Here is a 57,671-nt window from a genome sequence, read left to right on the forward strand (position 1 = left end):
TACGAGCCGCTTCGACTCGGAGAATCGGCAATACACGTGGCAGAACGATTTCAGGATCACCGATGCGCACACGCTGTTGTCCGGTTACGAGCATCTCGATCAGACGCTCGATTCCGACCAGTTCACGGCGCCCGATCGTCACGTGAATTCGGTGTTCGCGGGCTACGTGGGGCACATCGGCGCGAACGATTTGCAGGCGAATCTGCGGCACGATCAGTATTCCGATTTCGGCGGCGCGAACAGCTACTATCTGGGCTACGCATATCACTTCGATGCGCACTGGAAGGCGAGCGCGAGCTATGCGGCTTCGTTTCGCGCGCCGAGCTTCGACGACCTCTACTATCCGTTCAGCGGCAATCCGTCGATCCAGCCGGAGCGCAGCCATTCGGTCGAGGCGGCGTTGCAGTACGCATCGAATGCGCTCGGCGTGATGCGCGTGACGCTGTTCCAGACGCGCTATTCGAATCTGATCGACTATGTTTCCGACGGCGGGTTCTACTATGTCGCGCAGAACGTCGGGCGCGCGAAAGTGCAGGGCATCGAGGGATCGTGGGCGGGACATGTCGGCGCAACCGACGTGCGCGCGGGCGTCACGTTCCAGAATCCCGTCGACGAGACGAATCACGAGGATCTGACGCGGCGCGCGCGGCATTTCGCGACGCTCACGGTGCATCGCACGATCGCGCGCTGGCGCGTCGGCGGCGAGTGGATCATGAGCGGAGAGCGCCACGATTACGATTCGACGCTCGCGGGTTACGGCATCGTGAATCTTTCGGCGCGCTATGACGTCTCGAAGTCGTGGTACGTCACAGCGCGCATCGACAACCTGTTCGACAAGGACTATGAACTTGCGTACTCGTACAACACGCCGCGGCGCGGCGCCTATATCACGCTCGGCTGGCATCCGTCGTGAGCAACGCGCCTGAGTGTCTCCAGCGTGCGCGTGCGATGAACGCGAGCCGCGCGGCCGCGATCTGGATCGCGCTCGCCGTGGCGACGTTCATCGTGCTCGTCGCGTCGCTCGCGATGGGCAGTGTCGCGTTGCCCATGTCGCGTGCGCTCGGCGCGCTCGTTCGCTCGCACGCCGCGATGCCCGATATCGCCGATGAGATCGTGCTCACCTTGCGGCTGCCGCGCGCGCTCGCGGGCTTCGCATCGGGCGCGCTGCTCGCGATGGCGGGTGCGCTGCTGCAAGTGCTGTTGCGCAATCCGCTCGCGGAGCCGTACGTGCTCGGCGTATCCGGCGGCGCCGCGACGTTCGCGCTTGCCGCGATGCTCGCATCGGTGCCGTGGTGGGGCGTCGATATCGCGGCGTGCGCGGGCGCGTTCGCATCGATCGTCGTCGTGCTCGGACTCGCGCGCAAGGATCTCAGGCAGAGCGCTCAGGATGCGTCGCCGCGACTATTGCTCACGGGCGTCGTGATCGCATCGGGATGGGGCGCGCTGATCACGCTGATGCTGAGCATCGCGCCCGAGAACCGGCTGCGCGGCATGATCTTCTGGCTGACGGGCGATCTCAATGGCGCGGCTGCGCCGTGGCCTGCGTTGATTGCGCTCGCTGTCGCGCTCGTCGCCATCGTTCCTGTCGCGCCGCAATTGAACGTGCTTCTGCGCGGCGATGCCACCGCGCGTGCGCTCGGCGTGCCGGTCGAACGATTGCGCCTGCGTGTGTATCTCGTCGCGTCGATCGCCGCGGCGGCTGCGGTGACGACGGCGGGAACCATCGGCTTCGTCGGCCTCGTCGTGCCGCATCTGCTGCGCCTCGCGTTCGGCAACGATCAGCGCATGCTCGTGCCCGCCGCCGCGCTCGCGGGCGGCCTCGCCGTGATGGCCGCCGATCTGGCCGCGCGCACCGTGATCGCGCCCGCGCAGTTGCCGGTGGGCGTCGTCACGGCGCTGATCGGCGTGCCGATGTTCCTGTGGATGCTCTTGCGGAGAGCGCGATGACCTTGCAACTCGATGCCGTCGTGATTCGCGCGGGCGCGCGCACGCTCATCGGCGGTCTCACGCAGACGATATCGACGGGCGAAGTATGGTGCATCGCCGGGCCGAACGGCGCGGGCAAGACGACGCTCATCAACGTGCTCGCGGGTCTCTCGAAACCGGCGTCAGGCCGCGTGTCGCTCGATGGCCGCGCACTCGCGTCATGGCGCGCGGCGGACCTCGCACGCGCGCGCGCGCTGATGCCCCAAGCCATGCACGACGCCTTCAGCGCGACCGTGCTCGACACCGTATTGCTCAACCGCTTTCCCTATCTCACCGGCTGGGGTTGGGAGAACGAAGACGACCGCAGCGCCGCGCGCGCCGCGCTCGACACGCTCGGCCTCGCGTCCTTCGCCTCGCGCGACGTGCTGACGCTCTCGGGTGGCGAACGCCAGCGCGTTGCCTTGGCTGCCGTGCTGTGCCAGAACGCACCGTGCCTGTTGCTCGACGAACCGCTTTCGCATCTCGACCTGCGTCATCAGATCGACTGCCTGCATACGTTGTGCGACACCGCGCGCGAGCACAAGCGCACCGTAATCTTCTCGTGCCACGATCTGAACCTTGCGCGCCGTTTCGCGACGCATGCGCTCCTGCTCGACGGCAACGGCGCCGCTCACGCGGGCCTCGTCGCCGACGTCCTCACGCCCGAACGCGCGGGCGCGGCATTCGGCTATCCGCTCGCGCTCATCCGCGACGGCGAGCATGAAGCGCTCGTGCCTTCCATTCATCGCCCCTGAAAGGAATTTCGATGTCCTCGTTCAACGACATCCCGCTGCCCCGCGCACTCGACCGCGCACTCGAAGCCGAACTGCGCCGCGTCATCGACATGAAGACGAAGCCGCCCGGCAGTCTCGGGCGGCTCGAATCCCTCGCGCTGCAAATGGGCCTGATCCAGCGCGCGACCAGGCCGCGCATCGAGCGTCCCGCGATGATCGTCTTCGCCGGCGATCACGGCATCGCGAAGGAGGGCGTGAGTTCGTATCCGCAGGAAGTGACGGCGCAGATGGTCGCGAATTTCTTGAGCGGCGGCGCGGCGATCAACGCGTTGTCGCGCTCGGTCGGCATGTCGCTCGAAGTCGTCGATGCGGGTGTCGCGACGCCGATTCCCATCGACCACGGGTACGAACGCCTGTCGCTGGGACTCGGCACGCGCAACTTCGCGCGGGAGCCCGCGATGTCGCGCGAGACCGCGCTCGAAGGCATCGCGCGCGGCGCGGCGCGCGTGCGGCATCACGCGTCGCTCGGCACGAACGTGATCGGCTTCGGCGAGATGGGCATCGCGAATACATCGGCGGCGGCGTGTCTGATGAGCCGCTTGTGCGATCTGCCGATCGGCGAGTGCGTCGGCCGCGGCACGGGTCTCGACGACCATGGCCTCGCGCACAAGCGCGATGTGCTCGGCCGCGCGCTCGCGCTGCATCGCGAAGGCGATGCGATCGACACGCTCGCGACCTTCGGCGGCTTCGAAATCGCGATGATCACGGGCGCGTATCTCGCCGCCGCATGCGAAGGCATGACGATCTTGGTCGATGGCTTCATCGCGACATCGGCGTTGCTCGTGGCCGCGAAGATCGCGCCCGAGGTGCTCGAGTACTGCGTGTTCGCGCATGCGTCGAACGAAACGGGGCATCGGCGCATGCTCGCGCATTTCGATGCCGCGCCGCTCTTGCAACTCGATCTGCGGCTCGGCGAAGGCACGGGCGCGGCGCTCGCGTTGCCGATCCTGCGCGCGGCCGTCGCGTTCGTCGACGAGATGGCGAGCTTCGAGTCGGCCGGTGTGTCGAACAAAGCCGGTTGAGATGCGTCCCCTCGACGAACTGCGCTACTTCTTCACCGCGCTCGGCTATTTCACGCGCGTGCCGGTGCCGCGTTGGGTCGGCTTCGAGCGCGAGTATCTGAACGCGGCGGCGCGTTACTTTCCGCTCGTCGGCGCGATGGTCGGCGGCGTCGCGGCGCTCGTCTATCTCGCGACGTTGCGCGTGTTTCCCGCGGGCGTCGCAGTGCTGTTATCGATGGCCGCGACGCTCGTCATGACCGGCGCGTTCCATGAAGACGGACTCGCCGATTGCGTCGATGCGTTCGGCGGCGCGTACACGCGCGAGGATGCGCTGCGCATCATGCACGACTCGCGCATCGGCGCATTCGGCGCGATTGCACTCGTGATCGCGCTCGCTTTGAAATGGCAGACGCTCACCGCGCTGCCGCCGCAACGCGTCGCGTGGACGATGATCGCCGCGCACGCCGCGAGCCGCGCGTTCGCGATCAGCTATCTCGTCACGCTCGACTACGTGCGCGCCGAGGGCAAGGCCAAACCGGTCGCGCAGCGCATGAGCGCTGCGTCGTTCGCGCTCGCGCTCGTGTTCGGCGTGCCCTGGCTTTTCGTGATCGACTGGAAGCTCGCGTGCGTCACGATCGTCGCGCTGATCGTTTTGCGCTTCTTTATCGGGCGATACTTCGTGCGTCGCATCGGCGGCTATACGGGCGATTGCCTGGGATTCGCGCAGCAAGTGTTCGAAATCGCGATCTATCTCATCGGGCTCGCATGGATCTCGTCCTGATTCGACATCCAGAAGTCGCCATCGAAGCGGGCGTGTGCTATGGCCAGACCGATGTGCCCTTGCGCCACGATGTGCGCGATCTCGCCGGCGCATTGACGGCGCGCATGAAGGCGCTGGACGTTCCGGCGTGCGTGGACGGATGGCATGCGAGTCCGCTCGAGCGATGCGCGTCGCTGGCGCGTGTCCTTTCAGCCGATGCGCATATCGATGCGCGTCTCATGGAGATGCACTTCGGCGCGTGGGAAGGCCGCGCGTGGGACACGATCGATCGCGCGCTCATCGATGCCTGGGCCGCCGATGTCGAACATGCGTGTCCGCACGGCGGTGAGAGTCTCGCGCAGTTCGCGCAACGCGTTATCGCATGGTTCGACGCGGCGTGTGTCGATAAGAACGCCGTGCATGCCGTCGCTCATGCGGGCGTCGTGCGTGTGCTTGCGGCGCATCTTCTCGGCATCGCGCGTGAGAGCGCGCTGCAATGGCCGCTCGATTTCGGCGGGCTCGCGTGGTTCAGGCGCGTGCGCGGGCAGTGGCTGCTTGTGCGGTGGAATGCTTAGGCTTTCGGCGCTACCCTGGTTATTTCACACGCCGCCCGCGCACGGTTTCCAGATCGCGGCAAAGCTCGGCCGCACCGAGCACGAGGCGCGGCGTCGGCCGGTTGATGAGATCGCCGTCGATCCCGAAGAGATTGCCGCGCGCAACCGCCGTCAACGATGTCCAGCGCTTCCATCGTTCGAGCGCCGGCAACGGGCGATCCGGCTGCGTCGCGCCGGGCGTCGCGGTGACGATCGCTTCGGGATTCGCCGCGAGCACGGCTTCGCTCGATATCGTCGGCACGCGCGGTTTTTCCGCCGCGAATACGTTCACGCCGCCGCACAGCCCGATCACTTCGTCGAAGACGTTGTCGCGATTGAGCGTCATCAGCGGATCGTCCCAGACCTGATAGAACACGCTCACGGTCGGCCGCGCCGCATAACGCGCGCGCAGTTGCGCGATGTCGCGCGTGAACGCATCCGCGCTCGCGTGTGCTTGCGCTGACGTGCCGAGCAGCGCGCCGAGCTTGTCGATGCTCGCGGCGATATCGTCGAGATGTTTCGGTTCGCTGAAGTAGACCGGAATGCCGAGCGCCGTCAGTCGATCCATCTGACGCGCCGCGTTCCCATGCCGCCACACGACGATCAGATCGGGATGCAACGCGACGATGCGTTCGAGGTCGAGCGCCTTGTTGTCGCCGACACGCGGGATAGCCTGCGCTTCCTTCGGATAGTCGCTATACGTCACAGCGCCGACGATGCGCGCGCCGCCGCCCGCCGCGAACAGCAGTTCGGTCACGTGCGGCGCGAGACTGACGACGCGTTGCGCGGGCTTCGCGAGCGTGACCGATGCGCCGCTGTCATCGGTCACGGTGATCGCGTGCGCTTGCGCAGCAGCGACGCCGATCAGCAAGGCGATTGCACCGCGCAGCATCACGCGCAAGTCTCCTGCAATGCGAGCGACAGGCGCGCCCAGTCGCCTTCCGCATCCGGCAAGCCGATGCGCAGGCTCGGCGTCATGCCGGGCATATCGAAGAGGCGCGTCCAGATGCCCCGCAACGCCAGCGCGTGTTGAATCTCACGCGCTTCGGGCATCGGTGTCCACGCGAAGAGCGGCGTCGCGCGCACGTCGAAGCCGTGGCTCGCGATCAACGCGGCGAGGCGCGCGCCGTCGCGATTCAGGCGTTCGCGCGTCGCGCGCTGCCAGTCGGTATCGGCGAACGCGGCCATGACCGCGTGCCGCGCCGGGCCGCTGACGGTCCACGCGCCGAGCGCGTCGCGCAATGCATCGACGATCGAAGGCGCGGCCAGCACGAAGCCCGCGCGGATGCCCGCGAGGCCGAAGAACTTGCCGACCGAGCGCAACACGATCAGCCCTTCGCGCGCGGTTTCGCTTGCCAGCGACGAGGCGGGATCGACATCGGCGAATGCTTCATCGACGATCAGCGTGCCGCCGCGCGATGCGAGCTGCGCGTGCCAATGCAAAAGCGTGTCGCGCGGAATGTGTTGCGCCGTCGGGTTGTTCGGATTGGCGATGATCACGTGATCGACCGTATCGGGCAAGTCGCGCTCGGTGATGTCGAGCGTCGCGATTGCGTGCCCTGCGCGCGCGAACGCCGGCGCGTATTCGCCGTAGGTCAGTGGCGCGACGCCCGCCGTCGCGCGGCGCAACAGCGCAGGCAGCGCGCGGATCGCCGCCTGCGAACCGGCGGCCGGCAACGCGAAAGGCGCGCCGTAATAGCGCGCGGCGCGCTCCGCGAGGCCATCGTCGTCTTCGGGCAGGCGTCGCCATGCCTCGGGGGGCACGGGCGGCACCGGAAAGCCGCGCGGATTGATGCCCGTCGATAGATCGAGCCAGTCATCGAAAGGAATCGCGTAACGGCGCGCCGCTTCGCGCAGATTGCCGCCATGCCGGATGGGATGCGCCATGTCAGCTACCCGTGGTGACGCCGAGGGCGGCGAAGACCAGCAGCGCCACGAGCCACATGAGCATCGCGCGTTCGACGAGTCGCAACGCCGCGACCACATGCCTCGGGTTCGCCGCGTGACCGGCACCGAGCGTCGGCCGCGATTCGAGCACGCCGTGATACACCGCCGGCCCGCCGATCAGCACGTTCAAACTGCCCGCGCCCGCGGCCATCACAGGGCCGGCGTTCGGGCTGTCCCACGAGCGCGCCTGCGTGCGCCAGCAATGCCACGCCATGTGCGTATCGCCGCCAAGCGCGTAGGTCGCCGCCGTGAGACGCGCGGGAATGAAGTTGAGCACGTCGTCGAAACGCGCGGCCGCCCAGCCGAAGCGCAGATAGCGCGGCGTGCGATAGCCCCACATCGCGTCGAGCGTGTTGGCGAGGCGGAACATCAGCGCGCCCGGGCCGCCCGCGACCGCGAACCAGAAGATCGCGCCGAAGATCGCGTCGTTGCCGTTTTCCAGCGCGGATTCGACGGCCGCGCGCGAGAGCGCGTTTTCGTCGGCGTGCGACGTGTCGCGCGACACGATGCGCGAGGTCAGCGTGCGCGCGTGGTCGATATCGCCGAAGCTCAATGCGCGCGCAATCGGCGCGATGTGTTCGCGCAGACTCTTCGCGCCGAGCGCGAACCAGAGCAGCAACACATGCACGAGGCACGCATAGGCGAACGGGAGCACGCTGACGAGGAACCACGCGATACCCACCGGCGGCGCGACCAGCACGAACCACGCGAGGATGCCCGCCGGCCGCGCGCGAAAGCCGGTGTTCATGCGCGCTTCGAGCTTCTTTGCGAGCGTGCCGAAGCCGACGAGCGGATGCCGCGCGCGCGGCTCGCCGACGATGCGATCGACGATCACGCCGAGCACCGCCAGCAGGGCCATCGCGTAGGCGGAGAGAAGGAGCATCGCGCTTATCCTTTGAGCGAGAGCGGCAGGCCCGCGACCATCAGCGTCGCGCGCGCGCTCGCGGCGGCGACGCGCTGATTCAGACGGCCGAGTTCATCGACGTAAAGACGCGTGACCGAGCCGAGCGGCACCACACCCAGCCCGATTTCATTGCTCACGACGATGACCTTGCCGCGCACGCCGGTAAGCGCCGCGTCGAATTGCGCGAAGGCCTCGCGCGCGCTGGCGGGCAGGACGGCGATTGCTTCGCCCGCGTTCGTCGGCGTGAAGAGCAGATTCGCGAGCCACAGCGTCAGGCAGTCGATCAGCACGCAATGCCCGGGGCGATCGGCTTCGCGAAGTGCGCCCGCGAGATCGAGCGGCGCTTCGACCAGCGACCAGTGCGCCGGCCTGCGCTCGCGATGATGCCGCACGCGCTCGGCGAACTCCGCATCGCCCACGCGGGCGGTCGCGATATACGTGACGGGCAGCCCGCTTTCGGCGGCAAGACGTTCCGCGCGGGCGCTCTTGCCGGAGCGCGCGCCGCCGAGGATGAAAGTGAGATCGGGGGTCATCGCGATATTGTACTGACGGGCTAAGATAGCGAGTTGCTCTTCATGGGAATCCCCCGATGCCATTCACGCCACGCGGCACGTTGATGATCCAGGGCACGACGTCCGATGCCGGCAAGAGCACGCTCGTCGCGGGCCTGTGCCGTCTCGCGCGGCGCGGCGGCGTGCGTGTCGCGCCGTTCAAGCCGCAGAACATGGCGCTCAACAGCGCGGTGACCATCGACGGCGGCGAGATCGGCCGCGCGCAGGCGCTGCAGGCGATCGCGGCGGGCGTGCCGGCGCGCATCGACTTCAATCCGGTGCTGCTCAAACCGACGAGCGATCGCGGCGCGCAGGTCATCATCCACGGTCACGCGCACGCGAACCTGGATGCGCGCGCGTATCACGACTACAAGCGCATCGCGTTCGATGCCGTGCTCGCATCCTATGCGCGCCTGCAGGATCAATTCGATGCGGTGATCGTCGAAGGCGCGGGCAGTCCCGCCGAAATCAATCTGCGCGAGGGCGATATCGCCAACATGGGTTTTGCGGAACGCGTCGATTGCCCGGTCGTGCTCGTCGCCGATATCGATCGCGGCGGCGTGTTCGCGCATCTCGTCGGAACGCTGGCGTGTCTGTCGGAAAGCGAGCGGGCGCGCGTGCGCGGGTTCGTCATCAACCGCTTTCGCGGGGATATCGGCTTGCTGGAACCAGGGCTCGACTGGCTCGAAGCGCAAACCGGCAAGCCGGTGTTCGGCGTGCTGCCGTATCTGCACGGCCTGACGCTCGACGCCGAAGACATGCTGCCGAGCCAGCCGCACGTGCGCCGCGATGCACCTGCGTTGAAGGTGATCGTGCCCGCGCTGCCGCGCATCAGCAATCACACGGATTTCGATGCGCTGCGTGCGCACGCCCAGGTCGATTTCAGCTACGTGCGCGCGGGCATCGCGCCGCCTCCCGCCGATCTCATCGTGCTGCCCGGCTCGAAGAGCGTGCAACGCGATCTCGCGTGGCTGCGCGAGAACGGCTGGGACCGCGCGATCGAACGGCATCTGCGTTATGGCGGCAAGGTGCTCGGCATTTGCGGCGGCATGCAGATGCTCGGGCGCACGATCGACGATCCGGATGGCGTCGAAGGCGCGGCGGGTTGCGTGAACGGGCTCGGGTTGCTCGATCTCGTCACCGTGCTCACGCGGCAAAAGCAACTGGAGAACGTCGCTGGCCGGCTGACGATCGGCGACACGCAAGCGAGCGTGCGCGGCTACGAGATCCACATGGGCCGCACGCATGGCGCGGCGCTCGCGCGGCCGTTCGTCGCGCTGGATGCGGGGCGCGTCGACGGCGCCGTTTCGGACGATGGTCAGATCGCCGCGACCTATCTGCACGGCCTATTCGACACACCCGAAGCCTGCGCCGCGCTGCTCGCATGGGCGGGCGTGAAGGGCGCCGAGCCGCTCGATTACCCGGCGCTGCGCGAGGTGTCGCTCGATCGTCTCGCGGATTCGTTCGCGCAATCGCTCGATCTCGACGCCCTGCAGGCCGCCTTCGCTCAATAAAGAATCATCTGCGTGCAACGGAACATCGCGATGAGCTTGCCGTCGCCGTTCGTTACCGTCGCGTCCCATACCTGCGTGCTGCGTCCGAGATGCACGGCCGTGGCCTTCGCGACGATCTTTCCTTCGCGCGCCGTCGAAACGTGGTTGCTCTTCAGTTCGAGCGTCGTGAAGTTCTGCGCCTTCTCCGGCAGATGCGCGATGCATGCGTAGCCGCAGCACGTATCCGCCAGGCCGACGACGGTCGCGGCGTGCAGAAAGCCGTTGGGCGCGAGCAGTTCCGGACGGATCGTGAGTTCGCCGCTCAGTTCGCCCTGATCGAGCGAAATCAGTTGCACGCCGAGCAGGTCGGGCAGGCGGCCTTTCTGGCGGTGGCGCAGGAAATCGAGCGTGACATCGGGGCGGAGCTGGGTCATGGGCGGTCGGAGTCGGAAAGGAGGACGAATGCCGGGATTGGCGGCGAATGCGGCACGGCCGTTCGGCCAGCGTGCCGGATGCAGCACTTTTGCCGATAATATCAACGCTCGAATCATGCACCTGTTCTTGTAAAGCGAAATCGTGCGCGCCCGCGCGGCCAAGCGCCCGCGCGCTCAACAAAAAATCCGGGACACTTCATGACCGTGATCGTGGTGGCAAATCCGAAGGGCGGCGTGGGCAAAAGCACGCTCGCAACCAATCTGGCCGGGTATTTCGCGGCAGAAGGCGAGTGGGTCGCGCTCGCCGATCTCGACAAGCAGCGCTCATCGCACGCGTGGCTCTCGTTGCGCGTCGACACGCTGCCGAAGATCGAGGAATGGGTCATCGACATCGATACGCCCGCGAAGCCGCCCAAAGGTCTGGAGAAAGCCGTCGTCGATACCCCCGCCGGCGTGCACGGCAATCGCCTCGCGCTCGCGCTGGAACTGGCGGACAAGGTGATCGTGCCGCTGCAGCCGTCGATGTTCGACATTCTCGCGACGCAGGACTTTCTCGCGAAACTCGCGAAGGAAAAGGCGGTGCGCAAGGGATCGATCGAAGTCGGCGTGGTCGGCATGCGCGTGGATGCGCGCACGCGCTCGGCGGACCAGCTGCATCGCTTCGTCGAGGGGCTCGACCTGCCGGTGCTCGGCTTTCTGCGCGATACGCAGAACTACGTCCAGCTCGCGGCGCACGGTCTCACCATCTGGGACGTGGCGAAGAGCCGCGTCGAGAAGGATCTGGAGCAGTGGGCGCCGATCATCGAATGGGTGTGTAAAAAATAAAAAAGCCGGCGTCCCGCAGGAACGCCGGCTTGTGCCAGGAAGCGGCGATTACGTCCAGTTCTGCGTCGGCACGTGATCGCGGCTTCCCTTGATGCGGTTGTCGTCGTCGACGAACACGAGATTCGGCTTCCAGCCCGCCTTGATCTCTTCCTCATCGACCTGCGCGAACGCCGCGATGATCACGAGATCGCCCAGTTGCGCGCGCCGGGCGGCCGAACCGTTCAGCGAGATCATGCCGCTGCCGCGCTCGCCCTTGATGGCGTAAGTCGTGAGGCGCTCGCCGTTGTTCACGTTCCAGATGTCGATCTGCTCGTTCTCCATCAGGTTCGCGGCTTCGAGCAGGTCTTCGTCGATCGCGCACGAGCCTTCGTAGTGCAATTCGCAGTGCGTGACCGTCGCGCGGTGAATCTTCGATTTGAGCAGGGTGCGTTGCATGATGCTTCCTTCAGATTTCCAGATTGTCGATGAGTCGCGTGGTGCCCAGTTTCGCGGCCGCGAGCACGACGAGCGGCGCATCCGCGTCCGCCTCGCCCGGCGGCAGCAGGTTGGAGCGCTTGCGCACGCTGATGTAATCGGGCTTCCAGCCGCGACCGGCGAGCGCGTTCATCGCATCGCGCTCGAGCGCGGCGATATCGCGATTGCCCGACAGCACCGCTTCGCGCACGCGCTGTAGCTCTTCGGCGAGCTTGGGCGCTTCGGCCCGCTCATCCGCCGACAGGAACCGGTTGCGCGACGACAGCGCGAGGCCGTCCGCGTCGCGCACGGTCTCGGCCGCGACGATTTCTGTCGGCAACGCGAACTGGTTGCACATGGCGCGCACGATCATCAACTGCTGATAGTCCTTCTTGCCGAACACCGCGACGCGCGGCTGCACGCACGACATCAGCTTCATCACGACCGTGCACACGCCCGTGAAGAAGCCGGGGCGGAATTCGCCTTCGAGAATGTCGCCGAGATTGTGCGGCGGATGCACGCGATACTCCTGCGGCTCCGGATACATGTCCCGCTCGGTCGGCGCGAACAGCACGTAGACGTTTTCTTTCTGCAGCTTTTCGATGTCGTCCTGCAGCGTGCGCGGATACTTGTCGAAATCTTCGTTCGGGCCGAATTGCAGGCGGTTCACAAAAATGCTCGCGACGACCGGATCGCCATGCTGGCGCGCGAGGCGCATCAGCGAGAGATGGCCTTCGTGAAGGTTGCCCATCGTCGGGACGAAGGCGGTTCGGTTCTGGCCGCGCAACTGGTCGCGCAGTTCATGGATGGAGCTGATGACTTTCATCGAGCGGGTGTCTCCTGGCGGGCGGCTTGGATCAGCGTCGCACCGAGGCTAGGGAAAGGAAAAGCGAATTCTAGGCGGGCGAGTACGCGAGTCTCACGTAGATCGGCGCGTAAGGCTCGGCCTGCGTGATTTCGATCAGCGATTCGCGCGACAGCTCCAGCATCGCGATGAAATTCACGACGACCACCGGCACGCCGCGCGTGGTGTCGAAAAGCTCCGTGAACTCCATGAAACGCGCGGTCTGAAGCCGCCTCAGGATCACGCTCATATGCTCGCGCACCGAAAGCTCCTCGCGCGAGATCTTGTGATGCTGAACCAGCTTCGCGCGCTTGATGACGTCGGCCCACGCGGCGCGCAGGTCGTTCATGTCGACGTCGGGGAAGCGCTGCTCGGCGGATTGCTCGATATAGATGTCCGCGCGCAGGAAGTCGCGGCCGAGCTGCGGCAGCTGGTCGATCTTCTGCGCGGCGAGTTTCATCTGCTCGTATTCCAGCAGGCGCCGCACGAGCTCGGCGCGCGGGTCTTCGGCTTCCTCGCCGGTGTCGGCTTTCTTGACCGGCAGCAGCATGCGCGACTTGATTTCGATCAGCATCGCGGCCATCAGCAGATACTCCGACGCGAGCTCCAGATTCGATTCGCGGATCTGGTCGACGTAGCCGAGGTATTGCGCGGTGACATCCGCCATCGGGATGTCGAGCACGTTGAAGTTCTGCTTGCGGATGAGATAGAGCAGCAGGTCGAGCGGGCCTTCGAACGCTTCGAGAAAGATCTCTAGCGCATCGGGCGGAATGTAGAGGTCGGTGGGCAGCTTCCAGAGCGGCTCGCCGTACAGATGCGCGATCGCAACGCCGTCGATGGTGTCGGGCGTCGAATCGGTCGCGGGCGTGGCGAGCGCCACCGTCCGGTCTTCCCGTGCGTCGTCGCGCTTGCCCTCATGCGGCGAATGCGCGGACGATTGCGGCTCGTGGCCGGCTGCGCTCACGTTCAGAAGTTCTGGTAGTAGACGTAGGGCGTCTGGTTCACGCGGGATTTCTGTTGCGTGCTGCGCTCGTCGAGGTCGATCGGCTGCTTGTCCCACAGAAGTGCGCGGCCGCGGCGCTGTTCTTCTTCCAGCGACGGCTTTTGCTCTTTCAACTGATTGATGAACTGGGTGATATCCGACTGATACATGATCCGGCTTCCGTTGGGGTCGAGGCGCAGGCCTCTTTGACGATGTCGGCGAACGCGCCAGCGCGCGTTTCGCCTGTGAATTTGCCTTTGGGCGGAATTTTACCGCAAGCGTGCGGCGGCAACGCATATCGGCGAGCGCGTGTTTCGTGTCTCGAAAGGCGCACGTGCGTGCCGGTTTTGCGGAACCCGGCCGGCACAGAGCCGTCCAACGGCGCACGTCTGGCGCGAGGCGGGCCGCTTTGCGGTGGCGGCGCATGCCGATGTGGTGAAATAGCGCCTGCGCCCGCTTGCGCGTCGGCTGCACGTTTATACCAATCCCATTCATCCCGATGCCGGAGGTCACGTTTGGCGGGGCGTTCGTTTGATCCGCTGCGCGCGTTGCGCGCGAAGTCGCCAGGCGCGGGACGCTTGCCGGCCTTGATGGTCGCGTTCATCGCGTTCGGCCTCGCCACGCCTGCATTCGCCAAGTACGACGTCGACGTCGACGCGCCGCGCAGCGTGAAGAAGCTGCTCAAGGACAATCTCGACATCGCGCGCTTCGCGAGGCGCGACGACGTGAGCGACGACCAGTTCCAGTTCCTCGTCACCGCCACGCCCAAGGACGTGCGCGATCTCGTCGCGACCGAAGGCTATTTCACGCCGGTCGTGCGCACGGATGTCACGACCGTCGACGACAAACGCAGCGTCAAGGTGAGCGTCGACCCCGGCCCGCGGACCCAGATCGCCTCGGTGCAGCTGCATTTCACCGGCGCGGTGACGACCGAGGACCACGCGCGGGAGAACGCGGCGCGTTTCGCCTTTTCGGTCAACGAAGGCGATCCGTTCACGCAAAGCGGCTGGAACGATGCGAAGAACGCCGCGCTTAGGGCGCTGCAGTCGAAGCGCTATCTCGGCGCGAAGATCGTGCGCTCGCAGGCGCGCATCAATCCGCGCGCGCATCTCGCCGATCTCTCCGTGACCTTCGACAGCGGTCCGACCTTCACGCTCGGCAAGCTCGATGTGAGCGGGCCGAAGCGCTATCCCGCGTGGATCATCGATCACGTGAATCCGATTCAGGAAGGCGAGGTGTACGACGTCGCGCGCGTAAACGAGTTGCAGCGGCAGATCCAGAACACGCCGTACTACGCGAGCGTGGCGATCGACGTGGACAACGACGTCAGCAAGCCGGTCGAAACGCCGCTGCACGTGAAGGTGAGCGAGTACCCGTACAACAGCATCCGCTACGGCGTGGGCTACGCGACGGACACGGGTTTTCACATCCAGGGCGCGTACAGCTATCTCGACACGTTCGGGAAGGCGTATCCGTTCACGATCTCCGGCCGGCTCGACCAGACGCAGCAGTACGGCCGCGTGCAACTGGCGATGCCGCCCGATTCGCACGGCTGGGTGAACGCCGTATTCGGCTCCTACACGATCACCGACGTATCGAGCACGGAGATCTACAGCGCGCGCGTCGGCGTGCAGCGTTCGCGCTCGCGTCAGAACATCGACACGACGTATTCGCTGACTTTCTACGACGACCGCCTGACGCAAAACGAGCCGAATCCGTCGACGGCGCGCGCGCTCGTGCCCGCGTGGAGCTGGGTGCGCCGCGACGTCGACGATCCGCTGTTCCCGCGCCGCGGCAATATCATCCGGGCGGAGGCGGGCTTCGCCGTCAAGGGCGTGATGGCCGATCAGACGTTCGCGCGCCTCTACACCAACGCGCTGCAGTATGTGCCGCTCGGCAAGAACGATCTGCTCGTGTTCCGCGCGGAGTTCGGCGGCGTGTTCACGAGCGGGCCGTCGAGCGGCGTGCCCGCGTCGCTGCTGTTTCGCGCGGGTGGCGCGAACTCGGTGCGCGGATACAGCTATCTGAGTATCGGCAACAACGTCGCGGGCTCGATCCTGCCGACCAAGTACATGGTGACGGGCAGCAGCGAATATCAACACTGGTTCACGCACGACTGGGGCGGCGCGGTGTTCTTCGACATCGGCACCGCGACCGACACCTGGGGCGAGCGCGTGTTCCAGCCCGGCGCGGGCATCGGCGCGCGCTGGCGCAGCCCGGTCGGCCCGGTGAACGTCGACCTGGCGTATGGGTTCAAGAACAAGAGCATCAAGCCGTATCTGACGCTCGGCATCGCCTTCTGATGCGCGCGAGAACGATGAAGGGAAGTGAATCGGCATGACGGACCCGACGAAACAAGCGGACGCTGAAGCGTCGCCCCCCGGCAACGAAGGCGGCGGCGACGGCGGCGCGAAGACGACGCCGCCGCGCAAAAGCGGCTGGCGCCGTCTCGCGCGCTGGATCGGCGCGCTCGTGCTCGTCGTCGTGCTGATCGCCGCGCTCGCCGTCGGCGGCGTGTTCTACGTGCTGACGACCGAGCGCGGCACCCGCTACGCGTGGGACGCCGCCACCTCGCTGCTCAAAGGACAACTGAGCGGCAAGCTCGACGGCGGCGCGATCGCGACCGGCCTGCAACTGCGCGACGTGCACTGGAAAGACGGCAAGGGCACGGACATCGCGGTCGACAGCGTGTCGGGCCGCTGGGCGCTCACCCGCGAGCCGCTGCGCTTCACGATCGGGTATCTGCACATCGGGACGGTCGATGCCCGCATCGCGCCGTCGAACGAGCCGAGCAAGAAGACGGAACTGCCGAACGATCTGCGCATTCCGATTCAACTGGCGATCGACGATCTCTCCGTCGAGAAGCTGCGCCTGCATCAGGGCACGACGACCACCGAATTCTCGCGGCTGCTTTTCAACGGCCGCAGCGACGGGCAGCATCACCAGGCGACGGTTCAGCGCCTCGATACGCCGTTCGGCGCGGTGACGGCGGCGCTGAAGCTGGATGGCGGCGCGCGCCCGTTCCCGCTCTCCGGCGACGCGGGCTATGCCGGCAAGGTCAACAACGAGGCGGTGAATGTGAGCGCGCGGCTGTCCGGCTCGCTCGAAGACCTGATCGCGGACGTCGATGCGAGCGGCATGAAGCTCGTCGGGCGCGCGCATGTCGAAGCGTTGCCCTTCGCCGACGTGCCGCTCAAGTCCGCGCTCGTCACCTTCGATCACGTGAATCCGCAGGCATTCAGCCCGAGCGCGCCCGAGGCCGATCTGGCCGTGCGCGCCGAAGTGAAGCCGGCCGAAGGCGCGGACCCGAAGGCGTTCGTCGTGAGCGGGCCGGTGTCGATCGTCAACGCGAAGCCCGGTTCCATCGACAAGAAGCTGCTGCCGCTTATCGACGCGCGCGCGAACGTGCGGCTCGACGCCGCCGAGCAAAGCATCACCGATCTCAACGTGCGGCTCGTGAAGAACGCAACCGTGACGGGCGGCGGCGCGCTCGCGGGCGGCAAGGGCAAGTTCGATCTGAAAGTCGCGAAGCTCGATCTGAACGCGATCGAGCCGACGCTGCGCCCGACGGATTTCGCCGGGCCGATCGGCATCGTGCTCGCGGGCGACACGCAGACGATCACCGCCGATCTCAACGACCCGAAAGCGGCGATCCGCGCGCAAGCCAAGGTGAAGCTCGATCCGAAGCAAACCTCGCTCGACGACGTGAAGCTCGCGGTCGGCAAGGGTCGGGTCGAACTGAACGGCGCGCTCAGGAAGGACGCCAGTTCGAGCTACGACCTGAAGGCAAGAATCGTCGACTTCAACCCGCTGTTATTGCAACAGCAGTTGATCGCGCAGAAGCCCGCGCCGGCGAAGAAAGGCGCGCCGAAGAAGCCCGCCGCGCCGGCGCGCGTGATCGAAGCACGCGTGAACGGCACGCTGGCCGCATCGGGGCAACTCGCGCCCACGCTCACGACCAAGGCGACGTTCAAGCTGAACGACAGCATGTACGACAATCTGCCGATGACAGGCGAGGGCACCGTGCAGGTCGCGGGCACGCGTCTTCTGCCGAGCAGGGCGTCGCTGTCGGTGGCGGGCAACAACGTCGATCTGAACGGCAGCTTCGGCGCGCCCGGCGACCGCCTGCGCTTCAAGGTGGATGCGCCCGCGCTGGAGCGGCTCGGCTTCGGCATCGCGGGCACGGCGAAGGCGGACGGCGATGTGACCGGCTCGATCGCGCATCCGAACATTGCGGCGAACTATCAGGCCGATGGCGTCGTTTTCGGCGCGAACCGCGTCGGCCATGCGGAAGGCCGAGCGGATATCCGCGACGGCGCGAACGGCGCGCTCGTCTTCACGCTGAAGGCGCGCGACGCGAGCACGGAGGGCGTCGAAGTCGCGAACCTCGACGCGAACCTGAACGGCACGCGCGCGCATCACACGTTCGACGTCACCGCGACGGGCAAGGTGCGCGGCCAGCCGGTGAATCTCGCGCTCGGCGCGGCGGGCAAGTTCACCGATGCGCCCGACGGCCCGCACTGGGACGGCGCGATCACGAAGCTGTCGAACAAGGGCACGCCGTCGCTGAATCTCGAATCGCCGCTGACGGTGAGTTATGGCCCGAAGCGCCTCGTGCTCGGCGCAACGCGGCTGGTCGCGGAAGGCGCGGTGCTGAACCTGAAGTCGTTTGCAATGGAAAACGGCCGTCTGCAATCGGCGGGCACGCTCACGAACCTGTCCGTGCCGCACCTGCTCGACGTGCGCCAGGAACTGACGGGCGCGGAGCCGCCGATCCGCACCGACCTCGTCTTCGACGGCGACTGGAACTTCTCGCTCGGCGCGACCGCGACGGGCTACGCGCAGGTCAAGCGCCGTGGCGGCGACGTGACGATCGACGGCACGCGCGGTCTCTCCGCGCTCGGCATCACGGATATCGTGGCGCGCGCGGACTTCACCGGCGGCAATCGCCTGAACGCGTCGCTGCATGCGCAGGCGAGCCGTATCGGCGTGATCGAGGCGAACGTGCACACGCCGCTCGTCAATCGCGACGGCATGCTCACCCTCGACGACAACGCGCCGCTCACCGGCGCTATCGACGCGAACATTCCCGAACTGCGCACGACGGGCGGGCTGCTCGGCGCGAGCTATCTGCTGGGCGGGAAGATCGCGCTCAAGCTCGTGATCGCGGGGATCGTCGCGAAGCCGAATCTGTCGGGCTCGCTCACCGGCGACAACCTGTCCGCGACGGTCGTCGATCAGGGCGTGCAGCTCAAGGACGGCATCATTCGGATCGCGTTGTCGGAGAATCTCGTCGATTTGCAGAAGGTCGAGTTCCACGGCGCGAGCGGCACGTTGCGCGCGACCGGAAAGGTGCGGCTCGACCAGCAGCAACCCGATCTGACCGCAAGCATCATCGCCGACAAGCTGGAACTGTTCGCGTCGCCGGACCGCGAGCTGATGCTGTCGGGCAGCGCCTCCATCGCGAACGCGGGGCTGCAGGGCGGCATGGCGATCGACGGCAAGTTCACCGTCGATCACGCGCTCATCGACCTGCCGGAATCCTCGGCACCCTCACTCGGCGACGATGTCGTGATCGAGCGCCCCGATGGCACGATCAAGGGCGGCAATCAGCCGATCACGGCGGCGACGGAGAAACCGGTCGGGCCGTTCACGCCGCGCGCGAATATCGCCATCAATCTCGGCGATCGCTTCCGTTTCAAGGGCGCGGGCGCGGATCTCGGCCTTGCGGGCACCATCACGGCGATGAGCGCGCCGAACATGCCGCTGCGCGCCGTCGGCAACGTGCGCGTGACGCCGGGTTCCACGTATACGGCGTTCGGGCGCAAGCTCAATATCGAGAACGGCTTCTTCACGTTCAACGGGCCGGTCGCGAATCCGGGTCTGAATATTCTTGCGATGCGGCGCAATCAGGAGGTCGAGGCGGGCGTTCAGGTGACAGGCACGGTGCAGGCGCCGGTCGCGAAGCTGATTTCCGAGCCGAACGTGCCCGACAACGAAAAGCTGTCGTGGCTGCTGTTCGGGCATGGTACGGATCAGGGCAACAACGTCGGCCAGCAGAGCGCCATGACGAGCGCGCTTGCGTTGCTCGGCAGCACGAGCGGCAAGCGCATCGCGCAGACGTTCGGGCTCGACGAGTTCACGATCGGATCGAGCGAGGTCGGGCTGACCGATCCGCAGGTCGTGATGGTCTCGAAGGCCATCAACGAGCGGCTCGTGATCGGCTATGAGCAGGGACTGCAATCGGCGAGCAATGCGGTGAAGGCTACGTTGAACCTGTCGCGCTTCTGGGCCGTGACGGCGTATGGCGGGACGTACCAGGGCGTCGATCTGTCCTATACGCGGCGGTTCAATTCGTGGACGCGCTTGTGGGCGTCGTCTTCGTCGGCAGCGCGGGCGTCGGCGGCGGATTCCGCGTCCGCGCCGGAACCGGACTGACATCCCGCGCTCCTCGACGAAAAAAGGGCACGCGATTCGCGTGCCCTTTCTGTTTCTCAAATTGCGCTTTCGCCGCGTCTTACTTCACCCGCATGCCCGGCTTCGCGCCGCTGTGCGGCTCGAGAATGTAGAGCCCGGGCTCGGCCTTCTCGTCGGTCGCCGACGCCGCGAGCACCATCCCCTCCGACAGCCCGAACTTCATTTTGCGAGGCGCGAGGTTCACGACCATCACGGTGAGCTTGCCGATCAGATCCTGCGGCTGATACGCCGACTTGATGCCCGAGAACACGTTGCGTGTCTTGTCCTCGCCGACGTCGAGCGTAAGTTGCAGCAGCTTGTCGGAGCCTTCGACCGTCTTGCAATCGACGATCTTCGCAATGCGCAGATCGACCTTCGCGAAGTCGTCGATGGAGATGACGCCTGGTTCGTCCTGCGTTTTCGCGACGGTCTTGGCGGCAGGCGCGGCCGTTTCAGCGGCCGGCGCGAGCGATTCGCGATTCGCGGCCAGCAAAGCCTCGATCTGTTTCGGATCGACGCGCGTCGTCAGATGCTTGTACGCGTTGATCGCATTGGCCGATGACAGCGGCTTCGCGGCATCGGCCCAGACGAGCGGCGCGATGCCGAGGAACGCCTCGACCGATTCCACCAGCTTCGGCAGCACCGGCTTCAACGCGAGCGACAGCAGGCGGAACGCTTCGAGGCTCACACTGCACGTCTCGTGCAGCGCGACGGCGTTCGCCGGGTATTTCGCCTGTTCCCACGGCTTGGCGGAATCGACGTAGGCGTTGACGGCATCGGCGAGCTCCATCGTCGTGCGCAACGCGCGGCCGTACTCGCGCGATTCGTAGAAGCCGGCGATCTGCGCAATCGCCCCGCGCAATTGCGCGACGAGCGGATGATGCATCGCGCTGTCCTGCACGCGGCCGTCGAAGCGCTTGATGAGGAACCCCGCCGCGCGGCTCGCGATGTTCACGTATTTGCCGACGAGATCGCTGTTCACGCGCGCCTGGAAGTCTTCGAGGTTCAGGTCGATGTCTTCCATCGTGCTGTTGAGTTTCGCCGCGAAGTAGTAGCGCAGCCACTCGGGATTCAGGCCCGTGTCGATCACGCTCTGCGCGGTGATGAAGGTGCCGCGCGACTTCGACATCTTCGCGCCATCGACGGTCAGAAAGCCGTGCGCGAACACGTTGGTCGGCGTGCGATGACCGGAGAACTCCAGCATCGCCGGCCAGAACAGCGTGTGGAAATACAGAATGTCCTTGCCGATGAAGTGGTACTGCTCGGCCTTCGCGCCCGGCTTCACCCACTCGTCGAAATTCACGCCGATGCGATCCGCGAGATTCTTGAAACTCGCGTAATAGCCGACCGGCGCGTCGACCCAGACATAGAAGTATTTGCCCGGCGCGCCCGGAATCTCGAAGCCGAAGTAGGGCGAGTCGCGCGAGATGTCCCAGTCGGCGAGCTTGGCTTCGCCCTTGTCGCCGAGCCACTCGCGCATCTTGTTGGTGGCTTCGGGCTGCGCGAGGCCGCTCACCCAGCCGCGCAGGAATTCCTCGCAGCGCGGATCGGAGAGCTTGAAGAAGTAATGCGTCGAGGTCTTGCGGATGGGCGTCGCGCCCGACACGACCGAATACGGGTTGATGAGTTCGGTCGGCTGATAGGTCGAGCCGCAGACTTCGCAGTTGTCGCCGTATTGATCCTTTGCGCCGCACTTCGGGCACTGGCCCTTGATGAAGCGGTCCGGCAGGAACATTTCCTTGACCGGATCGTAGGCCTGCTCGATGTCGCGTGCCTCGATCAGGCCCGCTTGCTGAAGCGAGCCGTAGATCGTGTTGCAGAGGGCGCGATTCTCCTCGGCATCGGTCGAATAATAGTTATCGAACGAAATGCCGAAGCTGTCGAAGTCACGTTTGTGCTCTTTCCACACGCGCTCGATGAGTTGTTTCGGCGTGATGCCTTCCTTTTCGGCGCGCAGCATGATCGGCGTGCCGTGGGTGTCGTCCGCGCCGACGTAGTAGACCTCATGGCCATGCATTCGCAGCGTCCGAACCCAGATATCCGTCTGAATGTACTCGACCATGTGGCCGATATGAATCTGACCGTTCGCGTAAGGCAACGCGGACGTGACGAGGATCTGGCGGCGGCCGCTTTCGATGGCGGAGGCGGCAGGCGCGGCGGTGGCAGTGGCTGAAATCGGTGCTGACATAAAGGCGCGGCCCGTGTCGAGTGCTTGGGGTTGGGGAAAAAGCGGATTTTGATTTTAGCAGGGCGGGGGGAGGGGACGCGCGGGGCAGCGTTGGAAGGCGGGATTGGAGGCTTGCTGACTACGGCGGCTCAACGTCCACATGCCGCGGGTCGACCGTCTGCTCGACCCGCGTCATTCGTCGAAGCTCGAAGCGATGGAAGCCGCGTTTCTTTCATTGGGCAAGCGGCTGAACATCTCGTTGGCGATCGCGATTCGCGCGCCCAAAAAAAACCGGGGTCCAATCGGGCCCCGGAGCAACAACGACAAGAGGAGAATGGCAGGTGATGGCCTCGCCATCCACCCACCGTAGAGAAAGACAGCGGCACTGCGTCCAAGTTTCAAATTTTTTTCAGACGACTGAACTCCGCGGACTCCAGCTTTCCGCCGCCGCGTTCACGGCGACGCATTCTCCTTTTAAATCAATTGCTTTATTGCACCTGACCCGGCTGCGCCGTGGCACGCAGATAGATTTCCACGCGGCGATTCTGCGCGCGGCCGGCTTCCGTCGAATTGTCCGCGATCGGCTGGTTCTGGCCCATGCCCGACGCCGAGAGACGTTGCGCCGGCACGCCGTGCGTCGCGATGTACGACGCCACGCTCTGCGCGCGGTTCTGCGACAGCGTCTGGTTGTAAGCCGCCTGGCCGGTGTTGTCCGTATGGCCGATGACGTTTGCGATCAGCTCCGGATGCTGCTGCATCGTCTGCGTGACGGAATTCAGCACCGGATCGAACGACGGCTTGATTGCATAGCTGTTCGTATCGAACGAAATCGAATTGGGGATGTTCACCTTGAGCGAGCCGTCCTGCTGCTCGGTCACTTGCGTGCCCGTGCCCTTCGAGTCGCCCGAAATCTTGTTCTTGATCGACTGCCAGTTGTAGCCGGTGATGCCGCCCACCGCCGCGCCCGTGGCCGCGCCGATCGCCGCGCCCTTGCCGCCGCCGAAAATGGCGCCGATGCCCGCGCCGGTTGCGGCCCCCACGCCCGTGCCGACCGCCGTGTTGGTGCCTTGCTGCGAAGCGCAGCCGGCGACGAGTGCCCCGGCCACGGCGAACACGGACAGACGAGTGAAGAATTTGGTGTTCATCTTAATCTCCTTGAATCGACAAGCGTTTCGGCGCGAGAAGCGCCGACAGTGCGAAAGGGTCTTCGGACCAGCCTCCGGATGAGCCTCTACAATAATGAGAAGAGGCATCCGGCTGCCCGATGCGATGCGTCCCCGGAAAGATTTGCAGCGGGATAGTGCAGTGCCCGCGCGTCACGCGCAACGGTGCTAACAAATACTTTCAATTTCTTCAGTTTGTTGTTGCGCGCCGCAGGCCGCTAGCAACAATCGTTCCATGGAGTTTCGATGAGCATTGACCGCGCGAAGATCGACACCGCACTCGCCACACTGACCGATCCCAACACCAACCGCAAGTTCGTCGATACGAAGAGCATTCGCAACGTGTCCGTCGACGGGGCGAACGTCGCGGTGAGCGTCGTGCTCGGCTATCCGGCGAGAACGCAGTTCGCCCTCATCCGCGAGCAGGTGCAGAGCGTGTTGCGTCAGGTGCCCGGCGTCGCGAACGTGACCGTGGACGTGTCGTCGCAGGTCGTCGCCCACGCGGTGCAGCGCGGCGTGAAGCTGCTGCCGAACGTCAAGAACATCATCGCGGTGGCATCGGGCAAGGGCGGCGTCGGCAAGAGCACGACGGCCGCGAATCTCGCGCTCGCGCTCGCCGCGGAGGGCGCGTCGGTCGGCATGCTCGACGCGGACATCTACGGCCCCTCGCTGCCGATGATGCTCGGCATCACCGGCCGGCCCGAATCGCCCGACAACCAGACGATGAACCCGCTCGAAGGTCACGGCATCCAGGCGAATTCGATCGGCTTCCTGATCGAGCAGGACAATCCGATGGTGTGGCGCGGCCCGATGGTGACCTCGGCGCTCGAGCAGTTGCTGCGTCAGACCAACTGGAAGGATCTCGACTACCTCGTCGTCGACATGCCGCCGGGCACGGGCGACATCCAGCTCACGCTGTCGCAGAAGGTGCCGGTGACGGGCGCGGTGATCGTGACGACGCCGCAGGACATCGCGCTGCTCGATGCGAAGAAGGGCTTGAAAATGTTCGAGAAGGTCGGCATTCCGATTCTCGGCATCGTCGAGAACATGAGCACGCACATCTGCTCGCATTGCGGTCACGAAGAGCACATCTTCGGCGCGGGCGGCGGCGAGCGCATGGCGAAGGAATACGGCGTCGAGATTCTCGGCCAGTTGCCGCTCGATATCTCCATTCGCGAGCGCACCGACGCCGGCCAGCCGAGCGTCGTGTCGCAGCCGGAAAGCCGTATCGCCGAGACGTATCGCGCGATCGCGCGTCGCGTGGCGATTTCGATCGCCGAGCGTCAGCGCGACATGACTTCGAAGTTCCCGAGCATCGTCGTGCAGAACACCTGATTTCGAGCATTCGATCGAATCTGCGCGAGCCTTGTGCAATGCGGCTCGCGGTATCATGTCGCCTTCGATGCGCGGCAGCGTGGACGCACGGGGCGTCGGCGGGCCGCCGAGAGGATCGCATGGGACACAGGTTCGACGGGAGGGCGCTTCACGCCTTGATCGCGATGACCGCTTGCAGCGTCATGCTGAGCGGTTGCGGCCTCATCTTCCAAAATCACGAAAAACGCGCAGACGCGGTGCTGCAACCGACGCCCGGCAACGCGACGCGCGGCACCGTCACGCTGATCGAGCGCTCGGACGGTGTGCAGGTGTCCTACAACCTGACCGACATGCCGCCGAACAGCGATCACGCGCTGACCGTTCACGAGCGCGGCGACTGCATCGCCGTCAACGAGCAGGATGCAAGCCCGGTGTTCGCGCTGCCGTCGGAGCGCAGACGGGCGTCGTCGCGTGTCGAAGGCGAACTCGGCAATATCCACGCGGACGCGACCGGCGCTGCGACGGGCTTCATCGTCGCGACCGACGTGTCGCTCGACGGCGTGCGCTCGGTCATTTCGCGCGCGATCATGCTGCATCGCGAAGCGGTGGACCCTTACGCGAGCGCGCCGCACAACGTGGGGCCTGCGCTCGCTTGCGGCGTAATTCGCCGCTGACATAGCGCCCGTTCGCACCGCACCCGCCGCTGCCGCCCGATCGCGTAAAATACGCGCTTTCGTCTGGCCCGCGCGGCGAGCATCGCCGCCGGAGGCCTTGCCCGTTTCACCGCAGGCGGCGGTCGCGAGACCCGAGCCGTTCACCGTTGAGTAGCGTCCCTATGAGCATCAAATCCGACAAGTGGATTCGCCGCATGGCCGAAGAGCACCGAATGATCGAGCCGTTCGTGCGCGATCAGGTGCGCGTGAGCGAGGACGGCCGCAAGATCGTGAGCTACGGCACGTCCAGCTACGGCTACGACATCCGCGTCGCCGACGAATTCAAGATCTTCACGAACATCAATTCCACGATCGTCGATCCGAAGAACTTCGACGAGAAATCGTTCGTCGACTTCAAGGGCGATGTCTGCATCATTCCGCCGAATTCCTTCGCGCTCGCACGCACGGTCGAATATTTCCGCATTCCGCGCTCGTGCCTGACCGTGTGCCTCGGCAAATCGACGTATGCGCGCTGCGGGATCATCGTCAACGTGACGCCGTTCGAGCCGGAATGGGAAGGGTACGTGACGCTCGAATTCTCGAATACGACACCTTTGCCTGCCAAAATCTACGCAAACGAGGGCGTCGCCCAAGTCCTGTTCTTCGAAAGCGATGAAATGTGCGAGACATCGTACGCGGATCGCGGCGGGAAGTATCAAGGGCAGCACGGCGTGACGCTGCCGAAAACCTGATCATCGCCGCGCTTTAAGAAACGCATACGGCAAACGCTTGTCGAAGGACCGCTGGCTTCGAGATAAGACTCGGGCAGCGGTCGTTCCATTTGGAGAATCGCCTCATGAAGTTCCGCTTTCCCGTCGTCATCATCGACGAAGACTTTCGCTCCGAGAACATTTCGGGTTCCGGCATCCGGGCGCTCGCCGAGGCGATCGAGAAAGAAGGCGCCGAAGTCCTCGGCCTGACGAGCTACGGCGACCTCGCCGCGTTCGCGCAGCAGTCGAGCCGCGCGTCGTGCTTCATCTTGTCGATCGACGACGACGAGCTGCTGCCCTACGCGGACAACGTCGTCGTGGAGGGCGACACGCCCGAGCTGGCATCGGCCATCGTCGCGCTGCGCGCGTTCATCAACGCCGTGCGCCGCCGCAACGCCGATATCCCCATCTTCCTGTACGGCGAAACGCGCACCTCGCGCCACTTGCCCAACGACATCCTGCGCGAGCTGCACGGCTTCATCCACATGTTCGAGGACACGCCCGAATTCGTCGCGCGACACGTGATCCGCGAGGCGAAGGTGTATCTCGATTCGCTCGCGCCGCCGTTCTTCAAGGAACTGGTGCAGTACGCGGAGGAGGGCTCGTATTCGTGGCACTGTCCCGGACACTCGGGCGGCGTTGCGTTCCTGAAGAATCCGCTCGGGCAGATGTTTCACCAGTTCTTCGGCGAGAACATGCTGCGCGCGGACGTGTGCAATGCCGTCGACGAACTCGGCCAGCTGCTCGATCACACCGGTCCGGTCGCGGCGTCCGAGCGTAACGCGGCGCGCATCTTCAGCGCGGATCATCTCTTTTTCGTGACCAATGGCACGTCGACGTCGAACAAGATCGTGTGGCACGCGACCGTCGCGCCGGGCGATATCGTCCTGGTCGACCGCAACTGCCACAAGTCGATCCTGCACGCGATCACGATGACCGGCGCGATCCCGGTGTTCCTCACGCCGACGCGCAACCATTTCGGCATCATCGGGCCGATTCCGCGCGACGAATTCAAGCCGGAAAACATTCGCAGGAAGATCGAGGCGAATCCGTTCGCCCGCGAGGCGCTCGCGAAGAACCCGAAGATCAAGCCGCGCATTCTGACGATCACCCAGAGCACGTATGACGGCGTGATCTACAACGTCGAGATGATCAAGGATCTGCTCGGCGACATGCTCGACACGCTGCACTTCGACGAAGCCTGGCTGCCGCACGCCGAGTTCCACTCGTTCTATCAGGACATGCACGCGATCGGCGCGGGCCGTCCGCGCACGGGCGCACTCGTGTTCGCGACGCACTCGACGCACAAGCTGCTCGCCGGCATTTCGCAGGCGTCGCAGATTCTCGTGCAGGACAGCGAGAACAGCACGTTCGACCGCCATCGTTTCAACGAGGCGTATCTGATGCACACGTCGACCTCGCCGCAATACGCGATCATCGCGTCATGCGATGTCGCCGCCGCGATGATGGAGGCGCCGGGCGGCACGGCGCTCGTCGAGGAATCGATTGCCGAAGCGCTCGATTTTCGCCGCGCGATGCGCAAGGTCGATGCCGAATACGGCGAGGACTGGTTCTTCAAGGTCTGGGGTCCGGATGCGCTGGCGGAAGAGGGTATCGGCGATCGCGAGGACTGGATGCTGAAGCCAAACGACCGCTGGCACGGCTTCGGCGCGCTCGCCGAAAACTTCAACATGCTCGACCCGATCAAGGCGACGATCATCACGCCGGGACTCGACGTGGACGGCGAGTTCGGCGAGAGCGGCATCCCGGCCGCGATCGTGACGAAATATCTGGCGGAGCACGGCATCATCGTGGAAAAGACGGGGCTTTACTCGTTCTTCATCATGTTCACGATCGGCATCACGAAGGGCCGCTGGAACTCGATGGTCACCGAGCTTCAGCAGTTCAAGGACGACTACGACAACAATCAGCCGCTGTGGCGCGTGCTGCCGGAGTTCGTCGCGCAGCATCCGTCGTATGAGCGCATCGGCCTGCGCGATCTGTGCGGGCAGATTCACAGCGTCTATCGCGCGAACAATATCGCGCGTCTGACGACGGAGATGTATCTGTCGAGCATGGAACCGGCGATGAAACCGTCAGAAGCGTTTGCGAAGCTCGCGCACCGTGAGATCGACCGCGTGCCGATCGACGAACTCGAAGGCCGCGTCACGTCGATCCTGCTCACGCCGTATCCGCCGGGCATCCCCTTGCTGATTCCGGGCGAGCGCTTCAATCGCACGATCGTCGATTATCTGCGTTTCGCGCGCGAGTTCAACGAGCGGTTCCCGGGATTCCACACGGATATTCACGGGCTCGTCGGCGAGATGATCAACGGGCGTATCGAGTATTTCGTCGATTGCGTGCGCGATTGATGTTTCGCTGACCCGTTGCAAAAACAAACGGCCCGTTCAGAACGGGCCGTTTGTCGTTTCAGGAACGCCGATCGTTCAGATCAGGCCTTCCGCTTTCATCGCCGCTTGCACGCCCGCACGCGCGCCCACACGTTCCTGATAGGCGACCAGCGCGGGCCACTTGCCGAGGTCGAGATCGATGTGCTTTGCCCAGCCGAGCACGGTGAAGAGGTACGCATCGCCGATGCTGAATTCGTTGCCGAGCAGGAATTGCTTGTCGTCGACTTGCTGCGCCACGTAGGCGAGACGGCGCTCGAGATTGGCCATCGCCGCTGCTTTCCAGTCGCTGCTCGCGGCCGGATTGAAGAACGGCGAGAAGTTCTTGTGCAGTTCCGTGCCGATAAACGTCAGCCAGCTTTGCAGGCGATAACGCGCCATGCCGTCGTTGAGCGGCGCGAGATGCTTCGCCGGGACCTGGTCGGCGATGTACTGCATGATCGCGGGGCCTTCGGTGAGCAGCTCGCCGCTGTCGAGCAGGAGCGCGGGCACGTAGCCCTTCGCATTGATCTTGCTGAAATCCGCGCCGCTCGCGGTGAGTTTGGTCTTGAGATCGACGGCTTCGATTTCATAAGGCAGCCCCGATTCTTCAAGCGCGATGTGCGATGCGAGGGAACAGGCGCCTGCTTTGTAGAACAGTTTCAAAACAATTTCTCCAGGATGAGTCGGCACGATTATGAATGAACTCGTTTCGGCGTGGCTGAATGGTTTGTGAAATTGTCTGTGTCGTGGGTGGAGATAAAGGCTTGCAAGAAATCGGACTCTTCGTGCATTTGTTTTGGATTGCGAAGTATAGGATCGGTTTGTTTTCGATCGATTTTGAGGGGACGTATGGGTACAAGGCCTTCGTTCGCCGGCGCCTGTCTGCTTTCTCCGCAGTGCGAGTCAGTGTCGCGGAAGTCGGAAAGGAATCATCGTCGTGAAAGGACACGGCTGGTCCAATGCGCGAGGACATGTCACTCTGTGGGACGGAAGTTTCTGCTCGGATGCATGTCACTTGCTTCGCGACCCTGACAACGGCCTCTTTGTTCCGGAGACGGCGTCGCTATGGGTGCTGCATTAAATTTTGCGAGGACCGCTGGTCCCACGCTCCTCGCCTTGAGCCAACTTGCGAGTGCGACCTCAGTCAGCCAGGAACGACGCGAACGCCTCCGCAAGCGCTTATCTGGAGGCGGGCGATTTGCCGATCGGGGCCTACGACGCCATCGACCGCCTGGCGACCGAGCACGCGAACCGTAAGTACGGCGGTTCGATCGAATCGGAGTTCGGCACGAAGAAATGCATCGGTTTCTTCGAAAGCGATGCACTGCACGATCTGGCCTCGAAGGTGACCCGCTCGAAGTCGCGAGCCCGTTAATCGATCACGAACTTTCCCTGCAACGTCGGGCCGGCAGCCGGCGGCATCGCGAACTCGGCATCGTCGGCCATATCGTGCAGCGCGATCTCGATGCTCTCGCACATCGCGTTCAGCGCGAGGTCGTTCTCTTCGAGTCCGAACGGATCTTCGATCTGCGCGGCGATCGCTTCCAGCGCCATGAACGCATACGCGACGAGCAGCGCGAACAACGGCGTGAGCACACCCGCGCCATCGACCAGCCCGAACGGCAGCATCACACAGAAGAGATAGATCGTGCGATGAATCATCACCGAGTAGGAAAACGGCAGCGGCGTGCTCGCAATGCGCTCGCATCCGCCGATCACATCGGAAAGCGCGTTCAGATTGTGCTGAATCGCGAGCATCGCATAGCCGTCGAGCGCGCCTTCGCGCCGGCGTTCCGCGACCCACTCGCCGAGCAAGAGCAGAATCATCGCGGGCCGGTATTTCGCCGCCGCGACGCGCGCGTGCAGTTCGGATGGCAATCGCGGAGAAAGATCGGCGAGCGCATCGGTGCCGCGCAACTGATGTCGAAGCGCATGCGCCAGTGCTCCGAGCGCCGCGAGGAAGCGATGCGACTGACCGCGCTCGGGAGGCGCCGGCAGCGACAGCACTTGCTGCGCCAGCGCGCGCGACGTATTGAGCAACGTTCCCCACAGCTTCCGGCCTTCCCACCAGCGCTCGTAACTCGCGCTATTGCGAAACCCGAGAAACACGGCGAGCGCGATGCCCACGAGCGCGAACGGCGGCGTGCCGAGCCCGATCGGATAGTAGCGCATGTGGTCGTGCATGAAGATCGCCGCCACCGAAAGCGCGAAGATCAGCCCGAGGCGCGGCAGCAGTTGCGGCAGGACAGAGCCGCGCCACACGAACAGCAGTCGAAACCAGTTGAGCGCGGGGCGGATGATCATGACGGAGCGTTTCGATAAGCGCGAGTGCGTGACATCCGATTATCTCGGAAATGCCGGGCGCCGAGCAGGGACGTGACGCCGCGTCCGGCAATAAAAAGGCCGTCCTTGCGAACGGCCCTCGATGTCACGAGGCAAAGGTGACGACTGGCAATGCGATCAAAGCGCCGCGCGCGCCGCCTTCGCCGCCGCGCGCACCTGATCCGGCGCGGTGCCGCCTGGGTGATTGCGGCTCGCGACCGATCCCTCGAGCGTCAGATACTCGAACACGTCCTCACCGATCAGATGTGCGACGTTCGGCAGTTCGCGACGCATTTCTTCGAGCGACAGGTCGGCGATATCGCACTCGCGATCCACGCAAATGCGCACGGCATGCGCGACCGCTTCGTGCGCGTCACGGAAGGGCAGGCCGCGCTTCACGAGGTAATCCGCGAGATCGGTGGCGGTCGAGAAGCCTTGCAGTGCCGCCGCGCGCATCGCTTGCGGCTTCACGGTGATGCCGGCCGCCATTTCCGCGAAGATGCGCAGCGTGTCCGCGACCGTATCGACGGTATCGAACAGCGGTTCCTTGTCTTCCTGATTGTCCTTGTTGTACGCGAGCGGCTGGCCTTTCATCAGCGTGAGCAGCGCCATGAGATGGCCGTTCACGCGGCCGGTCTTGCCGCGCGCGAGCTCGGGCACGTCGGGGTTCTTCTTCTGCGGCATGATCGACGAACCCGTGCAGAAGCGGTCCGCCAGATCGATGAAGCCGACGCGCGGGCTCATCCACAGCACGAGTTCTTCGGAGAAGCGCGACACGTGCGTCATGACGAGCGCGGCCGCCGCGGTGAATTCGATCGCGAAATCGCGGTCGGACACGGCATCGAGCGAATTCGTGCAGATGCCGTCGAAGCCGAGCGTCTTCGCGACCGCGTGACGATCGATCGGATAGCTCGTGCCGGCCAGCGCCGCCGCGCCCAGCGGCAGACGGTTCACGCGACGGCGCAGATCGCGCATGCGCTCGGCATCGCGCGAAAACATCTCGACGTAGGCGAGAAGGTGATGACCGAACGTCACCGGCTGCGCCACTTGCAGATGCGTGAAGCCCGGCATGATGGTGTCGGAATGCTTCTCGGCCATGTCGATGAGCGCGAGACGCAAATCCTTGAGCAAGTCGTCGATACGGTCGATTTCGCCGCGCAGCCACAGCCGGATATCCGTTGCGACCTGATCGTTGCGCGAGCGGCCGGTGTGCAGGCGCTTGCCGGCATCGCCGATCAGGGCCGTCAGCCGCGCTTCGATGTTCAGATGCACGTCTTCCAGATCCAGCTTCCACTCGAACTCGCCGCGCTCGATTTCGCCCTTGATCTGCGTCATGCCGCGCTCGATGGCGGCAAGATCCTCGGCGCCGATGATCTTCTGCGCCGCGAGCATCGACGCGTGCGCGAGCGAGCCCTGAATGTCGACGAGCGCAAGTCGATTGTCGAAGAACACCGACGACGTATAGCGCTTGACGAGCTCCGACATCGGCTCGGAGAAGCGAGCCGACCAGGCTTCGCCTTTTTTGTGGAGTTGGGACGTCATGGTGATTTTCTCAGCGGAGGGTTTGGCTTCGATTCGGCTTCAAGAGGTCGAAAATTTTAACATTCGGGACTATTCGGACCCGACGAGAATCACCAGCTTCAGATCCTCCCGGTGAGCCGGCTTGAACGTGATCTGATTGAACACGACAGGCCCGCGCGACGGGTGATTGAACGCGCGCTCGCCACCTTCGCGCTCGAACACGTCCTGCGACGCCCAGAAGCGCGCGAAGGCGTCGCTCGCGGCGCTCAGACTGTCGATGAGCGCGCGGGTCGGCGCATCGTTCAGATGGCGGATCGAATCGGCGCGGAATTCGGCGGCGAGGCGTCGCGCGCGCGTCTCCCAATCGACGATCAGCGCGCGCGCCGCCGGCGACGTGAACGTGTAGGTCAGAAGATTGCGGTCATGGTCGCCGTCCAGCCAGCCGACGAACAGCGCCGACGCATGCTCGTTCCAGCGCAGCGCGTTCCACTGGCGGTCGAGCACATAGGCCGGTGCGCCGATCAGCGCGACCGTCTGCAGCAGCGCGGCGGGCGCGTCCTGGCTGGCGGGATCGGGCTCGGCGGGGTCGCGCTGGGCGGCGAGCTCGAACAGATACGCGCGTTCGGCGCGCGACAACTGCAGCGCGACGGCGATACGCGCAAGTGCATCGGCGGAAGCGGACACCGGACGGCCCTGCTCGATCCAGGTGTACCAGGTCGGGCTCACGCCGCACAATTGCGCGACTTCCTCCCGGCGCAGGCCGGGCGTGCGGCGGCGCGGACCGCCCGCGAGGCCGACTGCCTGCGGCGACAGCCTTTCGCGATGCGCGCGGATAAATTCCCCGAGCGCATGCGCGGGCGTTTCGGCGAGGGGTTCGTTTTTGTCGGTGAGGTTCATTCAAACGTCGACAGGTGGTTTATATACCAGGATACATTCACAACTTGTACTGGTACAAAGCGGGCTCTATTGTAGCGGCAGACCTTCCCCACATCGAACCGGAGAACGCGATGAAACACCACGATCAGGTCGCCGACGCATTCGGCAGCACGGCCGCCGCCTATCTCACGAGCGCCGTCCACGCGAGCGGTGCCGATCTGCAGAGCCTTGCCGCGACTTTCGCGGCCACGTGCGGCAACGCGGTCGTGCTCGACATGGGCTGCGGCGCGGGTCACGCGAGCTTCGCGATCGCGCCGCATGTACGCGAGATCGTCGCGTACGACATCGCGCCGCAGATGCTCGCGACGGTCGAGGCCGCCGCGAAGGAACGCGGTCTGACGACGATCCGGACACAGCAAGGCGCCGCTGAAACGCTGCCGTTCGCCGACGGCACGTTCAACTGGGCCGTGAGCCGCATGAGCGCGCACCACTGGCGGGACGTGCCGGCCGCGTTGAAGGAAGCGCATCGCGTGCTGAAGCCGGGCGGGCGGCTCAGGTTCATCGATATCGCGGGCATCGACGATCCGCTTTACGACACGCACATCCAGGCGATCGAACTCCTGCGCGATGCGTCGCACATCCGCGACTATCGCGCCGACGAATGGATCGCCATGCTCGACGCCGCCGGTTTCGACGCGCAGGTGACGGAGCGCTGGCGCATTCCGCTGGAGTTCGAGTCGTGGGTGACGCGCATGCGCACGCCGGCCGAGCGCGTGACGGCAATCAGATCGATGTGGAAAAGTGCGCCCGATGAAGTGCGCCAGTATTTCGGCGTGAAGGACGATTGCTCGTTCGAGCTGGACGCGATGATGATCGAGGCGAAACGAAGGGATTGAGAAAAACGGCGTCGCGCGGCACCGCACGACGCCGTCCTCAATCAACCCGTATTGCGCAAACCCGCGGCGATCCCGTTGATCGTCAGGTGAATCCCGCGACGCAGGCGCACGTTCTGATCGCCCGCGCGGTGGCGCTTAAGCAGCTCGACCTGCAAGTGGTTGAGCGGATCGAGATACGGGAAGCGGTTCTTGATCGAGCGCGCGAGCAGCGGGTTGTCGGAGAGTCGCTCGCCTTTGCCGGTGATTTCCGCGAGCACGTTCGACGTGCGCTCATGCTCCGCGACGATCTTGTCGAACACGGTCTTGCGCAGCTTTCTGTCGGTGACGAGCTGCGCATAGCGCGACGCAACCGCGAGATCCGTCTTCGCGAGCACCATGTCCATGTTCGACAGCAGGTTCTTGAAGAACGGCCACGTCTTGTGCATCTTGCGAAGCGTGGCGAGGCGCTTCGCGCGTTCGTCGTCGGAGCCGGACTTATCGAGATACGCCGTCACCGCGCTGCCGAAGCCGTACCAGCCCGTCAGCAGCAAACGGCACTGACCCCATGAAAAGCCCCACGGAATCGCGCGCAGATCCTCGATCTTGCGCTGCTTCGGATCCTGCAGCTTGCGCGACGCCGGCCGGCTGCCGATGTTCAGCTCCGCGATTTCCGAGATCGGCGTCGAGAGGAAGAAGTAGTCGGTGAAGCCGGGCGTCTCGTAGACGAGCGCGCGGTACGCGGCCATCGCCGAATCGGAGAGCGTTTGCATCGTCGCTTCGAATTGCGGCAACTGCGCGGGCGCGTTCTCGTGCGGCAGCAGCGATGCTTCGAGCGTCGCGGCGACGACCGTCTCCAGATTGCGCCGCCCGATTTCCGCGTTGGCGAACTTGCTCGCGATCACTTCGCCTTGCTCGGTCAGGCGGATTTGTCCGTCGACGGTGCCGGGCGGCTGCGACAGGATCGCCTGATAGGTCGGGCCGCCGCCGCGCCCGACCGTGCCGCCGCGGCCGTGGAACAGACGCAGGGTCGTGCCGCGTTCCTTGAAGAGCGTGACCAGCGCCAGTTCCGCGCGATACAGCTCCCAGTTCGACGTGAGGAAGCCGCCGTCCTTGTTGCTGTCGGAATACCCGAGCATCACTTCCTGCTCGTTGCCCTGATTCTCGATCAGCTTGTCGATGCCCGGCAGCGCGAAGAACTCGCCCATGATGACCGGCGCATTGCGCAAGTCCGCGATGGTCTCGAAGAGCGGAATCACCATCAGGCCGTCGCGCGGGGAGTCGTCCTTGGCGCCGAGGCAGCCTCGCAGCACGCCGGTTTCCTTCTGCAGCAGCATCACTTCCAGCAGGTCGCTGACGGTCTCGGTGTGCGAGATGATGTAGTTGCGCACCGCGCGCGCGCCGAACTTCTGGCGCGTCTCGCGCGCGGTTTCGAGCACGCCGAGTTCGCTCTTCGCGAGATCGGAATATTCGGCGTAAGGCAGACGCAGCGGACGCGGCTGCGCCAGTTCCTTCAGCAGCACCTCGCGCTTCTGCTCCTCGGGGAGCGATGCGTAATCGGCGGCGACGCCCGCGCGCGCGAGCAACTCCGCGACGACCGCCTCGTGGATATCCGAGCTCTGCCGCAAGTCGATGCTCGCGAGATGAAAGCCGAACACTTCCGCGGCGCGCGCGAGCGGCGACAGGCGCAGGATCGACATCGACGCGCCGTGATGCTCCGCGAGCGAGTCGACCAGCACGTGCAGGTCGCGCACGAATTCGGAGGCGTCGGCGTAGGGCTTCGCGCGAATCTGCGGCGCGCCCGGACCCGCGCTGCGCACCGCGACGACGCCTTCGCCGAGCCGCACGCGAGCGCTCGCCGCAAGCCGCGTATAGATGCCGATGAGCGCGCGCCGATACGGCTCGTCCGTGCGATGCGGCGACTGATCCGGCGAGGCATCGGCGAGCGCCTTCAACGCATCGCTCGAACCGGCGAGCAGGTTCGACACGGACAATTCCGCGCCGAGCTTGTGCGTCTCTTCCAGATAGTGTTCGAAGATCACGATCGCCTGACGCGTGATCGCGGTTTCGAGCGTCTCGCCGGTGACGAACGGATTGCCGTCGCGGTCGCCGCCGATCCAGCTTCCCATCTGGAAGAACGGCGGCAGGCGCACGGGCAGGCCGTGCTCGGCGAGTGCGCCTTCGATATCGGCATAGAGCGCGGGAATCTCCGCGAGGAAGGTCGCGCGATAGTAGGACAGCGCGTTGTCGATTTCATCGGTGACGGAGAGCCGCGCGTCGCGCAACATGCGCGTCTGCCACAGCGAGGTCACCCGCGCGCGCAGCACGGCTTCGTTCTGGGCGCGCTCGCGCGCCGTCAGTTCCTGATCGCGCTCCGCGAGCAGTCGCGCGATGTCATGTTGCGCATCGAGAATGCTCTTGCGCGAGACCTCGGTCGGGTGCGCGGTGAGGACCGGCACGATCAGCGCATCGCCGAAGAACTTCTCCAGCAGCTTGCGCGTCGCGCTGATGTTCTTGTGCTCGCGCATGCGCTCGATTGCATAGGCGATCGTGCCCGGCTGCGGGACCGAGCCGGCGAGCGCGTGAATGCGGCGGCGGCGGTTGTGATGCCGGTCTTCCGCGATGTTCGCGAGATGCGAGAAATAGCTGAACGCGCGTACGACGGACACCGTCTGCTCCGGCGACAACGCGCGCAGCTTCTTCTCCAGCGTCTGTGCGGCTTCGCTGTCGTCTTCGCGGCGAAACTTCACGGCCGTCTGACGAATGGCTTCCACCACGTCGAACACGGCGTCGCCTTCCTGCTCGCGCAGCACTTCACCGAGCAGGCGGCCGAGGAAGCGGATGTCCTCGAAGAGCGGGCGGTCCTTGTCGTCGCGCGTGCGGCTCGCGGATTTCGGAGCGGCTGCGCCGTTGGCGCGCGGCGCCTTCGCCCTGGTCGCAACGCGTTTGGCCGCGGCCTTGACGCCTGGCCTCGGTTTCGGCGCGATAGCCGCTTTCGATGCCTTCACGGCCGTGGCGGCCTTCGTGACGATGGGCGACGACGCCGAACGGGGCGCGTCGGAGGAGGAAGACTTGGGCAATGCGGCGTTGCGGCGCGCCGGGCGAGCCGATCCAGAAGACGTCACGTTGGGTTCCTCTCAGAAGCTGCGAAGCCAGGGCACATCGACGCGATACGGCAACCCGGACGGGCGCTGCATCGGGCAGGAAACCGCAGGCCGTGCGAACGGCCGTGCGTCAAACCGGCGACAGCATGCCGCGGCGTTCTGCGGGCGCCCGGGCGTTCATCGCGCGAAGCGGCCTGCGCCGTCGTTCACCCGGATGCAAACGCGCCACGGGCGCCCCGAAAGGCGCATCGGACAAGGCTCTCGCGCGCTGCCCGTGTGTCAGTGGACCTTGGCGTGCGTGCTACCATTGTTCGCTAATGTGTATTCATCCATCCCGTCATTCGATCGAGCATCAATGAATTCCGAGACGCATTCAACGACACCGCCCGCGAGCATCACCATCGCTTCGCGGGAAAGCCGGCTTGCGATGTGGCAGGCCGAGCATGTGCGGTGTGCGCTGCACAAATTATATCCATCTTGTGACATAAAAATCCTCGGAATGACGACGCGCGGCGATCAGATTCTGGATCGCACGTTGTCGAAGGTCGGCGGCAAAGGTCTCTTCGTGAAAGAGCTCGAAGCCGCGCTCGCCGATGGCCGCGCCGATCTCGCCGTGCATTCGCTGAAAGACGTGCCGATGGCATTGCCCGAAGGCTTCGTGCTCGGCGCCATTCTGGAGCGTGAAGATCCGCGCGATGCGTTCGTGTCGCCGCACTATGAATCGCTGGAAGCGTTGCCTGCTGGAAGCATCGTCGGCACGTCGAGCCTGCGCCGCGAAGCGATGATCCGCGCGCGCTTTCCCGAACTCGAAGTCCGTCCGCTGCGCGGCAATCTCGACACGCGTCTTTCCAAGCTCGATCGCGGCGAATATGCGGCGATCATTCTCGCGGCCGCGGGGCTGAAGCGGCTCGCGCTCGAAGCGCGCATCCGCGCGCTGCTCGATCCGTCGGAGAGCTTGCCTGCGGCGGGGCAGGGCGCGCTCGGCATCGAGATTCGCACGGATCGCGCCGATCTCGCCGCGTGGCTCGCGCCTTTGCACGACGAACATACCGCCCTCGCGGTCGAGGCGGAACGCGCGGTGTCGCGTGCGCTCGGCGGCAGTTGCGAAGTGCCGCTCGCGGCGCATGCCGTGTGGCGCGAAGGCTCGCTGCATCTGTGCGGCGCCGTGTCGACGACCGATGGCAAGCGCGTGTTGCGCGCGGAAGAAACCGTGCGTTCGCCCGATCTCGCGGGCGCGCTCGCGCTCGGCAAGCGCGTGTCGTCGGATCTCGAAGCGCAAGGCGCGATGGACATCGTCAACGCGCTCACGACGATGAGCCGTGCCGATGCCCCCAACACCGCGCCTTCGGGGCCCAAGTCCTGATGGCGAGCGAGCGCCGCGCCACCGTCATTGTTACGCGTCCGGGCGGACAGTCGTCCGCGTTGCTCGCGCTGCTCGCGAGCGCCGGCTTCGAGACGCTGGAATTTCCGCTCATCGATATCGCGCCCGTCGCTGACGATGCGCCGCTGCGCGCCGCGCTCGACGAGCTCTTTCTGCCGCCGGGTCTGGCGGATATGCCCGCGCGTTACGCGCTCGTGGTGTTCGTGTCGCCCAATGCGATCGATCATGCGTTCACCCGGCTCGGCGCGCCGTGGCCCGCGGATCTGCCGGTCGCGGTGGTGGGTCCGGGATCGGTCGCGGCGCTCGCGCGGCAGGGCGTGCATGCGCCCGCGCATCGCGTGATCAGTCCGTCGACGGAAGAAGCGGATCCGCGTTTCGACTCGGAAGCGCTCTACACCGCGATCGAAGCGCATTTCGGCACGAACGGTCTCGAAGGCAGGCGCGTGCTGATCGTGCGCGGCGACGGCGGCCGCGAATGGCTCGCCGAGCGGCTGACCGAGGCGGGCGCGCGGGTCGAGAAAGCCGCAGCGTATCGCCGCGTGCTGCCCGAGCCGTCGATGCAGAAGTGGGAGCGCATCCACGAACTGCTCGCGGGAAAACCGCACGCATGGCTGCTGACGAGTTCCGAAGGCGTGCGCAATCTCAACGAACTCGCGCACGAACATCTCACCGCCGACGAAATCGTGCTGCTCAAACGCACGCCGGTCGTCTGCCCTCATCCGCGTATCGCCGAAGCTGCGCGGGGAGCGGGTTTTGATAGGATTACGGTGTCCGGCGCGGGCGACGAACGCATCGCACATTCGCTGGAAGCGCTGTTCCCGCTCGACACCGCCGAAAGAGCCGCGCAGGCGGCGCCACAACGCAACTCACGCGATCCGGAGGCCCACGCATACGCGAGCGCTGCAGCGAGCGCATCGAGCTCGAAGCATTCCTCATCCGCGCCGACGGACGCCCATCCGGCCAACGCGCCGGCCCACCAAACGGCTCAATCACGCATGACTGATTCGAACGATTCCAAGAAAGCCTCACCTCAGCCGAACGTGACACCGCCCTTGCCGCCGAACACGCCTTTCACGCCTTTCGAGCAGCAGAAGCGTCGCGGCGGCGCGGGCATCGTGTTGTTGTGGTTCGTCGTCGTCATTCTGGCGGTGGCGGCGGGCGCGGGCGCGTTCGTCCTGAACCGCAAGTTCGACCGCGCCGACGCGCAACTGTCGCAGCGCCTCGCCCAGTCCGACGACCAGAACGCCGATCTGCGCGCGAAAGCCGATCAGGCCACGAGCGCGACCACCGCGCTCTATACGCAGATCATCCAGTTGCAAGGCAAGCTCAACGATGCGGAAGCGCATAGCCAGGCGCTGCAGCAGCAGTATCAGGATCTCGCCAGCAACCGCGACGACTGGACCGTCGCCGAAGTCGAGCAGATCCTGTCGAGCGCGAGCCAGCAACTGCAATTGACCGGCAACGTGCAACTCGCGCTCTTCGCGCTGCAAAGCGCCGACACGCGCCTTGCCGCGACCACCGGCCCGCAGGTCGTCGCGATCCGTAAAGCGATCGCGCAGGACATCGACAAGCTGAAGGCCACGCCCACCACCGACCTCACCGGCCTCGCGATCAAGCTCGACACGGCGATCGACCAGATCGACCAGTTGCCGCTGTCGGGCGAAGCGCCGATCGCCCGCGCCCGCGCGCAGACGGCCGAACCGGCCAACAGCGCGTCGATCGCCGCGGCGACCGGCGAGCCGCGCTGGAAGGTGCTGTGGCATCAGATCACGAACGGCATCGGCCAGCAGTTGTCGAGCCTCGTGTCGGTGCGCCGCATCGACAATGCCGACGCGATGCTCACGTCGCCCGATCAGGGCTACTTCGTGCGCGAGAACGTGAAGCTGCGTCTCTTGTCCGCGCGTCTGTCGCTCCTGTCGCGCAGCGAGCCGACGCTCAAGTCGGATCTGCATGCCGCCGATGCTGCGCTCGCGCGCTACTTCGATGCATCGTCGAAGAAAGTGCAGGCCGTGCGCGATCTCGTGAAGCAGGTCGATCAGGCGTCGCTCGCCGTCGCCGTGCCGAACCTGAACGCCAGCCTCGCCGCCGTCCATCAGTTCAAGCGAGGCGGATGATGACGATTCGTGGACTCATCTGGCTCGCCCTGCTGTTCGCCGTCGCGGTGATCGTCGCGACGGTTGGCGGCTTCAACGGCGGGCAGATCCTGCTCGTGATGCCGCCGTATCGGATCGACATGTCGCTCAACCTGTTCGCGGTGGCGCTCGTCGTGCTGTTCATCGTGCTCTACGCGATCATCCGTGCGGTGCGCGGCGTGTGGAAGATGCCGTCGCGCGTCGCCGCGTATCGCGCGCGCAGCAAGCTCGCGAAGGCGAATGCGTCGCTGCGCGATGCGATCGGGCACTTGTACGCCGGGCGCTTTTCGAAGGCCGAGAAGGCCGCGCGCGATGCGCTTTCCGTCGATGAAAACAAGGGCGCGGCCGGGCTCATCGGTGCAAACGCGGCGCACCGCCTGCACGAATACGCGCGCCGCGACGAATGGCTCGCGCAGGTCTCCGGCACGGATTGGCAGGACGCGCGCCTCATGGCGACCGCCGACATGCGCGCCGATGGCCGCGACGCCGACGGCGCGCTCGTCGCGCTCACCGAAATGCAGGCGCAGGGCGGACGGCGTATTCACGCGCAGCAGATTGCGCTGCGCGCGCAGCAGCAGTTGAAGAACTGGGGCGAAGTGCTGAAGCTCGTGCGTACGCTGGAAAAACGCGAGGCGCTGCATCCGGCGGTCGCGGTGCGGCTGCGTCAGGTGGCGGCGGAAAACCTGCTGCGCGACCGGCGGCACAATCCCGACGCGCTGCTCGAACTGTGGCAATCGCTTTCGGTGACCGAGCGCCAGTCGCCGCGTCTCGCCGATCTCGCCGCGGAGCTGCTGATCGCGCTGGATCGTCGCGCGGAGGCGAAGAAGATCGTCGAGGATGCGCTCGCGCACAACTGGGACGCGCGGCTCTTGCGGCGTTATCCGGATTGCATCGTTGGCGGCGACGCGTTCCCTTTGATCCAGCGCGCCGAAGCGTGGCAGAAGGAGCGCACCGAAGACGCCGACCTGCTCTTCACGCTCGGACGGCTGTGCCTGCATCAGCAGTTGTGGGGCAAGGCGCAGGCGTTCCTCGAATCGGCACTGAAACTCGCCGACAACGAACCGCTCAAGATCCGCACGCATCGCGCGCTCGCCCGCTTGCATGAGCAGCTCGGCGACACCGAAAAGGCGGCGGAGCATTACCGCGCGAGCGCGCTGGCGATGAACGTCGTCTGATATCGCGCTGTCTGCAGGTATTTAAGGAAGAAGCCGCATGAGCGAGGCGCCCATGCGGCTATTTTTTTAACGCCGCTATTTCCACGGTTTTTGCGTTGTCTGTACGCCAGCGCACGGGCGCCACGCGGACAAGCTGCTGTAGTTTCGTTTTACGAAAATGAAAGATGGCGCCGCGCGTTTCAGACGCTGCTGCCCGTCGACACATGGGAGGCGGCGTGAAACGAGGGCTTCGTACGTTTATCGGGCTTACGCTCGCCGTTTTTCTGTCCTGGCCCGATACCTCGCATTATTTTGCGCAGGGGGTCATCACGACAGCACCGTGGACCGGGACCTGGTCGGCCTCGCCTGACGTCACGGGCGATCCCGGCTTCAACAATCAGACGATTCGCCAGATCGTGCACACGAGTATCGGCGGCACGGCGGCGCGCCTGACCTTCTCCAATGTCTTCGGCGCGAAGCCGGTCACGCTCGGCGACGTGCATATCGCGCGCCGTGAGAGCGGAGCCCGGACGATCGCCGGCACGGATCGCGCCGCGACTTTCAACGGCCAGCCCTACGTCACGATTCCCGCGGGCGGCACGGTTCAGACCGACGCCATCCCATTTCAGGTGCCCGCACTCGCCGATATCGCCGTGAGCTTTCACATTCCGTCGCAAACGCCGCCGGGATCGACCGGCCACATCGAGGGCTTGCAGGACAACTACATCGCGCCGGGCGACGTCAGCGCGGACCCGGCGTTCGCGGGCGGCGTCGTGAACGCGGCGGGCGAGCAGTCGTATTACTTCCTCACCAATGTCGATGTAATGAACGCCGCGGCGACGGGCGCGGTGGTCACGTTCGGTGCCTCGATCACGGACGGCTTGTCATCGACGCCCAACACGAACCGGCGCTGGCCGAACCGGCTCGCCGAGCGGCTGAGTCGCGCGGGCATGACGGTCGGCGTGCTGAATCAGGGCATCAGCGGAAACGACTTTTTCACGGACGGCTCAGGCCAGTCCGGACTCAAGCGCTTCAGCCGCGACGTGCTCGGGCAACCCAACGTGAAGTGGGTGATCGTTTCCGACGACGCGGTGAACAATCTCATCAGCGGCAATCCGCCGAGCGCGCAGCAGATCATCGGCGCCTATCAGCAGCTCGTGCAGCAGACGAGTGCTGCGAGAGTGGGACTGATCTGCTCGACGCTCACGCCCTTTGAAGGCCTGGACGCATGGACGCCGGAGATCGAGAACACGCGCCAGACGGTGAATGCGTATCTGCGCGACAAAAAGAGCGGCTGCGACGCCGTGCTCGATCAGGCCGCAGCGCTGGGCCGCCCGGCGGGCGCGGACACCTCTTCCGCGTTCACGCGCACCTACAACAGCGGTGACGACCTGCATCCGAACGATGCCGGGATGCAGGCGATCGCCAATGCCGTCGATCTGGCCTGGTTCGCCGCGCTGCCGCCGATCAACGCGCCCACCGCGTGCGGCGTTCTTGCGTCGGGCGAAGGTCTCGGCGCGGGCGGATCGCTTACAGCGTGCAGCGGCAGCGTGCAACTGAACTTGCAGAGCGACGGTTACCTCGTCGCCGTCAGGAATGGCGCGACGATCTGGTCATCGCGCGTGAGCGGCACGCCGGGTGTCGAGGTGCGCATGCAGCCGGACGGCAATCTGGCGATGTACGACAGCAATGGCGCGATGGTCTGGCAGACGCACACCTCGGGCAATCCGGGCGCCTATGCGACTATCCTGCCGAACGGATATCTCGTGATCTTTTCGGCGCGCGGCACGGCGCTGTGGTCGAGCGAGGGATGAGAAAGGGCGCGGGCCGCGCGCAATGTGCGGCCCGAAGCGCGGTCAGTACGTGGGAACCGACGGATCGACCTGACGCGACCATGCGTCGATGCCGCCGTACAGGTTGAAAGTCTGCGTGAAGCCGCGCGATTCCAGGAACATCGCGACCTGCGCGCTGCGCGCGCCGTGATGGCAGATGCAGACGATCTGCGCTTCGTCATCGAGCTCTTCGCTGCGCGCAGGGATGTCGCGCATCGGAATCGCCACGATGTTGTCCATCTTCGCCGTCTGGATTTCCCACGGCTCGCGCACGTCGAGCAGAACGGGGGCGGGGCGTGAGGCATCCGCGAGCCACGCGGCGAGTTCGGGTGCGGTGAGGTTTTGCATTGAGATCCTGGCAAGACGCGCGACGCCGGCCACAACCGGCACCGCGCTTTCGGCTTAGAACTTGAAGTGCGACGGATGCACCGCGTTCTTCAGCGGCGCGACAAGCGTTTCGAACACGTCCGACACGCGGAACTGCTTTTCATCCACGCGCGTGATGATCTGCGCCTTCATGACCGGCGCCGCGCCGACGAACGCCGCGATGCGCCCGCCGATCTTCAGTTGCTCGAGGAATTCCTGCGGCATGACGGGCAGCCCGCCCGACACGCAGATCACGTCGTAAGGCGCGCCCCGATCCCAGCCGAGTGCGCCGTCGCCGGTGATCACTTCCACGTTCGTCACGCCGTTCGCAGCGAGGTTCTGCTTCGCGAAATCGGCGAGTTCGGGCGAGATCTCGACTGTCGTCACGTTGCGGCCGCGATGCGCGAGCAGCGCCGCCATGTAGCCCGAGCCGGCGCCGATTTCCAGCACGGTTTCGCCCTTGTGGACTGCCAGTTCCTGCAGGACGCGCGCTTCGACCTTCGGCGAGAGCATGCGCTCGCCGCCCGGCAGCGGAATTTCGAGGTCCGCGAAAGCGATGTTGCGGTACGCGGCGGGAACGAAGTTCTCGCGCTTGACGATCGCGAGCAGGTTCAGCACGTCCTGGTCCAGCACTTCCCACGGACGAATCTGTTGCTCGATCATGTTGAAACGCGCTTGCTCGATGTTCATGTTCTGTGTGCGTGATGGCGACCGGAGCGGGCTGCATCGCGGCCGGATGCGGGGCTAGAAAACTACGCGATTGTAGCAAATGGACGGTTTTTCCCGCCTGTTTCGCGCGCGGCGGCGCCGCGCGCTTGCGGCTAGTGCGGCAGGCGGATATCGAACTTGAAGGTGATGAGCCGCGCGATCAGGATGAACGCCGTCGAAATCAGCACGTTGTAGATCGTGTCGACATCGAGCCGCTCGAGCCCGAGATAGATCCAGCAGCCGGCGAAGGCGCACACCGCGTAGGGGCGCGAGTCGCGCAGGATCAGCGGAATCTCGTTGCAGAGCACGTCGCGAAGGACGCCGCCGAACACGCCGGTGACGACGCCCATCATCGTGGCGGTGAAGGCGGGCATCTGCGCATCGAGCGCGATCGAGGTGCCGGACACGCTGAAAAGCCCGAGCCCGATCGCATCGGTGATGAGCAGCGCACGCTGGTCGAAGAGCCGCGATGTGACGCGCAGGAAGATGGGCGCGAAAATCGCCATCGCGAAGATGAGGAGCACGTAGTCCTGATGCTCCACCCAGTAGAACGGTCGACGCGAAAGCAGCACGTCGCGCACCGTGCCGCCGCCGAACGCGGTGACGAGCGCGACGAGAAACGCGCCGACTGCGTCGAGCCGGCGCTTGCGCGCTTCGATGAGCCCGGAGAACGCGTACGCGAAAATCGCGAGCGCCTCCATGACGGTGATGGCGAGGGTGAGTCTAGGATGCACTGTCCGGCCCCGGATCGCGGTTCTTGCCGAGGCTCTTGTCCTGCGGATGATCGTGATGACGCGGCGCGCGGCCCGGCTGCAGAAGCACGAGCACCGCGCCCGCGCCGCCGTCGTGCGGCCGCGCCTGACAGAAGGCGATCACTTCCGACTTCTGCACGAGCCACGCGCGCACCTTGCCCTTCAGCACCGGCTCCTTGCCGATGGAGCCGAGTCCCTTGCCGTGAATCACCCGCAGACACCGCAGCCCGCGCTTGACCGATTCGCGGATGAACTCCGCGAGCGCCTCGCGCGCTTCTTCTCGGCGCATGCCATGCAGATCGAGCTGCGCCTGCACGATCCATGCGCCGCGCCTGAGCTTCCTCACGACTTCCTGGCTGATGCCGGGCCGCAGGAAGGACAGCGTTTCGTCGATGTCGAGCAGGCTTTCGGGATCGTATTCGTCGGAGAGTGCTTCCTGCAGCACGGCTTCTTCGTCGCGGCGGCTTTGCAGCGCGACGGGCGGAGGCGGCAGTCGCGTGACGGTCGTGCGCGGCGGCGTCCTGAGCGGTTCGACTTCGCCGATCGCGCGGCGAAATTCGTCCGCATCGGCGACGGCTTCGCGTTCGGCGCGCGCCGCCGCGACGCGCTGGACTTCGCGCTTCTCGGCATCGGCTTTCAGCGCGCGCTTGAGCGTCGACAGACCCGATAGTCCGTCGCGTTTCACGGCGGCGGCGACGTCGCGCGCATCGACCGGCCTGGTTTCAGCGGACGTGGCGGGGCGCGGCGCTTCCTTGCGCCGGACTTTCGGTTCGTTCGGGTGAGGGAGATTCTTCGGCATCGTTCAGCCAGCGGAAATCGACAGGAATCAGGCTCGACGCGATGCGCGCCGCGTGAATCACCGCATGCCGCGCGTCGAATCGAAAACGGGCCGGCGGCTTGAACCGTGGCCCGTTGTCGTTGCATGCCGGCGCGACTCGGCATCATGGGGCGCGCCGGAAGCGGGCGAATTCCATTCTAACGGCTCGCCGCGCCTTGCCGCGCCTGATCGGCGTCCGATCAGCGATCCGCTTCGTGGCTCATCGAATGCGGCGTCGGCGTTTCGTCGATGGTCTCGAGGTAACGCTGCGCATCGAGGGCGGCCATGCAGCCCGTGCCCGCGCTCGTGATCGCCTGGCGATAGACGTGATCCTGCACGTCGCCCGCCGCGAACACGCCGGGGATGCTCGTCGCGGTGGCGTCGCCGGTGGTGCCGCCCTTCGTGATGATGTAGCCGTTCTTCATCTCGAGCTGGTTGACGAAGAGATCGGTATTCGGCTTGTGGCCGATCGCGACGAACACGCCTTGCAGCGCGATGTCCGTGGTCTTGCCGCTCTGCGTATCCTTGACGCGCAGGCCCGTGACGCCGGAAGCATCGCCGGTGACTTCGTCGAGCACGTGGTTCCACTTGATATCGACGATGCCTTCCTTTTCCTTCGCGAGCAGCCGGTCGATGAGGATAGGCTCGGCGCGGAACTTGTCGCGGCGATGCACGACCGTCACCTTCTTCGCAATGCCCGCGAGATAGATCGCTTCCTCGACGGCCGTATTGCCGCCGCCGATCACTGCGACTTCGCCGTTGCGATAGAAGAAGCCGTCGCAGGTCGCGCAAGCCGACACGCCCTTGCCCATGAACGCTTCTTCCGACGGCACGCCGAGATATTGCGCCGACGCGCCCGTCGCGATGATGAGCGAATCGCAGGTGTACTCGCCGGAATCGCCGATCAGACGGAAGGGGCGCTCGTTGAGCTTCGCGGTGTGGATGTGATCGAACACGATCTCGGTGTTGAAGCGGCGCGCATGCTCTTCGAAACGCTGCATCAACTCCGGGCCCTGCACACCCGACGGGTCCGCCGGCCAGTTCTCGACATCCGTGGTGGTCATCAGCTGGCCGCCTTGCGCAAGGCCTGTGACGAGCAGCGGCGACAGGTTCGCGCGCGCGGCGTACACGGCGGCGGAGTAGCCGGCGGGGCCGGAACCGAGAATCAGCACTTTGGCGTGTTTGGGCGAAGACATGATGATGGTCCGTTTTTGATGGTCAGCTCGGAGGTGCGCGCGGGCATGTCACGCCGATCGCCTGCAATGCAGCAATATCGACGCGGCTCGTGGCCGCAGAACGCGCCGCGACGCACCCGATGTACCGAATTTAGGTGCAAAAAGGGGATTATAAAGGCCGCTGGAAAAGCCTTCCGAGTGAACCTTTCAATCGGTTTGATAGGCGCGGCGGGCAGAAACGGCCGCATGACGTGCGCGTGACGAGTGTTACAGGTTGCAAGAAGGCGCCCGTTTTGCGCCTTTCACCGCAATGCAGCGTTTACAATAGGCCACCGTTCCAGGCGGCCCTTGCGCCAAGGCGCGAGCCGCAAGCAAGCGACACACAGCGACACCGAATCAATGGCCAAAGCTACCTATTCCGCGAGCCCGCAGGCGTTGCCGCACCGCATGTCACGGCTCTTCACCGAAATTCGCTGGATCCTCCAGGTCGCGCTCGGACTGTTCCTCGTGATGGCGCTCCTTTCGTACAGCCGCAAGGATCCGAGCTGGACTCACGCGGTGAGCGTCGATCACATCGGGAACTGGGCGGGGCGCGTCGGCGCCTACACGTCCGATATCCTGCTGCTCGTCTTCGGGCTGTCTTCCTACTGGCTGGTCGTGCTGCTCGCGCGGCGCATCGTCGCGAATTACAGGCGCATCACGCAGCCGCCCGTTGTCGATGAAGACGCGCCGCGCGACCGCACCTGGCTTGCGGAAGCGTTCGCATTCGTGCTCGTGCTCATCGCGAGCGACGGCATCGAGGCCCTGCGTATGTGGTCGCTCAAGGTGCAGTTGCCGCGCGCACCGGGCGGCGTGGTCGGCGATCTCGTCGCGCGGCATGTTTCGCATGCGCTCGGCTTCACGGGCGCGACACTGTTCCTTCTGATCGCGCTCGCGATCGGCTTGTCGCTCTATTTCCGTTTCTCGTGGCTGTCCGTATGCGAGAAGCTCGGCGACGGCATTCTCAACGCGATCACCGGCGCGCAACTGCGCCGCGAGGCTGGACGCGACCGCAAGCTCGGCGAAGCGGCCGCGTCGAAGCGCGAAGGCAAGGTCGTGCGCTCGCGAGAGAAGAGCGAGGATCACGAACCCGTGGTGATCGTGCCCGCCGCGCCCACGCCCGCGCGCTCCGAACGCGCCGAGAAGGAAAAGCAGGTGCCGCTCTTCAAGGACCTGCCGGGCGATTCCACATTGCCGCCGCTCGCCTTGCTCGATCCGCCGCCCAAGACGCAGGAAACCATCGCCGCCGATACGCTCGAATACACGTCGCGGCTCATCGAAAAGAAGCTGAAGGACTTCGGCGTCGAGGTGAGTGTGATTGCCGCGTATCCGGGGCCGGTCGTCACGCGCTATGAAATCGAGCCGGCGACGGGCGTGAAGGGCAGCCAGATCGTCGGTCTCGCGAAGGATCTGGCGCGCTCGCTGTCGCTCGTGTCGATTCGCGTCGTCGAGACGATCCCGGGCAAGAACTACATGGCCCTCGAACTGCCGAACCAGCGCCGTCAGACGGTCAAGCTCTCCGAGATTCTCGGCTCCGAGGTCTATGCGAACGGCGCGTCGCCGCTGACGATGGGTCTCGGCAAGGACATCGGCGGCAATCCGGTCTGCGCCGATCTCGCGAAGATGCCGCACTTGCTCGTCGCCGGCACGACGGGCTCGGGCAAGTCGGTCGGCATCAACGCGATGATCCTCTCGCTGCTCTACAAGGCGAGCGCGGATCAGGTGCGCCTGATTCTCATCGATCCGAAGATGCTCGAGATGAGCGTCTACGAAGGCATTCCTCATTTGCTGTGTCCGGTCGTAACCGACATGCGGCAGGCGGGCCACGCGCTCAACTGGGCGGTCGCGGAGATGGAGCGCCGCTACAAGCTGATGAGCAAGATGGGCGTGCGCAATCTCGCGAGCTTCAACACGAAGATCGACGAAGCGAAGAAGCGCGACGAAAAGATTCCGAATCCGTTCAGCCTCACACCCGACGAGCCCGAGCCGCTCACGCGCCTGCCGAACATCGTCGTCGTGATCGACGAACTCGCCGACCTGATGATGGTCGTCGGCAAGAAGGTCGAAGAGCTGATCGCGCGCATCGCGCAGAAAGCGCGCGCGGCGGGCATCCACCTGATCCTCGCGACGCAGCGTCCGTCGGTGGACGTGATCACCGGCCTCATCAAGGCGAACGTGCCGACGCGCATGGCGTTCCAGGTGTCGTCGAAAATCGATTCACGCACGATTCTCGATCAGCAAGGCGCCGAGTCGCTGCTCGGCATGGGCGACATGCTCTATCTGCCGCCGGGCTCGGGCTTGCCGGTGCGCGTGCATGGCGCATTCGTGTCGGACGAGGAAGTGCATCGCGTGGTCGACAAGTTGAAGGAGCACGGCGAGCCGAACTATATCGAGGGCATTCTCGAAGGCGGGCTCGCGGGCGATGGCGACGAAGGCTCGGCGGGCGCGGGCGGAACCGGCGGTGCCGATGGCGAGTCGGACCCTTTGTACGATCAGGCGGTCGAGGTCGTCATCAAGAACCGGCGCGCGTCGATCTCGCTCGTGCAGCGGCATTTGCGCATCGGCTACAACCGCGCGGCGCGTCTGCTCGAACAGATGGAGAACTCGGGACTCGTGTCGGCGATGTCGTCGAACGGCAACCGCGAAATCCTGACGCCGGCCCGCGACGCGGAGTGACGTGCGCGTCCAATTGGAGAACATAACGATGAAACAATTTACGGGGAATTCGCTCGCCAGGGCGTTCGGTGCGGCGATGTTTTCGGCGTCGATGCTCTTCGCATCGCACGCATTCGCGAGCGGCACGGAGCAGCTGAAGGCATTCGTGTCGCAAGTCCGCGCGGCGCGCGGCGACTTCACGCAGCAGGAAATCAAGGCGCCCGGCAAGACCAACAATGGCGCGACCTCGAACGCGATGCCGACCAAGGGCGCGACCTCCAGCGGAACCTTCATGTTCGCGCGGCCGGGCAAGTTCATCTGGTCGTATCAGAAGCCGTACTCGCAGATCCTCCAGGCCGACGGCGACAAGCTCTACGTCTACGACAAGGACCTGAACCAGGTCACCGTGCGCACGCTCGGCGGCGCGCTCGGCGCGAGTCCGGCGGCGATCCTCTTCGGCAGCAACGATCTGGAAAAGAACTTCAACCTGCGCGATGCCGGAGAGAAGGGCGGCATCGACTGGCTGGAGCTCACGCCGAAGGCGAAGGACACGCAATTCGAGACGGTCGGCATCGGCTTCAAGGACGGCAATCTGCAGGCGATGGAACTGCACGACGTGTTCGGCAACGTCACGCTGCTCACGTTCTCGAACATCCAGAAGAATCCGCCGATCAAGAGCGATACCTTCAAGTTCACCGTGCCGAAGGGCGCGGACGTGATCAACGGCTGATCCAGAAAGGGCGCGACGAACGCGCTCTTTTTCATTCGATGGCCGCGTGCGCCGCGGCCATGTCCTCGAGAAATGCTTCCACGATCTCGCGCTTCGCGCCCCGCGCGCCGCTGAGGCGTTCCGCGCGCGTGACCATCTGGAACGCGACGCGATAGCGCATCGCGTGCGGATTCAGCGGCGCGAGGACGCCGTCTTTCACATACGGCGCGGCGAAATGCTCGGGCAGATAACCGAGATGCCGGCCCGATAGCACGAGCATCGCGACGGCCTCCATGTTGTCCGCGACCGCGCCGATATTGCGCGGCGTGAGCTCGCCGGCTTCGGGCAGCGGATAGCTGCGCCATGCCCAGTCGTGCTCGAATGCCTGCGCAAGGCCGACGCCGCCCGCCTGCGCGAACAGCGGATGCCCGCGTCCGCAGTATGCAAGCTGATCCTCCGCGAAGATCTCGGTGTACTCGAGCGACGGCACGCGATGCCAGAAGTAGCCGATCGCCACCTGGATACGCTCGGCCAGCAGCATCTCCTCCAGCTCGCCCGGCGAGCGCACCAGCACCGCGAAGCGCACGGATTCGTCGCGCTGCCGGAACCGCGCGATCGCCTGACTGACGCGCGCATTTGCGCTGACGGGCGTGTTGCCGATCATGCCGAGCGTGAGCGTACCGACGAGCTTCTTGCCGACGTTGCGCGCGGTCGAATCGAACGTGTCGATGGCGGCGAGCAGCGTCCGGCACGCCTCGACGAACCGTTCGCCGCGCGAGGTCAGCGCGAAGCCGCCGCGCCCGCGCTCGCAGAGCCGGTAGCCGAGCCGCGTTTCGAGCGTCGCGAGCTGCGTGCTGATGGTCGATTGCCCGACGTTGAGCGTCGCCTGCGCCGACGAGACGCCGCCCGCATCGGCGATGGCGAGGAACACGCGGATGAGGCGCAGATCGAGATCGGAAAGGTGAGTGAACATGGGCGCCGCCGGATACATCGATAATTATCGATGTTAAGTTAATTTCGGCGCCATTTTATCTTCACCGAAAAGCGGCTATTAATCGTCGTAAGACAACGGGAACCCATCTCACGCCATGAATACATCATCGCTTTTCGCGCCCGCCGAACACTTCGATTCGCACTTCATCGAACAGCGCGCCGAGCGCCCGCAGCCGCTGTCGGGCAACCAGATGCCGCGCTGCGGCGGCATCACGACAATGATGCGCCTGCCGCACGTCCAGTCGGCAGAAGGGCTGGATGCGTGTTTCGTCGGCGTGCCGTTCGATCTCGGCACGTCGAACCGCACCGGCGCGCGCTTCGGTCCACGCCAGGTGCGCAGCGAATCGGTGCTGCTGCGCCCATACAACATGGCGACGCGCGCAGCACCTTTCGATTCGCTACGCGTCGCGGATATCGGCGATGTCGCGATCAATCCGTACAACCTGCTCGATTCGATCGGCCGCATCGAGCGCGCTTACCGCGAGATCCTGAAACACGACTGCAAGCCGCTCACGCTGGGCGGCGATCACACCATCGCGCTGCCGATCCTGCGCGCGATCCATGCGAAGCACGGCAAGGTCGGGCTGATTCATATCGACGCCCACGCGGACGTCAACGACACGATGTTCGGCGAGAAGATCGCGCACGGCACGCCGTTCAGGCGCGCGGTGGAAGAGGGCTTGCTCGATTGCTCGCGCGTCGTGCAGATCGGCCTGCGCGGCACCGGTTACGAAGCCGGCGATTTCGACTGGTGCCGCGACCAGGGTTTCCGCGTCGTGCAGACGGAAGAGTGCTGGAACAAATCGCTCGCGCCGCTGATGGACGAAGTGCGCGCGCAAATGGGCGATGGCCCCGTCTACATCACGTTCGATATCGACGGCATCGATCCCGCATTTGCGCCCGGCACCGGCACGCCGGAAATCGCAGGGTTGACGGTGCCGCAGGCGCTCGAGATCGTGCGCGGCGCGCGGGGGCTGAATATCGTCGGCGCGGATCTGGTGGAGGTTGCGCCACCCTATGACCCGTTCGGGACGACGGCGCTGCTGGGCGCGAACCTCGCGTTCGAGTTGCTGTGCGTGCTGCCGGGCGTCGAGTATCGCGCGGCGAGATAAGACGCGGATCGCGCGGCGAGACGCGCGCTTCAGTGCCGCAGCGGCCGAGGTACGCGAGTCGATGTGAAAAAGCCGCCAGAAACAGGCGGCTTTTTCGTATGGCGTCACGCGTAAGCGCGGCGTCGCCCCGACACGAGCAGCAGATAGCACACCGCGCCGAGCGCGAGCGCGGGCAGCGTCGCGCCGAGATTCGGCAGCCATTGATTGATCGCGTGATACGCCGCGATCCCGATGCCCCACGCGATGAACGCGCTCACATGCCAGCCGCCGGAAAAACCGTAGCGTCCTTCGACGGACCCGAGCGCGGCGGCGTCGATGCGGCGCTTGCGCACGATGAAGTGATCGGCCAGCACGACGCCGAAGAGCGGCGCGAACACCGAGCCGATCAGCAACAGGAAGTTCTGATACTTGCCCATCGCGACGACGAGCGCGACGAGCGTGCACAGCGCGCCGAACGCGCATGAGAGCATCGGCACGCTGGCGCGCGCCCAGAACGTGCCCGTCGATACGGCCGCGGAGTGGATATCGGCGAAGGCGTTGTCGATTTCGTCGATCAGAATGAGGAAGAGCGCGATGCCGCCGCCGGCCTGCGCGAACGCGGTCGTGAGAAGCGCATCGCCGCCGCCCGCCGCGAGTCCGTAGATCGCGCCGAGCGCATAGAACCACAGATTCGCGATGCCGTAGCCGAGCAGCGTGCCGCGGAACGCGCCGCCGGCGCTTTTGCCGAAGCGCGTGTAATCGGCGATGAGCGGCAACCACGAGAGCGGCATCGCGACGACGAGGTCGATGCCCGCGCCGAACGCCAGCTCGCCCGTGCCGGGGCGCGACAGCAGCGCGGCGAGATCGTGCTGCGCGAGCAGATTCCACGTGAGCCAGCCCGCGCCGCCGAGCAGCAGCCAGATGCCCCAGGTTCGCAGGAAACGCCGCACGAACGAAAGCGGCCCGCTGACCGCGAGCAGCGTCGCGAGTGCGCCGAAGATGAGCGTCCAGACGAGCGGCATCGAAAGGTGGAAGGATTGCTTCGCGAGCGCATCGGCGGAATCGCGCATCACGATGATCTCGAACGAGCCCCAGCCGACGAGCTGCACCGCGTTGAGCACCGCCGGCACCGACGCGCCGCGCACGCCGAGCGTCGGGCGCAGCGACGACATCGCCGCGAGCCCCGTATCCGTGCCGACGACACCCGCCAGCGCGAGCAGCACGACGCCGATCACCGTGCCGATGACGATCGCCGTCAGCGCGTGCGGCAACGACAATCCCGGCACGAGCAGCGCACCCGCCTGCGCGACCAGCAGCCCGATGCCGAGCGAGAACCACAGCGCGAAGGCATCGCCCGTGCCGAAGGCGCGCCGTTCCGGCGGAACCGGCGTGAGCGGCGCGTAGGTCGAGGTTTCGCCGTGCGCCGCGGCGTTCGTGGTGTGCTCTTGCCCCATCGGATTGCGTCCTTGTCGTGTCGTAGCGTGGTTTCCGGGCGCGCGGCCCGCTTCGTGCGAGTCCGCCGCTGTCAGGCTGTCATAATGACCCGATTCCGCGACCGCGCCGCGCCTTCCCTGAAGGGCGAGATTATCGCCGCGATCCACCCAACTGCGTCAATCCGCATCGCACAGCACATGTTCGAAGAAAACCGTGGCAACGTTCCGCTCGCGGAGCGCCTGCGCCCCCGCACCATCGACGACGTGATCGGCCAGAAACATCTGCTCGGTCCAAACAAGCCGCTGCGCGTCGCGTTCGAATCGGGTGAGGCGCATTCGATGATTCTCTGGGGCCCGCCCGGCGTCGGCAAGACCACGCTCGCGCGCCTCATGGCCGATGCGTTCCACGCGCAGTTCATCTCGCTCTCGGCGGTGCTCTCGGGCGTGAAGGACATCCGCGAGGCGGTGGAGACGGCGCAGATCCATCGCGCGAACGGGCACCAGACGCTCGTGTTCGTCGACGAAGTGCATCGCTTCAACAAGAGTCAGCAGGATGCGTTCTTGCCGCACGTGGAGTCGGGCCTGTTCGTGTTCGTCGGCGCGACGACCGAGAATCCTTCGTTCGAGGTGAACAGCGCGCTCTTGTCGCGGGCGGCGGTCTACGTGCTGAAAAGTCTCGACGCCGATGAACTGAAAGAGCTGCTCGAACGCGCGACGAAGGAACTCGGCGGACTGACGTTCACCGACGAAGCCCGCGACGCGCTGATCGGCTCCGCCGACGGCGACGGCCGCAAGCTGCTGAACAATCTGGAGATCGTCGCGCGCGCGGCGGCGCAGCAAAAGCAGACCGACATCGACGGTGCGCTCCTCGGCAGCGCGCTCGCCGAGAATCTGCGGCGCTTCGACAAGGGCGGCGACGCGTTTTACGACCAGATCAGCGCGCTGCACAAATCCGTGCGCGGCAGCAATCCGGACGCCGCGCTCTACTGGTTCTGCCGCATGCTCGACGGCGGCGCTGACCCGCGTTATATGGCGCGGCGCATCGTGCGCATGGCGTGGGAGGACATCGGTCTGGCCGATCCGCGCGCCGCGCGCATCGCGCTCGATGCGGCCGAGACGTACGAGCGGCTCGGAACGCCGGAAGGTGAACTGGCGCTCGCACAGGCGCTCATCTATCTGGCGGTCGCGCCCAAGTCGAACGCGGGCTACAACGCGTACAACGAGGCGCGGCGCTTCGTCGGCAAGGATCAGTCGCGCGGCGTGCCGGTGCATCTGCGAAACGCGCCGACCAAGCTGATGAAGGAGCTTGGCTACGGACACGAGTACCGCTACGCGCACGACGAGCCCGACGCCTACGCGGCGGGCGAAACGTATCTGCCCGACGGCATGCGCGACCCGTACTGGTATCAGCCGACGCCGCGCGGACTCGAAGGCAAGATCGGTGAAAAGCTCGCGCGTCTTGCGGAACTCGACGAAGCCTGGCGGCGCGAACATCGCGACGAAAAGAAGCGATGAAATCCACGGCGTTCGTTTCGCGCGCGGGCAAACTGCGTTTCGCCGGGCGGACGGCCGATCGCCCCCGGCGCGCAATGACCGTGCGCTAAAATCGGTCTTTCCGATTACTTAACAAAGCTGCCCCGCCATGCTCGACATACAAACCCTCCGCAAAGACCTGGACGGCGTCGCGAAGCGCCTCGCCGATCGAGGCTATACGCTCGACGTCGCCGCTTTCGCCGCGCTCGAAGCCGAGCGCCGCGAGATCCAGACCCGCACCGAAGAACTGCAGGCGCGCCGCAACAGCCTGTCGAAACAGATCGGCGCGATGAAGGGCCGCGGCGAGGACACGTCTGCGGTGATGGCGGAAGTGGGCGGCATCGGCGACACGATGAAGGAATCGGCGGCGAAGCTGGAGGATATCCAGAAGCGTCTGTCGGACCTGATGCTGACCGTGCCGAACCTGCCGCACGAGAGCGTGCCGGTCGGCAACGACGAGACGCAGAACGTCGAAGTGCGGCGCTGGGGCGCGCCGCGTTCGTTCGACTTCGAGATCAAGGATCACGTCGATGTCGGCGCGCCGCTCGGCCTCGATTTCGAAACGGGCGCGAAGCTTTCGGGCGCGCGCTTCACGTTGCTGCGCGGGCCGATTGCGCGGCTGCATCGCGCGCTCGCGCAGTTCATGATCGATACCCACACGGAGCAGCACGGCTATACCGAGGCGTACACGCCGTATATCGTGAATCCGGAGATTCTCTACGGTACGGGCCAATTGCCCAAGTTCGCCGACGACATGTTCCGAGTCGAGAAGGGCGGCGACGAGAACACGGTCACGCAGTATTTGATCTCGACGTCCGAGATCTCGCTGACCAACACGGTGCGCGACAGCATCCTCGAAGCCAGTGCGCTGCCGGTGAAGCTCACCGCGCATTCGCCGTGCTTCCGTTCCGAAGCGGGCTCATACGGGCGCGACACGCGCGGCCTGATTCGCCAGCATCAGTTCGACAAGGTCGAGATGGTGCAGGTCGTGTCTCCGCAGCATTCTTATGCCGCGCTCGACGAGATGGTCGGGCAAGCGGAGACGATCCTCCAGAAGCTGGAACTGCCGTATCGCGTGATTACGCTCTGCACGGGCGATATGGGTTTCTCGGCCGCGAAGACGTTCGATCTCGAAGTGTGGCTGCCTGCACAGAACACGTATCGGGAGATTTCGAGCTGCTCGAATACGGAGGCGTTCCAGGCGCGTCGCATGCAGGCGCGCTTTCGCAATGCGCAGGGCAAGCCCGAGTTCGTGCATACGCTGAACGGTTCGGGGCTGGCGGTCGGACGCACGCTCGTCGCGGTGCTCGAGAACTTCCAGAACGCGGACGGTTCGGTGACGATTCCGGCGGTCTTGCGTCCGTACATGCGCGGTGTGGAAAGAATCGAAGTTTCCGCATCGGCGTGACGTTTATTTTCAAAAAGGCTCTTGGAAAGCACGAAAGAGTTCGATATACTTTCGTTCTTCGTTGAGCAACGACCCGCTCAGCGAGGGCCGATCGAAGTAAAACGCGGTTGGTAGACGGAGAGGTGGCAGAGTGGTCGAATGTACCTGACTCGAAATCAGGCGTACGGTTTTCCCGTACCGTGGGTTCGAATCCCACCCTCTCCGCCAAGACACAAAAACCCCGCAAGTCGCAAGACTGCGGGGTTTTGATTTTGGACTGCCGCTTCCGCGAAGAAGCGCCGCTCCGGTTGACGGAACGGCTTGCTCGGTTCACCTCAAGTCGTACATCGCGCGATATCG

50 protein-coding genes and 1 tRNA gene (2 of these 51 running past the window's edge) are annotated in these 57,671 nt (G+C 65.2%); 27 read left to right on the plus strand and 24 right to left on the minus strand.

The window, feature by feature from the left end; translation table 11 throughout:
- The 6 genes in view from NCT32_RS03105 to cobC are tightly spaced (at most 35 nt apart) and all read left to right on the plus strand, a layout consistent with a single transcriptional unit that may run on beyond the window.
- Positions 1–913: the final stretch of a TonB-dependent receptor domain-containing protein gene (locus tag NCT32_RS03105; protein ID WP_061118904.1), read on the plus strand. It extends 962 nt beyond the left edge of the window; 913 of the gene's 1,875 nt are visible here — the last part of the coding sequence; the start codon falls outside the window, past its left edge; it ends in the stop codon at positions 911–913.
- Between the two features lie 35 nt (positions 914–948).
- On the plus strand, positions 949–1,947 hold the full coding sequence (locus NCT32_RS03110; RefSeq protein WP_061118905.1) for an iron ABC transporter permease: 999 nt from the start codon (positions 949–951) through the stop codon (positions 1,945–1,947).
- On the plus strand, positions 1,944–2,720 hold the full coding sequence (locus tag NCT32_RS03115) for an ABC transporter ATP-binding protein (protein ID WP_250476404.1): 777 nt from the start codon (positions 1,944–1,946) through the stop codon (positions 2,718–2,720). The genes NCT32_RS03110 and NCT32_RS03115 overlap by 4 nt, the downstream gene beginning before the upstream one ends.
- Positions 2,721–2,731: 11 nt before the next feature.
- Positions 2,732–3,781 (plus strand): nicotinate-nucleotide--dimethylbenzimidazole phosphoribosyltransferase, encoded by a 1,050-nt coding sequence (gene cobT, locus NCT32_RS03120; RefSeq protein ID WP_061118799.1) that lies wholly within the window; start codon positions 2,732–2,734, stop codon positions 3,779–3,781.
- A 1-nt stretch (position 3,782) separates the two neighbouring features.
- Positions 3,783–4,541 (plus strand): adenosylcobinamide-GDP ribazoletransferase, encoded by a 759-nt coding sequence (locus NCT32_RS03125; RefSeq protein WP_061118800.1) that lies wholly within the window; start codon positions 3,783–3,785, stop codon positions 4,539–4,541.
- Positions 4,526–5,095, plus strand: coding sequence for an alpha-ribazole phosphatase family protein (cobC, locus tag NCT32_RS03130; RefSeq protein ID WP_061118801.1), 570 nt, complete (start codon positions 4,526–4,528; stop codon positions 5,093–5,095). Before NCT32_RS03125 ends, cobC begins: the two co-directional genes overlap by 16 nt.
- Positions 5,096–5,114: 19 nt before the next feature.
- Here cobC and NCT32_RS03135 read toward each other — a convergent pair whose 3' ends face one another.
- The 4 genes from NCT32_RS03135 to cobU are packed head-to-tail and all read right to left on the minus strand — an operon-like array spanning position 5,115 to position 8,497.
- On the minus strand, positions 5,115–6,005 hold the full coding sequence (locus NCT32_RS03135; protein WP_061118802.1) for a cobalamin-binding protein: 891 nt from the start codon (positions 6,003–6,005) through the stop codon (positions 5,115–5,117).
- Complete coding sequence (cobD, locus tag NCT32_RS03140; protein ID WP_061118803.1) at positions 6,005–7,000, minus strand: threonine-phosphate decarboxylase CobD; 996 nt, start codon at positions 6,998–7,000, stop codon at positions 6,005–6,007. Before cobD ends, NCT32_RS03135 begins: the two co-directional genes overlap by 1 nt.
- Position 7,001: 1 nt before the next feature.
- Entirely contained in the window at positions 7,002–7,943 is a 942-nt protein-coding gene (gene cbiB / locus NCT32_RS03145; protein ID WP_061118804.1) for an adenosylcobinamide-phosphate synthase CbiB, read from the minus strand.
- Between the two features lie 5 nt (positions 7,944–7,948).
- A complete protein-coding gene (gene cobU, locus NCT32_RS03150) occupies positions 7,949–8,497 on the minus strand; it encodes a bifunctional adenosylcobinamide kinase/adenosylcobinamide-phosphate guanylyltransferase (RefSeq protein WP_061118805.1) in 549 nt (182 codons plus the stop codon).
- Between the two features lie 56 nt (positions 8,498–8,553).
- Between cobU and NCT32_RS03155 the strand changes: the two genes are divergently transcribed.
- A complete protein-coding gene (locus NCT32_RS03155) occupies positions 8,554–10,029 on the plus strand; it encodes a cobyric acid synthase (protein ID WP_061118806.1) in 1,476 nt (491 codons plus the stop codon).
- Here NCT32_RS03155 and NCT32_RS03160 read toward each other — a convergent pair.
- Positions 10,023–10,442, minus strand: coding sequence for a PaaI family thioesterase (locus NCT32_RS03160; RefSeq protein WP_061118906.1), 420 nt, complete (start codon positions 10,440–10,442; stop codon positions 10,023–10,025). The two genes, NCT32_RS03155 and NCT32_RS03160, sit on opposite strands and share 7 nt — an antisense overlap.
- Before the next feature lie 198 nt (positions 10,443–10,640).
- Between NCT32_RS03160 and NCT32_RS03165 the strand changes: the two genes are divergently transcribed.
- On the plus strand, positions 10,641–11,267 hold the full coding sequence (locus NCT32_RS03165; RefSeq protein ID WP_061118807.1) for a ParA family protein: 627 nt from the start codon (positions 10,641–10,643) through the stop codon (positions 11,265–11,267).
- Positions 11,268–11,315: 48 nt separating this feature from the next.
- Here NCT32_RS03165 and panD read toward each other — a convergent pair whose 3' ends face one another.
- From panD to NCT32_RS03185, 4 genes are all read right to left on the minus strand, one after another.
- Positions 11,316–11,702 (minus strand): aspartate 1-decarboxylase, encoded by a 387-nt coding sequence (panD, locus tag NCT32_RS03170; RefSeq protein WP_061118808.1) that lies wholly within the window; start codon positions 11,700–11,702, stop codon positions 11,316–11,318.
- Between the two features lie 10 nt (positions 11,703–11,712).
- Complete coding sequence (gene panC, locus NCT32_RS03175) at positions 11,713–12,546, minus strand: pantoate--beta-alanine ligase (RefSeq protein ID WP_061118809.1); 834 nt, start codon at positions 12,544–12,546, stop codon at positions 11,713–11,715.
- A gap of 70 nt (positions 12,547–12,616) precedes the next feature.
- Positions 12,617–13,444 (minus strand): ScpA family protein, encoded by an 828-nt coding sequence (locus tag NCT32_RS03180; protein ID WP_061118907.1) that lies wholly within the window; start codon positions 13,442–13,444, stop codon positions 12,617–12,619.
- A gap of 86 nt (positions 13,445–13,530) precedes the next feature.
- On the minus strand, positions 13,531–13,719 hold the full coding sequence (locus NCT32_RS03185; RefSeq protein WP_250476444.1) for a DUF3460 family protein: 189 nt from the start codon (positions 13,717–13,719) through the stop codon (positions 13,531–13,533).
- A 342-nt stretch (positions 13,720–14,061) separates the two neighbouring features.
- Between NCT32_RS03185 and NCT32_RS03190 the strand changes: the two genes are divergently transcribed.
- Entirely contained in the window at positions 14,062–15,849 is a 1,788-nt protein-coding gene (locus NCT32_RS03190) for an autotransporter assembly complex family protein (protein WP_061118811.1), read from the plus strand.
- A gap of 34 nt (positions 15,850–15,883) precedes the next feature.
- Positions 15,884–19,984: a translocation/assembly module TamB domain-containing protein gene (locus NCT32_RS03195; RefSeq protein ID WP_061118812.1), complete on the plus strand. Its 4,101-nt coding sequence runs from the start codon at positions 15,884–15,886 to the stop codon at positions 19,982–19,984.
- Positions 19,985–20,063: 79 nt separating this feature from the next.
- On the opposite strand, the gene metG is transcribed toward NCT32_RS03195, so the two are convergent.
- Entirely contained in the window at positions 20,064–22,190 is a 2,127-nt protein-coding gene (gene metG, locus NCT32_RS03200; protein WP_250489882.1) for a methionine--tRNA ligase, read from the minus strand.
- Between the two features lie 467 nt (positions 22,191–22,657).
- Entirely contained in the window at positions 22,658–23,314 is a 657-nt protein-coding gene (locus tag NCT32_RS03205) for an OmpA family protein (protein ID WP_061118813.1), read from the minus strand.
- 264 nt (positions 23,315–23,578) lie between these two features.
- Here NCT32_RS03205 and apbC point away from each other — a divergent pair, with 264 nt between their 5' ends.
- The 4 genes from apbC to NCT32_RS03225 all read left to right on the plus strand — a co-directional run bounded on the left by apbC (position 23,579) and on the right by NCT32_RS03225 (position 28,441).
- Positions 23,579–24,667, plus strand: a complete 1,089-nt coding sequence (gene apbC / locus NCT32_RS03210) for an iron-sulfur cluster carrier protein ApbC (RefSeq protein WP_061118814.1) — start codon at positions 23,579–23,581, stop codon at positions 24,665–24,667.
- Positions 24,668–24,786: 119 nt separating this feature from the next.
- A complete protein-coding gene (locus tag NCT32_RS03215; protein WP_061118815.1) occupies positions 24,787–25,320 on the plus strand; it encodes a superoxide dismutase family protein in 534 nt (177 codons plus the stop codon).
- A 161-nt stretch (positions 25,321–25,481) separates the two neighbouring features.
- Entirely contained in the window at positions 25,482–26,051 is a 570-nt protein-coding gene (gene dcd / locus NCT32_RS03220; protein ID WP_061118816.1) for a dCTP deaminase, read from the plus strand.
- 104 nt (positions 26,052–26,155) lie between these two features.
- On the plus strand, positions 26,156–28,441 hold the full coding sequence (locus tag NCT32_RS03225) for an arginine/lysine/ornithine decarboxylase (protein WP_061118909.1): 2,286 nt from the start codon (positions 26,156–26,158) through the stop codon (positions 28,439–28,441).
- A gap of 75 nt (positions 28,442–28,516) precedes the next feature.
- Here NCT32_RS03225 and gstA read toward each other — a convergent pair whose 3' ends face one another.
- Entirely contained in the window at positions 28,517–29,122 is a 606-nt protein-coding gene (gstA, locus tag NCT32_RS03230) for a glutathione transferase GstA (RefSeq protein ID WP_061118817.1), read from the minus strand.
- A gap of 265 nt (positions 29,123–29,387) precedes the next feature.
- Here gstA and NCT32_RS03235 point away from each other — a divergent pair, with 265 nt between their 5' ends.
- Both NCT32_RS03235 and NCT32_RS03240 read left to right on the plus strand, forming a co-directional pair.
- Complete coding sequence (locus NCT32_RS03235; RefSeq protein ID WP_311765917.1) at positions 29,388–29,540, plus strand: hypothetical protein; 153 nt, start codon at positions 29,388–29,390, stop codon at positions 29,538–29,540.
- A 51-nt stretch (positions 29,541–29,591) separates the two neighbouring features.
- Entirely contained in the window at positions 29,592–29,834 is a 243-nt protein-coding gene (locus NCT32_RS03240) for a T6SS amidase immunity protein Tai4 family protein (protein ID WP_250476446.1), read from the plus strand.
- Here the strand turns inward: NCT32_RS03240 and NCT32_RS03245 are convergent.
- The 3 genes from NCT32_RS03245 to NCT32_RS03255 form a co-directional block, all read right to left on the minus strand.
- Positions 29,831–30,763, minus strand: a complete 933-nt coding sequence (locus tag NCT32_RS03245) for a bestrophin family protein (protein WP_061118819.1) — start codon at positions 30,761–30,763, stop codon at positions 29,831–29,833. The two genes, NCT32_RS03240 and NCT32_RS03245, sit on opposite strands and share 4 nt — an antisense overlap.
- A 156-nt stretch (positions 30,764–30,919) precedes the next feature.
- On the minus strand, positions 30,920–32,323 hold the full coding sequence (argH, locus tag NCT32_RS03250; RefSeq protein ID WP_061118820.1) for an argininosuccinate lyase: 1,404 nt from the start codon (positions 32,321–32,323) through the stop codon (positions 30,920–30,922).
- A gap of 69 nt (positions 32,324–32,392) precedes the next feature.
- On the minus strand, positions 32,393–33,199 hold the full coding sequence (locus tag NCT32_RS03255; protein WP_061118821.1) for a helix-turn-helix transcriptional regulator: 807 nt from the start codon (positions 33,197–33,199) through the stop codon (positions 32,393–32,395).
- 110 nt (positions 33,200–33,309) lie between these two features.
- On the opposite strand from NCT32_RS03255, the gene NCT32_RS03260 reads away from it, so the two are divergent.
- Positions 33,310–34,074: a class I SAM-dependent methyltransferase gene (locus tag NCT32_RS03260; RefSeq protein WP_061118822.1), complete on the plus strand. Its 765-nt coding sequence runs from the start codon at positions 33,310–33,312 to the stop codon at positions 34,072–34,074.
- A 41-nt stretch (positions 34,075–34,115) separates the two neighbouring features.
- Here the strand turns inward: NCT32_RS03260 and ppc are convergent, their stop codons facing one another.
- Positions 34,116–37,175, minus strand: a complete 3,060-nt coding sequence (gene ppc, locus NCT32_RS03265; RefSeq protein WP_061118823.1) for a phosphoenolpyruvate carboxylase — start codon at positions 37,173–37,175, stop codon at positions 34,116–34,118.
- A gap of 334 nt (positions 37,176–37,509) precedes the next feature.
- On the opposite strand from ppc, the gene hemC reads away from it, so the two are divergent.
- The 4 genes from hemC to NCT32_RS03285 all read left to right on the plus strand — a co-directional run bounded on the left by hemC (position 37,510) and on the right by NCT32_RS03285 (position 43,635).
- On the plus strand, positions 37,510–38,517 hold the full coding sequence (gene hemC, locus NCT32_RS03270; RefSeq protein ID WP_250489883.1) for a hydroxymethylbilane synthase: 1,008 nt from the start codon (positions 37,510–37,512) through the stop codon (positions 38,515–38,517).
- Entirely contained in the window at positions 38,517–40,649 is a 2,133-nt protein-coding gene (hemDX, locus tag NCT32_RS03275; RefSeq protein WP_250489884.1) for a fused uroporphyrinogen-III synthase HemD/membrane protein HemX, read from the plus strand. Before hemC ends, hemDX begins: the two co-directional genes overlap by 1 nt.
- Entirely contained in the window at positions 40,649–41,842 is a 1,194-nt protein-coding gene (locus tag NCT32_RS03280) for a heme biosynthesis protein HemY (protein WP_250476447.1), read from the plus strand. The genes hemDX and NCT32_RS03280 overlap by 1 nt, the downstream gene beginning before the upstream one ends.
- 215 nt (positions 41,843–42,057) lie before the next feature.
- On the plus strand, positions 42,058–43,635 hold the full coding sequence (locus tag NCT32_RS03285) for a GDSL-type esterase/lipase family protein (RefSeq protein ID WP_250476419.1): 1,578 nt from the start codon (positions 42,058–42,060) through the stop codon (positions 43,633–43,635).
- 42 nt (positions 43,636–43,677) lie between these two features.
- Here NCT32_RS03285 and NCT32_RS03290 read toward each other — a convergent pair whose 3' ends face one another.
- The 5 genes from NCT32_RS03290 to trxB all read right to left on the minus strand — a co-directional run bounded on the left by NCT32_RS03290 (position 43,678) and on the right by trxB (position 47,492).
- A complete protein-coding gene (locus tag NCT32_RS03290) occupies positions 43,678–44,001 on the minus strand; it encodes a rhodanese-like domain-containing protein (RefSeq protein ID WP_061118910.1) in 324 nt (107 codons plus the stop codon).
- 54 nt (positions 44,002–44,055) lie between these two features.
- Complete coding sequence (locus NCT32_RS03295; RefSeq protein ID WP_061118828.1) at positions 44,056–44,709, minus strand: protein-L-isoaspartate O-methyltransferase; 654 nt, start codon at positions 44,707–44,709, stop codon at positions 44,056–44,058.
- A 131-nt stretch (positions 44,710–44,840) separates the two neighbouring features.
- Positions 44,841–45,428 carry a trimeric intracellular cation channel family protein gene (locus NCT32_RS03300; protein WP_250476448.1) on the minus strand — a complete coding sequence of 196 codons (588 nt, stop codon included), beginning with the start codon at positions 45,426–45,428 and terminating at the stop codon, positions 44,841–44,843.
- A 22-nt stretch (positions 45,429–45,450) separates the two neighbouring features.
- Complete coding sequence (locus tag NCT32_RS03305; RefSeq protein WP_061118830.1) at positions 45,451–46,278, minus strand: Smr/MutS family protein; 828 nt, start codon at positions 46,276–46,278, stop codon at positions 45,451–45,453.
- Between the two features lie 218 nt (positions 46,279–46,496).
- The gene (gene trxB, locus NCT32_RS03310) at positions 46,497–47,492 is read right to left on the minus strand and encodes a thioredoxin-disulfide reductase (protein WP_284502126.1); all 996 of its coding nucleotides are present in this window, start codon (positions 47,490–47,492) and stop codon (positions 46,497–46,499) included.
- A 378-nt stretch (positions 47,493–47,870) separates the two neighbouring features.
- Here trxB and NCT32_RS03315 point away from each other — a divergent pair, with 378 nt between their 5' ends.
- Positions 47,871–50,186 (plus strand): DNA translocase FtsK, encoded by a 2,316-nt coding sequence (locus NCT32_RS03315; RefSeq protein ID WP_061118911.1) that lies wholly within the window; start codon positions 47,871–47,873, stop codon positions 50,184–50,186.
- A gap of 28 nt (positions 50,187–50,214) precedes the next feature.
- A complete protein-coding gene (gene lolA / locus NCT32_RS03320; protein ID WP_061118832.1) occupies positions 50,215–50,895 on the plus strand; it encodes an outer membrane lipoprotein chaperone LolA in 681 nt (226 codons plus the stop codon).
- A gap of 31 nt (positions 50,896–50,926) precedes the next feature.
- Here lolA and NCT32_RS03325 read toward each other — a convergent pair whose 3' ends face one another.
- Complete coding sequence (locus NCT32_RS03325) at positions 50,927–51,847, minus strand: LysR family transcriptional regulator (protein ID WP_061118912.1); 921 nt, start codon at positions 51,845–51,847, stop codon at positions 50,927–50,929.
- 115 nt (positions 51,848–51,962) lie between these two features.
- Between NCT32_RS03325 and speB the strand changes: the two genes are divergently transcribed.
- Entirely contained in the window at positions 51,963–52,979 is a 1,017-nt protein-coding gene (gene speB / locus NCT32_RS03330) for an agmatinase (RefSeq protein ID WP_061118833.1), read from the plus strand.
- 104 nt (positions 52,980–53,083) lie between these two features.
- Here the strand turns inward: speB and cytX are convergent, their stop codons facing one another.
- Positions 53,084–54,412 carry a putative hydroxymethylpyrimidine transporter CytX gene (gene cytX / locus NCT32_RS03335; RefSeq protein ID WP_061118913.1) on the minus strand — a complete coding sequence of 443 codons (1,329 nt, stop codon included), beginning with the start codon at positions 54,410–54,412 and terminating at the stop codon, positions 53,084–53,086.
- A gap of 177 nt (positions 54,413–54,589) precedes the next feature.
- On the opposite strand from cytX, the gene NCT32_RS03340 reads away from it, so the two are divergent.
- The 3 genes from NCT32_RS03340 to NCT32_RS03350 all read left to right on the plus strand — a co-directional run bounded on the left by NCT32_RS03340 (position 54,590) and on the right by NCT32_RS03350 (position 57,539).
- Positions 54,590–55,906 (plus strand): replication-associated recombination protein A, encoded by a 1,317-nt coding sequence (locus NCT32_RS03340; RefSeq protein ID WP_061118834.1) that lies wholly within the window; start codon positions 54,590–54,592, stop codon positions 55,904–55,906.
- A 127-nt stretch (positions 55,907–56,033) separates the two neighbouring features.
- Positions 56,034–57,332, plus strand: a complete 1,299-nt coding sequence (serS, locus tag NCT32_RS03345; RefSeq protein WP_061118835.1) for a serine--tRNA ligase — start codon at positions 56,034–56,036, stop codon at positions 57,330–57,332.
- A gap of 116 nt (positions 57,333–57,448) precedes the next feature.
- Positions 57,449–57,539: transfer RNA gene (locus tag NCT32_RS03350), tRNA-Ser, on the plus strand.
- Positions 57,540–57,646: 107 nt separating this feature from the next.
- Here the strand turns inward: NCT32_RS03350 and NCT32_RS03355 are convergent.
- Positions 57,647–57,671, minus strand: the 3' end of a protein-coding gene (locus tag NCT32_RS03355; protein WP_061118836.1) for a hypothetical protein. The gene runs 326 nt beyond the window's last position; only the last 25 of its 351 coding nucleotides appear in the window; its start codon lies beyond the right edge, outside the window; its stop codon occupies positions 57,647–57,649.

This window comes from Caballeronia sp. INML2 (genome assembly GCF_023631365.1).
In the GTDB taxonomy this organism is placed as follows: Bacteria; Pseudomonadota; Gammaproteobacteria; order Burkholderiales; family Burkholderiaceae; genus Caballeronia; species Caballeronia turbans.

Coding starts and splice junctions, on each gene's coding strand:
- speB (WP_061118833.1), top strand. CDS start 51,963: ATGAATACATCATCGCTTTTCGCGCCCGCCGAACACTTCGATTCGCAC.
- panC (WP_061118809.1), bottom strand. CDS start 12,546: ATGAAAGTCATCAGCTCCATCCATGAACTGCGCGACCAGTTGCGCGGC.
- NCT32_RS03290 (WP_061118910.1), bottom strand. CDS start 44,001: ATGCAAAACCTCACCGCACCCGAACTCGCCGCGTGGCTCGCGGATGCC.
- NCT32_RS03280 (WP_250476447.1), top strand. CDS start 40,649: ATGACGATTCGTGGACTCATCTGGCTCGCCCTGCTGTTCGCCGTCGCG.
- metG (WP_250489882.1), bottom strand. CDS start 22,190: ATGTCAGCACCGATTTCAGCCACTGCCACCGCCGCGCCTGCCGCCTCC.
- apbC (WP_061118814.1), top strand. CDS start 23,579: ATGAGCATTGACCGCGCGAAGATCGACACCGCACTCGCCACACTGACC.
- NCT32_RS03245 (WP_061118819.1), bottom strand. CDS start 30,763: ATGATCATCCGCCCCGCGCTCAACTGGTTTCGACTGCTGTTCGTGTGG.
- serS (WP_061118835.1), top strand. CDS start 56,034: ATGCTCGACATACAAACCCTCCGCAAAGACCTGGACGGCGTCGCGAAG.
- NCT32_RS03315 (WP_061118911.1), top strand. CDS start 47,871: ATGGCCAAAGCTACCTATTCCGCGAGCCCGCAGGCGTTGCCGCACCGC.
- cytX (WP_061118913.1), bottom strand. CDS start 54,412: ATGGGGCAAGAGCACACCACGAACGCCGCGGCGCACGGCGAAACCTCG.
- hemC (WP_250489883.1), top strand. CDS start 37,510: ATGAATTCCGAGACGCATTCAACGACACCGCCCGCGAGCATCACCATC.
- cobD (WP_061118803.1), bottom strand. CDS start 7,000: ATGGCGCATCCCATCCGGCATGGCGGCAATCTGCGCGAAGCGGCGCGC.
- NCT32_RS03300 (WP_250476448.1), bottom strand. CDS start 45,428: ATGGAGGCGCTCGCGATTTTCGCGTACGCGTTCTCCGGGCTCATCGAA.
- NCT32_RS03215 (WP_061118815.1), top strand. CDS start 24,787: ATGGGACACAGGTTCGACGGGAGGGCGCTTCACGCCTTGATCGCGATG.
- NCT32_RS03325 (WP_061118912.1), bottom strand. CDS start 51,847: ATGTTCACTCACCTTTCCGATCTCGATCTGCGCCTCATCCGCGTGTTC.
- NCT32_RS03195 (WP_061118812.1), top strand. CDS start 15,884: ATGACGGACCCGACGAAACAAGCGGACGCTGAAGCGTCGCCCCCCGGC.
- cobU (WP_061118805.1), bottom strand. CDS start 8,497: ATGACCCCCGATCTCACTTTCATCCTCGGCGGCGCGCGCTCCGGCAAG.
- panD (WP_061118808.1), bottom strand. CDS start 11,702: ATGCAACGCACCCTGCTCAAATCGAAGATTCACCGCGCGACGGTCACG.
- lolA (WP_061118832.1), top strand. CDS start 50,215: ATGAAACAATTTACGGGGAATTCGCTCGCCAGGGCGTTCGGTGCGGCG.
- NCT32_RS03255 (WP_061118821.1), bottom strand. CDS start 33,199: ATGAACCTCACCGACAAAAACGAACCCCTCGCCGAAACGCCCGCGCAT.
- NCT32_RS03340 (WP_061118834.1), top strand. CDS start 54,590: ATGTTCGAAGAAAACCGTGGCAACGTTCCGCTCGCGGAGCGCCTGCGC.
- hemDX (WP_250489884.1), top strand. CDS start 38,517: ATGGCGAGCGAGCGCCGCGCCACCGTCATTGTTACGCGTCCGGGCGGA.
- cobT (WP_061118799.1), top strand. CDS start 2,732: ATGTCCTCGTTCAACGACATCCCGCTGCCCCGCGCACTCGACCGCGCA.
- NCT32_RS03205 (WP_061118813.1), bottom strand. CDS start 23,314: ATGAACACCAAATTCTTCACTCGTCTGTCCGTGTTCGCCGTGGCCGGG.
- NCT32_RS03110 (WP_061118905.1), top strand. CDS start 949: ATGAACGCGAGCCGCGCGGCCGCGATCTGGATCGCGCTCGCCGTGGCG.
- NCT32_RS03125 (WP_061118800.1), top strand. CDS start 3,783: ATGCGTCCCCTCGACGAACTGCGCTACTTCTTCACCGCGCTCGGCTAT.
- NCT32_RS03295 (WP_061118828.1), bottom strand. CDS start 44,709: ATGAACATCGAGCAAGCGCGTTTCAACATGATCGAGCAACAGATTCGT.
- NCT32_RS03115 (WP_250476404.1), top strand. CDS start 1,944: ATGACCTTGCAACTCGATGCCGTCGTGATTCGCGCGGGCGCGCGCACG.
- dcd (WP_061118816.1), top strand. CDS start 25,482: ATGAGCATCAAATCCGACAAGTGGATTCGCCGCATGGCCGAAGAGCAC.
- NCT32_RS03305 (WP_061118830.1), bottom strand. CDS start 46,278: ATGCCGAAGAATCTCCCTCACCCGAACGAACCGAAAGTCCGGCGCAAG.
- NCT32_RS03155 (WP_061118806.1), top strand. CDS start 8,554: ATGCCATTCACGCCACGCGGCACGTTGATGATCCAGGGCACGACGTCC.
- NCT32_RS03225 (WP_061118909.1), top strand. CDS start 26,156: ATGAAGTTCCGCTTTCCCGTCGTCATCATCGACGAAGACTTTCGCTCC.
- NCT32_RS03165 (WP_061118807.1), top strand. CDS start 10,641: ATGACCGTGATCGTGGTGGCAAATCCGAAGGGCGGCGTGGGCAAAAGC.
- argH (WP_061118820.1), bottom strand. CDS start 32,323: ATGACGTCCCAACTCCACAAAAAAGGCGAAGCCTGGTCGGCTCGCTTC.
- NCT32_RS03160 (WP_061118906.1), bottom strand. CDS start 10,442: ATGACCCAGCTCCGCCCCGATGTCACGCTCGATTTCCTGCGCCACCGC.
- NCT32_RS03135 (WP_061118802.1), bottom strand. CDS start 6,005: ATGCTGCGCGGTGCAATCGCCTTGCTGATCGGCGTCGCTGCTGCGCAA.
- NCT32_RS03260 (WP_061118822.1), top strand. CDS start 33,310: ATGAAACACCACGATCAGGTCGCCGACGCATTCGGCAGCACGGCCGCC.
- cbiB (WP_061118804.1), bottom strand. CDS start 7,943: ATGCTCCTTCTCTCCGCCTACGCGATGGCCCTGCTGGCGGTGCTCGGC.
- cobC (WP_061118801.1), top strand. CDS start 4,526: ATGGATCTCGTCCTGATTCGACATCCAGAAGTCGCCATCGAAGCGGGC.
- trxB (WP_284502126.1), bottom strand. CDS start 47,492: ATGTCTTCGCCCAAACACGCCAAAGTGCTGATTCTCGGTTCCGGCCCC.